General features: G+C 73.1%; 43 protein-coding genes and 1 tRNA gene. 26 read left to right on the forward strand and 18 right to left on the reverse strand.

Going from position 1 to position 42,784, the window contains the following annotated elements; genetic code table 11:
• The coding region (locus D9V37_RS13860; protein WP_147455950.1) for an MCP four helix bundle domain-containing protein at window positions 1-946 on the reverse strand (946 nt) is incomplete at its 3' end.
• Window positions 947-1,074: 128 nt separating this feature from the next.
• Window positions 1,075-1,824: a hemerythrin domain-containing protein gene (locus tag D9V37_RS13865; RefSeq protein ID WP_121806914.1), complete on the reverse strand. Its 750-nt coding sequence runs from the start codon at window positions 1,822-1,824 to the stop codon at window positions 1,075-1,077.
• 87 nt (window positions 1,825-1,911) lie between these two features.
• Between D9V37_RS13865 and D9V37_RS13870 the strand changes: the two genes are divergently transcribed.
• Both D9V37_RS13870 and D9V37_RS13875 read left to right on the forward strand, forming a co-directional pair.
• On the forward strand, window positions 1,912-2,955 hold the full coding sequence (locus tag D9V37_RS13870) for a response regulator transcription factor (RefSeq protein ID WP_198412550.1): 1,044 nt from the start codon (window positions 1,912-1,914) through the stop codon (window positions 2,953-2,955).
• A gap of 262 nt (window positions 2,956-3,217) precedes the next feature.
• The gene (locus D9V37_RS13875; RefSeq protein WP_121806788.1) at window positions 3,218-3,919 is read left to right on the forward strand and encodes a VOC family protein; all 702 of its coding nucleotides are present in this window, start codon (window positions 3,218-3,220) and stop codon (window positions 3,917-3,919) included.
• An 8-nt stretch (window positions 3,920-3,927) separates the two neighbouring features.
• On the opposite strand, the gene D9V37_RS13880 is transcribed toward D9V37_RS13875, so the two are convergent.
• Complete coding sequence (locus tag D9V37_RS13880; RefSeq protein WP_121806789.1) at window positions 3,928-4,122, reverse strand: Flp family type IVb pilin; 195 nt, start codon at window positions 4,120-4,122, stop codon at window positions 3,928-3,930.
• Window positions 4,123-4,356: 234 nt separating this feature from the next.
• Here D9V37_RS13880 and D9V37_RS13885 point away from each other — a divergent pair, with 234 nt between their 5' ends.
• The gene (locus tag D9V37_RS13885; RefSeq protein ID WP_121806790.1) at window positions 4,357-4,695 is read left to right on the forward strand and encodes an HIT domain-containing protein; all 339 of its coding nucleotides are present in this window, start codon (window positions 4,357-4,359) and stop codon (window positions 4,693-4,695) included.
• Between the two features lie 273 nt (window positions 4,696-4,968).
• Here D9V37_RS13885 and D9V37_RS13890 read toward each other — a convergent pair whose 3' ends face one another.
• From D9V37_RS13890 to D9V37_RS13905, 4 genes are all read right to left on the reverse strand, one after another.
• Window positions 4,969-5,652, reverse strand: a complete 684-nt coding sequence (locus tag D9V37_RS13890) for a hypothetical protein (protein WP_121806791.1) — start codon at window positions 5,650-5,652, stop codon at window positions 4,969-4,971.
• An 88-nt stretch (window positions 5,653-5,740) separates the two neighbouring features.
• On the reverse strand, window positions 5,741-7,345 hold the full coding sequence (locus D9V37_RS13895; RefSeq protein ID WP_121806792.1) for a phytoene desaturase family protein: 1,605 nt from the start codon (window positions 7,343-7,345) through the stop codon (window positions 5,741-5,743).
• Window positions 7,342-7,776: an SRPBCC family protein gene (locus D9V37_RS13900; RefSeq protein WP_121806793.1), complete on the reverse strand. Its 435-nt coding sequence runs from the start codon at window positions 7,774-7,776 to the stop codon at window positions 7,342-7,344. The genes D9V37_RS13895 and D9V37_RS13900 overlap by 4 nt, the downstream gene beginning before the upstream one ends.
• 35 nt (window positions 7,777-7,811) lie before the next feature.
• Complete coding sequence (locus tag D9V37_RS13905) at window positions 7,812-8,420, reverse strand: alpha/beta hydrolase (RefSeq protein WP_121806794.1); 609 nt, start codon at window positions 8,418-8,420, stop codon at window positions 7,812-7,814.
• 149 nt (window positions 8,421-8,569) lie between these two features.
• Between D9V37_RS13905 and D9V37_RS13910 the strand changes: the two genes are divergently transcribed.
• The 5 genes from D9V37_RS13910 (at window position 8,570) to D9V37_RS13930 (ending at window position 12,844) form a co-directional block, all read left to right on the forward strand.
• The gene (locus D9V37_RS13910) at window positions 8,570-9,262 is read left to right on the forward strand and encodes a PIG-L deacetylase family protein (protein ID WP_158604476.1); all 693 of its coding nucleotides are present in this window, start codon (window positions 8,570-8,572) and stop codon (window positions 9,260-9,262) included.
• Window positions 9,255-9,821, forward strand: coding sequence for a class I SAM-dependent methyltransferase (locus D9V37_RS13915; protein ID WP_121806796.1), 567 nt, complete (start codon window positions 9,255-9,257; stop codon window positions 9,819-9,821). The genes D9V37_RS13910 and D9V37_RS13915 overlap by 8 nt, the downstream gene beginning before the upstream one ends.
• On the forward strand, window positions 9,818-10,777 hold the full coding sequence (locus tag D9V37_RS13920) for a hypothetical protein (RefSeq protein ID WP_147455951.1): 960 nt from the start codon (window positions 9,818-9,820) through the stop codon (window positions 10,775-10,777). The genes D9V37_RS13915 and D9V37_RS13920 overlap by 4 nt, the downstream gene beginning before the upstream one ends.
• Before the next feature lie 11 nt (window positions 10,778-10,788).
• A complete protein-coding gene (locus D9V37_RS13925) occupies window positions 10,789-11,517 on the forward strand; it encodes a glycosyltransferase (RefSeq protein ID WP_158604477.1) in 729 nt (242 codons plus the stop codon).
• Window positions 11,518-11,692: 175 nt separating this feature from the next.
• Window positions 11,693-12,844 (forward strand): FAD-dependent monooxygenase, encoded by a 1,152-nt coding sequence (locus D9V37_RS13930; protein ID WP_121806799.1) that lies wholly within the window; start codon window positions 11,693-11,695, stop codon window positions 12,842-12,844.
• Here D9V37_RS13930 and D9V37_RS13935 read toward each other — a convergent pair.
• The 3 genes from D9V37_RS13935 to D9V37_RS13945 are packed head-to-tail and all read right to left on the reverse strand — an operon-like array spanning window position 12,841 to window position 17,166.
• Window positions 12,841-14,262, reverse strand: a complete 1,422-nt coding sequence (locus D9V37_RS13935; RefSeq protein WP_232524926.1) for an aminobutyraldehyde dehydrogenase — start codon at window positions 14,260-14,262, stop codon at window positions 12,841-12,843. The genes D9V37_RS13930 and D9V37_RS13935 overlap by 4 nt on opposite strands.
• A 10-nt stretch (window positions 14,263-14,272) precedes the next feature.
• Window positions 14,273-15,655, reverse strand: coding sequence for an NAD(P)/FAD-dependent oxidoreductase (locus D9V37_RS13940; RefSeq protein WP_121806801.1), 1,383 nt, complete (start codon window positions 15,653-15,655; stop codon window positions 14,273-14,275).
• Entirely contained in the window at window positions 15,652-17,166 is a 1,515-nt protein-coding gene (locus tag D9V37_RS13945; protein ID WP_232524927.1) for a PucR family transcriptional regulator, read from the reverse strand. Before D9V37_RS13945 ends, D9V37_RS13940 begins: the two co-directional genes overlap by 4 nt.
• A 119-nt stretch (window positions 17,167-17,285) precedes the next feature.
• Between D9V37_RS13945 and D9V37_RS13950 the strand changes: the two genes are divergently transcribed.
• The 3 genes from D9V37_RS13950 to D9V37_RS13960 are packed head-to-tail and all read left to right on the forward strand — an operon-like array spanning window position 17,286 to window position 21,562.
• Window positions 17,286-18,803, forward strand: a complete 1,518-nt coding sequence (locus D9V37_RS13950; protein WP_121806802.1) for a CoA-acylating methylmalonate-semialdehyde dehydrogenase — start codon at window positions 17,286-17,288, stop codon at window positions 18,801-18,803.
• Window positions 18,796-20,133, forward strand: coding sequence for an aspartate aminotransferase family protein (locus tag D9V37_RS13955; RefSeq protein ID WP_121806803.1), 1,338 nt, complete (start codon window positions 18,796-18,798; stop codon window positions 20,131-20,133). The genes D9V37_RS13950 and D9V37_RS13955 overlap by 8 nt, the downstream gene beginning before the upstream one ends.
• Before the next feature lies 1 nt (window position 20,134).
• Window positions 20,135-21,562, forward strand: a complete 1,428-nt coding sequence (locus D9V37_RS13960) for an APC family permease (RefSeq protein ID WP_158604478.1) — start codon at window positions 20,135-20,137, stop codon at window positions 21,560-21,562.
• Here D9V37_RS13960 and D9V37_RS13965 read toward each other — a convergent pair.
• Both D9V37_RS13965 and nicT read right to left on the reverse strand, forming a co-directional pair.
• Window positions 21,546-22,718: an MFS transporter gene (locus tag D9V37_RS13965; RefSeq protein WP_121806805.1), complete on the reverse strand. Its 1,173-nt coding sequence runs from the start codon at window positions 22,716-22,718 to the stop codon at window positions 21,546-21,548. The two genes, D9V37_RS13960 and D9V37_RS13965, sit on opposite strands and share 17 nt — an antisense overlap.
• Before the next feature lie 18 nt (window positions 22,719-22,736).
• Window positions 22,737-23,879, reverse strand: coding sequence for a Nickel transporter NicT (nicT, locus tag D9V37_RS13970; protein WP_121806806.1), 1,143 nt, complete (start codon window positions 23,877-23,879; stop codon window positions 22,737-22,739).
• Between the two features lie 145 nt (window positions 23,880-24,024).
• On the opposite strand from nicT, the gene mftF reads away from it, so the two are divergent.
• From mftF to D9V37_RS13985, 3 genes are read left to right on the forward strand one after another with little or no spacing between them, the layout of a single operon-like run.
• Window positions 24,025-25,443 (forward strand): mycofactocin biosynthesis glycosyltransferase MftF, encoded by a 1,419-nt coding sequence (gene mftF, locus D9V37_RS13975; protein WP_198412551.1) that lies wholly within the window; start codon window positions 24,025-24,027, stop codon window positions 25,441-25,443.
• A 42-nt stretch (window positions 25,444-25,485) separates the two neighbouring features.
• Window positions 25,486-25,677 (forward strand): hypothetical protein, encoded by a 192-nt coding sequence (locus D9V37_RS13980; protein ID WP_147455952.1) that lies wholly within the window; start codon window positions 25,486-25,488, stop codon window positions 25,675-25,677.
• Window positions 25,678-25,703: 26 nt separating this feature from the next.
• Window positions 25,704-25,898, forward strand: a complete 195-nt coding sequence (locus tag D9V37_RS13985; protein WP_121806809.1) for a hypothetical protein — start codon at window positions 25,704-25,706, stop codon at window positions 25,896-25,898.
• An 8-nt stretch (window positions 25,899-25,906) separates the two neighbouring features.
• On the opposite strand, the gene D9V37_RS13990 is transcribed toward D9V37_RS13985, so the two are convergent.
• The gene (locus tag D9V37_RS13990) at window positions 25,907-27,553 is read right to left on the reverse strand and encodes a dolichyl-phosphate-mannose--protein mannosyltransferase (protein ID WP_232524928.1); all 1,647 of its coding nucleotides are present in this window, start codon (window positions 27,551-27,553) and stop codon (window positions 25,907-25,909) included.
• A 34-nt stretch (window positions 27,554-27,587) separates the two neighbouring features.
• Here D9V37_RS13990 and rsmI point away from each other — a divergent pair, with 34 nt between their 5' ends.
• The 6 genes from rsmI (at window position 27,588) to D9V37_RS14020 (ending at window position 34,204) form a co-directional block, all read left to right on the forward strand.
• Window positions 27,588-28,409 (forward strand): 16S rRNA (cytidine(1402)-2'-O)-methyltransferase, encoded by an 822-nt coding sequence (gene rsmI / locus D9V37_RS13995; RefSeq protein ID WP_121806811.1) that lies wholly within the window; start codon window positions 27,588-27,590, stop codon window positions 28,407-28,409.
• The gene (locus tag D9V37_RS14000) at window positions 28,406-29,245 is read left to right on the forward strand and encodes a TatD family hydrolase (protein WP_121806812.1); all 840 of its coding nucleotides are present in this window, start codon (window positions 28,406-28,408) and stop codon (window positions 29,243-29,245) included. Before rsmI ends, D9V37_RS14000 begins: the two co-directional genes overlap by 4 nt.
• A gap of 355 nt (window positions 29,246-29,600) precedes the next feature.
• Entirely contained in the window at window positions 29,601-30,656 is a 1,056-nt protein-coding gene (locus D9V37_RS14005; RefSeq protein ID WP_147455953.1) for a resuscitation-promoting factor, read from the forward strand.
• Between the two features lie 22 nt (window positions 30,657-30,678).
• A complete protein-coding gene (gene rsmA / locus D9V37_RS14010; protein ID WP_408636205.1) occupies window positions 30,679-31,515 on the forward strand; it encodes a 16S rRNA (adenine(1518)-N(6)/adenine(1519)-N(6))-dimethyltransferase RsmA in 837 nt (278 codons plus the stop codon).
• Complete coding sequence (locus D9V37_RS14015; RefSeq protein ID WP_121806815.1) at window positions 31,512-32,411, forward strand: 4-(cytidine 5'-diphospho)-2-C-methyl-D-erythritol kinase; 900 nt, start codon at window positions 31,512-31,514, stop codon at window positions 32,409-32,411. The genes rsmA and D9V37_RS14015 overlap by 4 nt, the downstream gene beginning before the upstream one ends.
• Window positions 32,411-34,204 carry an ABC-F family ATP-binding cassette domain-containing protein gene (locus D9V37_RS14020; protein WP_121806816.1) on the forward strand — a complete coding sequence of 598 codons (1,794 nt, stop codon included), beginning with the start codon at window positions 32,411-32,413 and terminating at the stop codon, window positions 34,202-34,204. Before D9V37_RS14015 ends, D9V37_RS14020 begins: the two co-directional genes overlap by 1 nt.
• A 33-nt stretch (window positions 34,205-34,237) precedes the next feature.
• On the opposite strand, the gene D9V37_RS14025 is transcribed toward D9V37_RS14020, so the two are convergent.
• A complete protein-coding gene (locus D9V37_RS14025; protein WP_121806817.1) occupies window positions 34,238-34,726 on the reverse strand; it encodes a MarR family winged helix-turn-helix transcriptional regulator in 489 nt (162 codons plus the stop codon).
• Window positions 34,727-34,790: 64 nt separating this feature from the next.
• On the opposite strand from D9V37_RS14025, the gene D9V37_RS14030 reads away from it, so the two are divergent.
• From D9V37_RS14030 to D9V37_RS14045, 4 genes are all read left to right on the forward strand, one after another.
• Window positions 34,791-35,099 carry a 4a-hydroxytetrahydrobiopterin dehydratase gene (locus tag D9V37_RS14030; RefSeq protein ID WP_121806818.1) on the forward strand — a complete coding sequence of 103 codons (309 nt, stop codon included), beginning with the start codon at window positions 34,791-34,793 and terminating at the stop codon, window positions 35,097-35,099.
• On the forward strand, window positions 35,096-35,884 hold the full coding sequence (locus D9V37_RS14035) for a methyltransferase domain-containing protein (RefSeq protein WP_121806819.1): 789 nt from the start codon (window positions 35,096-35,098) through the stop codon (window positions 35,882-35,884). The genes D9V37_RS14030 and D9V37_RS14035 overlap by 4 nt, the downstream gene beginning before the upstream one ends.
• A complete protein-coding gene (locus D9V37_RS14040) occupies window positions 35,881-36,264 on the forward strand; it encodes a VOC family protein (RefSeq protein WP_121806820.1) in 384 nt (127 codons plus the stop codon). Before D9V37_RS14035 ends, D9V37_RS14040 begins: the two co-directional genes overlap by 4 nt.
• Window positions 36,265-36,333: 69 nt before the next feature.
• Window positions 36,334-36,412, forward strand: a tRNA-Gln gene (locus D9V37_RS14045).
• A gap of 217 nt (window positions 36,413-36,629) precedes the next feature.
• Here D9V37_RS14045 and D9V37_RS14050 read toward each other — a convergent pair.
• Window positions 36,630-37,538, reverse strand: a complete 909-nt coding sequence (locus D9V37_RS14050) for a helix-turn-helix domain-containing protein (RefSeq protein ID WP_121806821.1) — start codon at window positions 37,536-37,538, stop codon at window positions 36,630-36,632.
• Window positions 37,539-37,729: 191 nt separating this feature from the next.
• On the opposite strand from D9V37_RS14050, the gene D9V37_RS14055 reads away from it, so the two are divergent.
• Together D9V37_RS14055 and D9V37_RS14060 are read left to right on the forward strand one after the other, a co-directional pair.
• On the forward strand, window positions 37,730-38,758 hold the full coding sequence (locus D9V37_RS14055) for a carbon-nitrogen hydrolase family protein (protein ID WP_121806822.1): 1,029 nt from the start codon (window positions 37,730-37,732) through the stop codon (window positions 38,756-38,758).
• A gap of 12 nt (window positions 38,759-38,770) precedes the next feature.
• Window positions 38,771-39,826, forward strand: a complete 1,056-nt coding sequence (locus D9V37_RS14060; protein ID WP_121806823.1) for a phenylacetaldoxime dehydratase family protein — start codon at window positions 38,771-38,773, stop codon at window positions 39,824-39,826.
• 195 nt (window positions 39,827-40,021) lie between these two features.
• On the opposite strand, the gene D9V37_RS14065 is transcribed toward D9V37_RS14060, so the two are convergent.
• From D9V37_RS14065 to D9V37_RS20500, 3 genes are all read right to left on the reverse strand, one after another.
• A complete protein-coding gene (locus D9V37_RS14065; RefSeq protein ID WP_121806824.1) occupies window positions 40,022-41,068 on the reverse strand; it encodes a D-alanine--D-alanine ligase family protein in 1,047 nt (348 codons plus the stop codon).
• 12 nt (window positions 41,069-41,080) lie between these two features.
• Window positions 41,081-42,403, reverse strand: a complete 1,323-nt coding sequence (locus tag D9V37_RS14070; RefSeq protein WP_198412553.1) for an ATP-grasp domain-containing protein — start codon at window positions 42,401-42,403, stop codon at window positions 41,081-41,083.
• Window positions 42,400-42,784: TauD/TfdA dioxygenase family protein (locus D9V37_RS20500; protein WP_198412554.1), on the reverse strand; the 385-nt coding region annotated here is incomplete at its 5' end. The genes D9V37_RS14070 and D9V37_RS20500, both read right to left, overlap by 4 nt.

Raw genomic sequence — 42,784 nt, forward strand, 5'->3', positions numbered from 1 at the left:
CCTGTACCGAGGTCTCCTCCGCACCGGCCGCGATCTGCTGGCTCGAGGCCGAGAGCTCCTCGGCAGCCGCGGCCAGGGCCTCGGAGGTCTCGACGCTGCTCGTCATGAGCTCGCGCAGCTGCGTCAGCGCGTCGTCCAGGCTGGTGCTCATCTGCCCGATCTCGTCACGTGAGCGGATCCCGCTGGTCGCGGTCAGGTCACCGGCCGCGAGCGCCTCCGCGACCTTCTGCACCTTGCCCACCCGCTTGGCGAGGTCGCGGGCCACGACGACGGCGGCCACCGCGCCCAGGGCGATGCCGACCAGCAGCACGAGCAGCATGGTCACGCGCAGGTGCTCGTAGCTGGTGTGATTCTCGGCCGCGGTGCGGCGAGCGTCGGAGGCGACGAGTCCGCTGAGCGTCTCGAGGTTCGCGGTGGCGTCCTTGAACGACTGGTTCTTGGCGTTGGCGGCCACCCAGCCGGCGGTGTCGTGCTTGAGCGCCAGCGGTGCCGTGTTGGCCGTGTTGAAGGCCAGTCCGGCCGCGACGTCGCTCCGCACCCGCTCGAGCAGCTTGGCCGTACTCGCGGCGGGCGAGGTCGCCTTGAAGGCGCGGACGTCGCTGTTGAACGTGGTGGTGAGCGGGCCCAGCGAGTCGAGGGCGGTCTGCGCGTCGGCCGGAGTCGGTGCGAGCGCGGCGTCGCGGATGGCGATGCGCATGTCCTTCACATCGCCCACCAGCCGAGTCGTGGCCACCGACTCCTTGACGTTCTGCGAGTACATCGAGGCGGTCGCGCCGTCGGTCTGGGCGAGCCCGTGAAGCCCGAAGACCCCGACGACCAGCGCCGCGAGAGCCAGCACGGCGACCGACGCCAGCACCTTGGTCGCGATGTGCCGGTCGGCGCACCAGCTCGCGGCGCCCCGGCGCGGCGGGGCGATGTCGGCGGAGCGTGAACCGTCAGTGGACATGGAGTTCCTTCGCAGGAGTCGATGCACGCAGCGCGTGCGTTCTCCTCCTTGATCGACTCCTCGGTCGTCGACCTGAAACTGGACTAGTCATATCCGGTGCGGTCGGCCCGGCTCATGGGTTCACGGGTTCACGGGGTTGCGGTCCCGTAGACCTGCCGCGCGCGTCGGGCGTAGACGGTCGGGGCGATGCGGGGCACCACGTACCGCGGGACGGCCGGCGCCGAGGCGAGCATCGCGCTGAGCACGGCCGGGTCGCCCTCGTAGGCGAACATCCCGAACACCAGCGGCAGGACGGCCTTGGGCACGCTAGCGGCCCCGGCCTCGCCGACCGCATCCCACTCAGCCTGCGTCAGCTGCAGCGCGGCCAACGGCAGCAGCTGCTCCTCCTCCGTTCGCAGGTGCTCGGCCAGCAGGGCGTGCAGGTGCTCCAGTGCCTCCACCAGCTCTCGACGCGGCGCTGCTGCCGCTTCGTCGACCCATTGCTCGCGGCCCGTGCGCACACGACCGAGGACCGCGTCGAGCGCGGCGTGCTGGGCCTCTGCGACGTCGAGGAGTCTCGCTTGGCGAGCGGTCAGCCGCGGCCGCAGCACCGGCCACAACAGCTCGTCCTCCCCGGCGTGGTGGTGGTGGAGCAGGTCGCAGAGCAGACCCAGGTGCCGGTCGACCACCTCGGCGCGGCGTGCGTCACCATCGCCGACCTGAGCGACGGCGTCCCGCACGAGGCGGAACTCGCGCAGCAGCATGGTGTGGACGACGATCATGTCGCGGACGTCGATGGGGGTCTGCTGCTGCGGCGAGCAGTTCCACCTGGCTTCGCGATGGTCGTACCAGCAGCGACGGGTGTGGTGGTGGGCCTGTGGATCGAGTGGTGTCGTCATGACCGAGAGCGTGCGGTGCCAGGACAGGCGGGGGTATCCCAGAAATGTGGGGTTCCCCGCAGCCGGCCCCGAGCGCACGATGTGCTCGTGAGCTCCGCGACCCGCAGCCTGCGTGACCGGCTCCACGATCGGCTCCTGGCGGCCGTAGACCGCGAGCGGCTGGCCACCGTCCTCTTCGATGGCCTGGCCCACCACGTGCCCTACGACTTCGCGTGCTTCGCCGTCACCGATCCGACCAGTGGGCTGATCACCTGGGCCGCCAAGAGCCGCCCGCTCGGGGTGGGCGACGAGGACTTCGCGGCCAGCGAGTACGGGCCGCCCGACCTCAACCAGTTCGCGGAGCTGGCTCGTCGCCGACCGCCGGTCGGGGTGCTCTCCATCGACACCGACGGCCACCCCGAGGCCGCGCGCCGCATGGCGCAGTACATGGGTCCGCAGTTCGGCTTCACCGACGAGCTCCGGGCAGCGCTCACCAGCCGATCGGCGACCTGGGGGGCGCTGGCTCTCTACCGCGGGCCGGGAGATCCGCCCTTCAGCGCGGGCGAGGCCGACCAGGTGGCTGCCGTCTGCGAGCCGGCGGCGGCCGCGGTGCAGCGCTGCCTGTTCGCCGGCAGTGGCGCATCGAGGTCCGCGGGGGAGCCGGCGGGGCCGGCCGTCATGGTGGTCGACGCCTCGGGACGGGCGGTGCAGACCACGACGGCGGTGCCGGCCGTCGTGGAGGAGCTGGGCGGCTACGACCACGGATCACTGCCCGAGAACGTGCTGGCCGTGGTGGCGCGCAGTCGTCATGGCGACCAGCACGTGCACAGTCGGGTCCGCGGTCGCTCCGGAACGTGGCTGAGCATCGGCGCGTCCCCGCTGTCCGGCGCCGGACGTGGTCCAGCCGACGTGGTGGTGACGATCGAACCCACCCCGCAGGCTCAGCTGAGCCGTCTCGCCCTCGCCGCGCACGGGCTGACCGCGCGCGAGGAGGACGTGGTCTCGCTGGTGCTGCAGGGCGTCAGCACCCAGGGGATCGCTCGGTCCCTGCATCTCTCGCCGCACACGGTGCAGGACCACCTCAAGACGGTCTTCGCGAAGGTGGGCGTCTCCAGCCGGCGCGAGCTGACGGCACGGCTCCTGGTGGGCTGATCCTCCTCGACGTGCCCGGTGTCTCCCCGGTGCGTCCCGCTTCATGGGGTGGTGATGAGCCGCCACGGCTCTGGCATCGTCGGACTCGACGGTTCGACGCTCCTGTGAGCTGACAACTTTCTGCAGGCGACAGCTCTCGAGCTTGAGCCTTCGGGCCCCCAGGATCTGGCTGAGTTCACGGTCCTGGGGGCCCTTCGCGCGCCGCTGCTTCCCGCGGCTCTCCCGCCCTGGCGGTGTCCGACCCTCCTGGCAGGCTCGGCCCATGACATCGGAGCAGCACGAGACGCTCGGCGACGCGGCGGCAGCGGCATCCATCCACGACGACGGGTGGCGGCTGCTGCTCGGCGGTGCGTACAGCTGCGTCGCGGTGGGTTCGATGGCTGCGGCGGCACAGGTCGCGGAGGTCGCGGTGCGCGCGTGCGGGCCGGACGCCGCGCACCTGCGGCTGGACCTGGGCGACGACCGTGTCGGCCTCGTGCTGCGTACCCCGCGGGCCGAGGGGCTGACCCGGCTCGACACGGCGCTGGCCGCGCAGATCTCGTCGGCAGTCAAGGAGCTCGGCCTGGCCACGACGCCGGGCGAGGGTGGTGGCGCACGCGCCGTGCAGGCGCTGGAGATCGCTGTGGACGCGCTCGACATCCCCGCCGTGGTGCCGTTCTGGGCAGCCGTGCTCGGCTACGACGTCGTGTCGCGGCCGATCGCCGAGGGCCAGGAGCTGGTGGTCGTCGACCCCGCCGGGCAGGGGCCCACCCTGTGGTTCCAGCAGCAGGACGTCGCGCGCCCCCAGCGCAACCGCATCCACCTCGACGTGAGCGTGGCCGAGGACGAGGCCGACGCGCGGGTGGCCGCGACGCTGGCCGCAGGAGGCCGGGTGGTCAGTGACAGCCGTGCGCGCGCCTTCTGGGTTCTGGCCGACCCGGAGGGCAACGAGGCCTGCGTGTGCACCTGGCAGGACCGCGACTGAGCGGTCCCTCAGCTGCAGGAGCCCACGCTGGAGCTGGCTCGCACGGTGGAGCAGGTCTTGCTGAACACGCCCTTGATGACGCCGCCGAACGCGAAGACGACGAGCACGACCAGTGCGGCGATGCCCGCGACGAGCAGGCCGTACTCGACCGCCGAGGCGCCTGTCTCATCGCGCCGCGTCCAGGTCCTGATGAGCTCGATCATGGGGTGGTTCCCATCTGTGGGGGGGTCGGGCAGACGGTGGGTGCGGATCCGAGCGCGTGTCCAGGATGGCTCCGATAGGTAGCCAATGGGTCGTTTCGGACTTTATGGTCCGAATCGGTTACGGGGGTCCGCAATCCCGTTCGGTGCTGCTGCGAACGCAGCGGTGGCGACGCGCGTTCGTGCTCGAGACGAGATCGGCGACGGCGCGAGACGTTCGCCTCCTAGCCTGGTGGCGTGGCCGACTACACGGGAGACGACTTCTACTGCGACGTCGCACTCCGTGGTGTACAGGCGCTCGACGTCCTCCACGACGATCCCCGCGTGCTGGCGTTTCGACACACCCGCCCCTTCTGGCCCGTCCACGTCGTGGTCGTGACCCGGGAGCACGTCGACTCCCTGCTCACGGTGGGCGACGACCTGGCAGTCCACCTGCTCCACGTGGTGCAGCAGGTCGCTGCCGATGTCGTGGCCGCACACGGTGCCGCGGGCGTCACCACCAATCTCGGCGACTACCAGGACTCGCGCCACCTGCACGTCCATGTGCATGCCGGTCGGCCGCTGCGCCGGGCCTGAGCCGGCCGGGCGCCCCGCGGGTGTAGCCACGTCAGGTCGCGGGGGCGTACAACTCCAGCATGCCCACGGATCCCGACAAGTCCCCGGACGACCCCGCCGCCGACGACGCCAACCCGGCCGATGCCGGGGGCAACCCCGATCGGACGGAGGCGGAGCCGGACGAGGGGTGAGCGACCGGGAACGCCTTCACGCACCACACCCGCAACCGGTCGCGGAGGCGACCGATCGCGGGTGCGGTGGTGGGTCGGGTCCGCGAGGCGGACCCGCGCGGGACTACTGACCCGGGGTGGTGTTGACGGTGATCTTGGCGATGCCGACCAGGAGACCGCCGGCGACGGCGTTGGTCTTGAAGGTCTTGTTCAGCAGGTCGGCGGCGACCGGGGAGACCTCGACCTTGGTGCCCTCGAGGGTGGCGGTGCCGGACCCGGCCGACAGCGGCTTGAGGGTGCGGCCGTCGAGCTTGAGCACGTAGGCGCTGGTCGCTGCGGTCTTGCCGTTCACGCTGACGTCGCCGTAGACGCGGCTGACGCCGGGGTCGACGTTGAGGTTGGTGATCTCGACCTTGGTGCCGCCCGCGGACAGCGAGAAGCCGGAGCCCTCGTGCTGGATCTGGCCGATCACGTAGGGGGAGACCTGACCGGGCTTGAACACGGTCACGTTGCCGCCGGTGATCGGGAAGACGAGGGCGCCGTTGGTCAGCTTGGCGGTGCCCACCACGCCGGGGGTGAGCTTGAGGGTCTGCAGGGCCTTGACGAAGCCGCTGTCGAGGGTGACCTGCGTGGTGTTGCCCTGCAGCGAGTCGATCGAGGCGACCGGCTTGGGGGCCTTGGTGCTGGTCGAGGAGGAGCTCGAAGCCGACGACGAGTCGTCGCTGCTGCTCCCGCAGGCGGCCAGGGCGGGGACGGACAGCATCGCCACGGCGACGCCGGCGACGATGCGCTTGTTGAGGGTGATCATGCCGGTGGTTCGTGCCCGGGTTCGCCGCGGACGGGAGGAGTTTTGGCCGGATTGGTCTGTGATCGAACTGTGACCCGAATCGCGTGGCTCAGGACCGGCGGAGCGCCCGCCGGAGCCGGTCGTGGGCGAGGGCCGCGCGCGCGGCGTTGTGCCCGGCCGCACCGTGCACACCGCCGCCGGGGTGGGCCGACGCCGAGGCCAGGTAGAGGCCGGGTACGCCGGTCTCGGCCCGTCCCAGCCCGGCGACCGGACGCAGCGCCAGCTCCTGGTGCAGCTGGGAGGTGCCTCCGTTGAGAGCGCCGCCCACCAGGTTGGCGTCGCGCGACTCCAACTCGGTCGGGCCGAGCACCCGGCGGGCGAGCACGCGCGTGCCGAACCCGGGGGCGTACGCCTCCAGACGCGCCTGCACCCGGTCGGCGAACCGCTCGCACTCGTCGTGGTCCCAGCGCCCGCCGAGGCCCTCGCCGCCCGCGTCGCCACCGACGTGCTGGGGCACGTGGGTGTAGGCCCACATCGACTCGGTGCCCGCCGGCGAGCGGGTGGGATCGGAGGTGGTCATCTGACCGGCCAGCAGGAAGGGGCGCGCCGGCACCAGGCCGGCGCTCACCTGACCCAGGGCCTGGGCCAGGTCGGCGACGTCGTCGGCGACGTGCACGGTGCCCGGGGAGTGCGGTGGCGGCTGCGCCCACGGCACCGGGCCGCTGAGCGCCCAGTCGACCTTGACGGTCGCCGGATCCCAGGTGAACTGTCGCATCCCCGCGCGGACCCGGCGGGGTACGTCGGCGGCCGGCACCAGCGATCCGGCCCGGCCGGGGCCACCGAACAGCTGCACCGCGGTGACCGCCGCGACCACCGCACGACGCGCGTGCACCGAGCCACCCGCGGCGTGGACGTGGCGGGCCCGGCCGTGCTCGACGCCCACCCCGTGGACCGCCTCGCCCACACGTACCTCGCCACCCCTGGCCTCGAGGCGACGACGCAGCGCCGCGCTCAGCTGGCCGGCACCGCCTCGCGGCACAGGGAAGCCCACGCTCTGCGCCAGCATCGACATGAGCAGTCCCATGAGGCCCGAGCCGGGGGAGTCGACCGGGATGTCGGTGTGCCCGGCGTTGCCGCACAGCAGCAGCTGCGGCCCGGCGCCGCCGAAACGCTGCCGGGCGAGCTCGGTGGCCGGCGTCAGCAGCGTCTTGAGGAACCGGGCACCGCCCAGCTTGCGCAGCTGCCACAGCCCTCGCGGCACAGCGCGCAGCGGCGGGAAGGGCTGCAGCAGCCCCGCCAGCAGCGGCTCGCCGATGACGTCCCACTCGCGGCACAGCGTCAGCCAGGCCTCCCCGTCACCGGCGTGCTGCTCCTCGGCCAGGGCAGCGGTGACCTCGCGGTCGCGGTGGATCAGGGCCCACGAGCCGTCGGGCCGGGGATGGCCCAGCGCCGCCGGGGCGTGCTCCCAGTGCAGCCCGTGCTCCTCCAGGCGCAGCGCGCGGATGGCGGGGGAGACCGCGGCCAGGGGGTAGAACGCGCTGAAGGTGTCGTGCACGAACCCGGGGTGCACCTCGGTGTCGCTGCGCACGGCGCCGCCGACCTCGGGCTGCTCCTCGAGCACCAGCACCGACCAGCCGGCGTCGGCGAGGTGATTGGCCGCGACCAGGCCGTTGGGTCCGGCACCGACGACGACCGCGTCGTAGGCGCTGCTCATCGGCGGCGTTCGGCGAGGTAGGCCAACCGCCGCAGCGCCTCGACGTTGCGCCAGTGCAGGCCCGGCGCGCGCAGCGGTGCCGGCACCAGCCGTGCGGGACCGGAGGCGGCGTCCTCCTCCAGCGCGACGTGGGTCTGCTCGGCCACGGCCTCCAGCCGGATGCGGACGTGGGCCTCCCCGCTGGGCCACGCCCGGGCCCGCAGCTCGAGCAGGGTGGGGGGTCGGGACTCGAGCACCTCGGTCTCGTCGTCGAGCAGCAGCGGCCAGGCGCCCACCGAGTGGTGCAGCTTGGCCCCGGCGGCCGGCCACTGGTCGTCGACGTCGCGCATCCGCGACGCCCCCACCACCCACAGCGGGTAGAGCCACCCGTCGGCCAGGACGTCCCAGACCTGCTCGGGGGTCGCGGCGATGGTCCTGCGCACGGTCGTCATCATCGTCCGGTACCCAACCGGCGCGGTCCCACGGCTCAGCCGAGCAGATGGTCGACGGTGAAGCGGGTGGCCGCACGCTCGAAGGCCGCGCCGTGCCGCAGCATGGCGTGCTTGCCCCCGGGCACGCTCACCTCCTCGACGCTCGTCTCGCGCCGCAGCCGGGCCGCCACGGTGGCGGCGTTGGCGGGCGAGGCGATCCGGTCCTGCGAGCCGTGCACGATCAGCACCGCGCGCCCGGTCAGGTCCTGGTGGTCGGAGGGATAGAGCCACGGGTTGAGGGCGACGACGCTGCGGACGTCGGGCTGGTCGCCGGCCAGGATCGCGGCCCGACCGCCCAGGGAGTGGCCGACCAGGCCGAGGGGGAGCCGGCCCAGCCGGTCGCGCACCTGGTCCATCGCCCAGGTCGCATCGGCCACGGGGGTCGTCGTGGTGTCCCAGCCGCGGTGGCTGTTCAGCACACGGAAGACCGCGAGCGTCCGGGGCCGGGCGAGCGCCAGCCGCCACCCGATGGGCACCATCCGCAGCACGGAGAGCTGGGTGGGGCTCACCGGGAGCGTGCCCCCACCGCGGGCGGCGCCGCCGTGCAGCAGCAGGACGGCCGCTGCGGGGCGGGACGGGACGTGGACGTCGATCAGCCGGTGCACGCCAGGGGTGTGCCCGCCAGGCGGACGTCCATGCGCGGGCGCTCGTCACACCGCCCGACCCGTAGGGGTGCGGTCGGGGCGAGCGCCCGCGTGGGACCGTCGATCATGCCGAGCCGCCCTGCTGTCGCGCTCGGTGGATGCGTCCTCGCGTGCTGACGGGCGGGACCGATCCGGGCACGGCCGTGTTGTGGGACGAGCCGGTGCTCACGACGTCGTGGCCCCTCGCCCGCGACGCGCGCGTGCTGGTGGTGGGGGCGCATCCGGACGACGAGACGATCGGTGCGGGCCGGCTGCTGGCCGCCCACCACGGCCGGTGCGACGCGGTGGTGCTCTCCGCAGGCGAGGCCTGCCTGCCCGACGGCGACCGGCGCGACCTGGGGCACCAGCGGCTGGCGGAGTGGCGTGCCGCGCTGTCGCACCTGGGGGTCCGGCCGCTGGAGGCCCCGCGATGGCCCGACGGTGAGCTGGCGGCGTACGTCGCCGAGATCGAGGAGGCGCTGCGCGAGACCGCGGCGGACTACGACGTCGTGCTCGCCCCGTGGCGCCACGACCCGCACCCCGACCACGAGGCGGTCGGGCGCGCCGCGCTGGCCGCTGCCCCGGGCCGGGTCGTGGCCTACCCGGTGTGGACGCCGTTCTGGACGACGCCGACGCAGCTCGGTGAGCGCGGCGCACGCCTGGTCGGATTGCGGACGCCGGCCTCGGCGCACCGTGCCTGGACGGCGGCCGTGGCCGAGTACGCCAGTCAGACCCGGCCGTTGCGTCCGGGATGGGCGCCGATCGTGCCCGCCGAGCTGCTGCGGCGCCAGCAGGAGCAGCTGCTCGTGGTCGACGATGCGTGAGACCGACTTCGACGCCCGCTACCGGGCCGATCCCGACCCGTTCGAGGTGGCGAGCAGCTGGTACGAGCGCCGCAAGGAGAGCGTCGTCCTGGCCTGCCTGGCCCGGCAGCGCTACACGGCGGCCTGGGACTGTGCTGCCGGCACCGGCCACCTCGTCCACGCCCTGGCGCCTCGCTGCGAGCGGGTCCTGGCCACCGACGGCGCGGTCACCGCCGTCTCGATCATCGGCGCGCGCAACGCCGAGCGGCCCGGGGTGACGGCCGAGCTGAACACGCTGCCGACGGTGCCGCCCGCCGCGACGGGGTGCGACCTGGTGATCCTCGCGGAGATCCTCTACTACCTGCCCGCGCAGGCGCGAGGAGAGCTGCTGGAGGCGCTGCCCGCCTCGGCCGGCGAGGTGCTGCTGGTGCACTGGCGCCACCACGCCGACGACGCGTGGCTGAGCGGGCCGGCCGTGCACCTCGAGGCGGGACGGGCCCTGGAGGCCGCGGGCTGGACGGGGCGGGTGCACCACGTCGACGCCGACTTCGTCCTCGACAGCTGGGTGCGGTGCCCGTGACCGCGGTACCGGTCGCCCTGGACGTGCCCGCGACCGTCCGTGCGGGCGGCGCGGACACCCAGGCGCTGCGTGAGGCCGTCGTCGCGACCGCGCCGGAGTCGACCACGTTCCTGGACTGGCCGCGACTGGTCGAGCACCTGCTCGCCGTCGGTCGCACGGACGCCGCGTGGGCCAAGCTGGCCGAGGCCCACGTCGACGCCCTCCGCATCCACGCCGAGGCCGGCACGCAGCCGGTGCCCGGTGCCTGCTACGCCGTCTGGGCCTCCCGCTCGCACGAGACCGGGCTACGGGCCGTGCGCGACGGTGACGCGTGGCGGCTCAGCGGCACGCTGGCCTTCGCCTCCGGCGCCGGGGTGGTGGACCGGGCGCTGATCCCGGTCTGGAGCGCCCCGGAGCGTCACGACCTGCTCGACGTCGACGTCCGGGACTGGCCATTCGACCGTAACCGGTGGCGCACCCACGTGATGCGGGACAGCCACACCGCCTGGGTCACCCTGGCCGAGGAGACGATCAGCGCGCGGCCGGTGGGAGGTGCGTCCTTCTACCTCGGCCGCCCCGGCTTCTTCCCCGGCGGTGTCGGGGTGGCGGCCGCCTGGGCCGGTGGCGCGGCCCGCGTGTGCGACCTGCTGGAGGAGGTCGTGCCGCTCGAGCGTCGCTCGGCCGGCCAGCTGGTACGGCTCGGTGCGATCCGCGCCGACGTGGCGAGCGCCGTCGCGGTGTGCCGCGACTACGCCCGGACGGCCCCGCAGACCCATCCCGACCCCCGGCTGCCCGCCACCCTCGCCCGGCACGCGGTGGCGGCCGCCGTGCGGCGGGTGCTCGTCGACGCGCGCGCCGCGGCGGGCGCCGCCGGGCAGGTGGGACAGCCCCAGCTGATGCGCGCGATCGAGGACCTGACCCTCTACGTCGCCCAGCAGGACCCGGACCAGGACGGCTCGTGGCTGGGGAGCCGGTGAGGCGACCCGGCGTGGTCGTCGCCGTCCCGGCCCAGGACGAGGCCGCCACCATCGAGACCTGCCTGCAGCACGTGATGCGCGCCGCCGCGCGGGCGGTCGAGCACGCCCACGCCGACGTGGTGGTCGCCGTGGCCGCGCACAGGTGCCGCGACGCCACCGAGCAGCTGAGCCGGGACCTGCTGGGTCGGGCCGCCTACCCCGGCGTGCGCGGTCTGGTGTTCGCCGACCACGACGCGACGACCGTCGGCGAGGTCCGCGCCCGACTGATCGAGCGCGTGGCCGCCGAGGTGCCGATGCGTGTCGACACCTGGATCTTCAACACCGACGCCGACTCCGCGGTCTCCTCCGACTGGATCACCCGCACCCTCGAGCAGGCCGAGCACACGGACGCCCGGCTCGTCCTCGGTCTGGTGGACCTGGATCGCTGGACGGCGCCGCCATCGGCGCTGGAGGCGTACGCGCGGCTGGTGAGCGAGGGCATGCGACCGGGCGGCCACGACCACGTCTACGGCGCGAACCTGGCGGTGCGCTGGGACGTCTACCGCCAGGTGGGCGGGTTCACCGCCGAGCTCCCGGAGGACCGCGGTCTGGTGAACCGGGTCCGAGCGGCGCAGCACCGCGTCCTGTCCACCCTCGAGCCCGTGGTGCTCACGTCCTCGCGCGAGCAGGGCCGCAGTGGGGCCGGCCTGGCCGACCTGCTGGCGCTGCTCAGCGGCACCCAGGTCGTGACCGAGCGCTGAGGGCGCTAGTCCTCGATGCTGTCCCAGTCGGGTTCGGGCAGCGGGAGCCAGGGCTCACCGGCTTCGGGCTCGGGGAGCGTCGGGATGGCCATGCCTTCCTATGTATCCGCTTTGTCGACATCTCATGCGCGATCGTGAAACCACGGTGAAAGCGAGCGTGCCTAGCGTCGCCGCCATGAGGTCGTCCAGGGTCCTGATCTGCGGAGCGAGCATCGCCGGGCCGGCGCTCGCCCTCTGGCTGGCGCGCTACGGCTTCGAGGTCACCGTGGTGGAGAAGGCCGCATCGGTGCGCGCCGGCGGCCAACCGGTCGACTTCAAGGGCGCCACCCACCGCACCGTCCTGTCGCGGATGGGGATCCTCGAGCAGGTGCGGGCCGCCGCGGTGGGGGCGCACGACGGCGCCATCGTCGATGCCCGCGGCCGCCGGATCGGCACGGTGCCGGGTGAGTTCAGCGGCGGCGAGATCAACGTGCCGCGCGGTGACCTCGCCTCCATCTTGCTGGAGCGCACGGCGCCGACCTGCGAGTACCTGTTCGACGACGTCGTCGTCAGCCTCGACCAGGACGCCGACGGCGTCGACGTACAGCTCGCGCACGGCGGGCGACGGCGCTTCGACCTGGTCGTGGGCGCCGACGGGATCCACTCCGGCACCCGCGCCCTCGCCTTCGGGCCCGAGAACGGCTTCGTGAGCCACCTCGGCTACTACTACGCGATGTTCTCCGCGGTCAGTGCGGACGACGAGATGTACAACGAGCCCGGCCGCATGGTCGCCACCAGCGGTGGCGACGACCCCGCCTTCGCGGTGTTCGCCTCGCCCCTGCTGGCCTACGACCGCGACGACGTCGATCAGCAGCAGCGCCTGGTCGTCCACGCCTTCCGCGGTGCCGGGTGGCGGGTGCCGGAGCTCATGGCCGGGCTCGCCGACGCCGACTACTTCTACTTCGACTCCATCAGCCGGGTGAGCGCCGACCGCTACGCCAGCGGCCGCGTCGTGCTGCTCGGCGACTCCGCCTACGGCAACGCGCTGGGCGGCTTCGGCACCGGCCTGGCCATCGTCGGGGCCTACGTGCTCGCCGGCGAGCTGCATCGCGCCGGCGGCGACCACGCCGTCGCCTTCGCCGGCTACGAACGCAGGTTCCGCGACTACGCGAAGGTCTCGCGCAAGGTCAACGCCGGACGACTGCTGGCTCCCAGCACCCGGGGCGGCATCTACCTGCGCAACCGGCTGTTCTCGGTCGCACCGCTGTTCGCGCCGCTGATGCGCCTGAGCGACCGGTTCGCCACCGACATCGAGCTGGTCGACTACGAGCAGGCCGGCGCGGACTAGTAGTGCGCGCTCATCACGTGCTTGATCCGGGTGTAGTCCTCGAAGCCGTAGACCGAGAGGTCCTTGCCGTAGCCGGAGCTCTTGAAGCCGCCGTGGGGCATCTCGGAGACGAACGGGATGTGGGCGTTGAGCCAGACGCAGCCGAAGTCCAGCGCGCGGCTGAGCAGCTCGGCGGTGCCGTGGTCGCGGGTCCACACGCTGGCGGCGAGGCCGTAGTCGACACCGTTGGCCAGCTCGATCGCCTCGTCGCGGTCGGTGAACGGCTGCACGGTGAGGACGGGACCGAACACCTCCTGCTGCACGATCGCGTCGTCCTGCCGGACGCCGGTGACGACCGTGGGCGCGAGATAGAAGCCCCGCTCTCCCACGCGGGTGCCGCCGGTGACGACCTCGGCGTGGCCGGGCAGTGAGTTCAGATGGCCCATGACCTTGGCGAAGTGGCCGGCGTTGTTCAGCGGCCCGTACTCGGCGGCGAGATCGTCGGGGAGCCCGGGGCGGACGTCGGCGGCGCGCTCGACCAGGGCCGCCACGAGGTCGTCGTGCACGGAGGCGTGCACCAGCACGCGGGTGGCGGCGGTGCAGTCCTGGCCGGCGTTGAAGGTGGCGCCGACCAGGATGCCCTCGGCCGCCGCGGCCAGGTCGGCGTCGGCGAAGACCACGGCGGGCGCCTTGCCGCCCAGCTCGAGGTGGCTGCGCTTGAGCCGCTTGGCCGCCGACTCCGCCACCTGGGTGCCCGCCCGCACCGACCCGGTGATGGCGACCAGGCCCGGGGTCGGGTGCTCGACCAGTGCGCGACCGGTGGTGGCGTCGCCGACGACGACGTTGAGGACCCCCGGCGGCAGCACCTCGGCGGCGAGCTCGCCGAGCAGCACCGTGGAGCGCGGCGTGGTGTCGCTGGGCTTGAGGACGATGGTGTTGCCGGCGGCGAGCGCGGGCGCGATCTTCCAGACCGCCATGGCGAACGGGTAGTTCCACGGCGTCACCTGACCGACGACGCCGATCGGCTCGCGTCGGACGCTGGAGGTGAAGCCCGCCAGGTACTCGCCCTGCGACATGCCCGACGCCAGCCGCGCGGCGCCGGCGAAGAAGCGCAGCTGGTCGATGCCCTGGTCGACCTCCTCGGACTCCACGTAGCGCAGCAGCTGCCCGGTGTCGCGCGACTGTGCGGCCACCAGGTCGGCCCGGCGGGCGTCGATCGCGTCGGCGAGCTCGAGCATCAGCTGCTGCCGGCTGCCCGGCGTGCTGCGGCCCCACGCGGGGAACGCCCGCGAGGCGGCCGCGTACGCGGCGTCGACCTCGGCCGACGTGCCGATCGGCGAGCGGCCGTCGGCCTCCCCGGTGGTGGGGTCGACCAGCTCGAGGGAGTCGGTGGCGGTCGACTCGACGGCCTCGCCGTCGATGACGTGGTGGATGGTCACTGCTGTCTCCTCATGAGTCGAAGCCGAGCCCGAGCGCGTCGAGCGCATGGATGACCGGACCACGCCGTCCTTCGCGGTGGTCGGCGCGGTCGAGGCCCCGCCGCATGACGGTGACGCCGAGGCTGGTCAGCGGCTCGGGCGGGAAGGGCAGCGGATGCCGGCGGACCATCGTGAGCCGGGTGCGCTCGGTGTCGCGGCCGGCCAGCCGGTCGAGCATCACCTGGGCGGCGAACCGGGTGGCCCCGACGCCCAGCCCGGTGAACCCGGCGGCGTAGGCGACGCGGCCGTCGCGAGCCAGGCCGTGGAACGCCACGAACTGCGTGCAGGTGTCGATGGCGCCCGCCCAGCGGTGGCTGAACCGCACGTCCTCCAGCTGCGGGAAGGTGGCCAGGAAGTGGGAGGCGAGTCGGCGGTAGGTCTCCGGCCGGTCCTCGTAGCCCGACCGCACGCGGCGCCCGGGGTGGTAGACGGCGTCGTAGCCGCCGTAGAGGATCCTGCCGTCGGCGGTGGGCCGGGAGTAGTGGAACTGGTTGGCCAGGTCGCCGAACCCCTGCCCGTGGCGCCACCCGATCGCGGCGCGCTGCTCGGTGGTGAGGGGCTCGGTCATCAGCACGTAGTCGTAGACCGGGATCGTCAGCAGCCGGGTGCGCCGCAGCAGCGAGGGAAAGGCGTTGGTGGCCAGCGCGACCCGCTCGGCGCGCACGACGCCGCGATCGGTGCGCACCGTCGTGCCCTCCAGCGCCAGCGCGCGCGTCTGCTCGTGGATGCGCACGCCCGCCTCGGTCGCGGCCCGGGCCAGCTCGCGGGCCAGCTTCGCGGGGTGCACCAGCGCGCAGTCCTCGCGGTCCCACACACCGCCCAGGAACAGCGGGCTGTCGATCTCGGCGCGGACGGCTGCGGTGTCGAGGCGCTCGCCGTCGAGCTCGTCGAGCCACGCCAGCTGGTGCTCCTCGGTGGCGACGTCCAGCTCGCCCACCCGCGCGAAGTCCACGTCGAGCCCGGCGACGTCGCGCTCCAGGCCGTCCAGGTTCTCCCGGCCCAGCCGCACCAGGTCGTCGTACTCGCCCGGCCAGCGCGAGCGGCCGTTGCCCTCGCCGTGGGTCAGACTGGCCTCGCAGAACCCGCCGTTGCGCCCGGAGGCCGCCCAGCCGACGCTGCCCGCCTCCACCACGACGACGTCGAGCGAGGGCTCCTCGCGCTTGGCCAGCAGCGCCGTCCACAGCCCGCAGTAGCCCGCCCCGACCACGACGAGGTCGGCCGTGATGTCTCCGGCCAGCGGCTCGTAGGACGCACCGGGGGCGTCCTCGATCCAGAACACCCGCGGGACGCTGGTGGCCAGCGACCGCTCAACCAACGCCGCGGCCGGGGCGTGGCGTTCGTAGGCGGTCCTCATGCCTGCACCTCGCGGGCCAGCAGGGCGAACCGCAGCGCGGTGAGGGTGTCGGGGTCGTCGAGCCGACGGCCCAGCACCTGCTCGGCGCGCGACAGCCGGGCGTAGTAGGCCGGACGGGAGAGGAAGAGCGCGGCCGCCGCGGCGGTCTTGTTGCCCGGGTGGGCGACATGGGCGGCCACCACCTCGAGCAGTCCCTCGGTCTCCAGGTCGCGCAGCTGGCGTTCGGCGAACAGCGAGATCCGCTCGTCGTCGCCGAGCAGGGTGAGCAGGCCGCGCAGCCCGACGTCGTCGAGGCGGTGCACGCCCTCGGTGTCGCCGGGCACCGCCCGCAGCACCTGGCCGCTCTCGCGCAGGGCCGATCCGACGTCGCCCGCCGTCGTGACCGTCCGACCCACGCCGAACGCCGCCGGCACGCGGCGAGACGTCGCCAGTGCCCAGCGATCCACGGCCTCGACCGGGTCGAGGGTCGCGGGCAACGAGAGCAGGATCCGCGGCGAGCGCTGCACGACGTCGGCCACCGCGGCGAGCTCGTGCGAGGCGGCGGTGGACACGGCCGCGGTCACCAGGTCCTCCGCCGTTCGCGAGCCGGTCGGGCGGGCCGAGACGGCCACCAGGTGACGTCCCGCCTGCGGCCACGCGAGCCGGTCGGCTGCCCGCCGGGTCTCGGGGTGGTCGGGGTCGGCGACGAGCCGGTCGATCAGCTCGCCGTGGCGGCGGCGCACCAGCGTCTCGCGGTCGCGGGTGTGGAGCAGGTGCAGCGCCACGGCGCCCGCCCCGCGCTCGATGACCGCGACGACCCGCGGCTCCGGCGGCCGCGGGCAGTCGAGCACCAGCCGGCCCCAGCGGCGCGCCGGGGCGCCGAGGTGGGTGACCAGCCAGCCTGCCGAGGCGTCCCACGACGTCCGGCCGCGGACCTCGACGCGCCGCGAGCGCACGCTCCAGTCGTCGAGGAAGCCGTCGTCGCCCTGCGGCCCGAGCACGTAGTCGACCACGCGGTGGTCGCCGTCCTCGACCACCGCGGTGGCCGCGGCCAGGTCGCGCACGGCCCGCAGGATCTCGGCCGGTCCGGCCTCGGTGATGGCCAGGTCCGTGAAGGTGTCGTGCACCTGCTCGCTCTCGCGCAGCGCGGTGACCTGGGCGTCGACCACCCGCTCGCCGACCTCCTGGGCCACCGCGGCGAAGCTGACCTCGCGACGCAGTTCGACCAACGGCAGCCCGGCGCGGCCGCAGGCCGAGACCAGCTCGCCGGGCAGCCCCTCGCGCCAGCGCCGCCCCAGCTCGACGACCAGCCCGGCCGCCTGGACCTCGCCCAGGCTGCGGGCGAACCCGGCCAGCGACGCGGGCTCGTCGGGCAACGCGATGCCGGTGGTGAGCACCAGGTCGCCGGCGCGCAGCAGCCGGGCGATGTCGGCCAGCTCGGTGACGTGCACCCATCGCACCTCGCGGTCCAGCTGCAGCTGGCCGGTCAGCACGCGCGGCTCGCCGGCGGCGAGGACGGGAGTGGCCAGCACGTCGGCCACGCTAGGCAACGCCACCACCGGCTCCGTCCGACGATCTGTCAACCGAGACGACCAAGAGCATACGGTTCGTCGGGACGCGACCGACGTGCGGACCCACCAAGGTGGACCGCATGACCATCTCGCACTGGATCGACGGCCAGGAGGACGCCGGCACGTCCGGCCGTCTCCTCGACGTGACCAACCCCGCCACGGGCGTAGTGAGCGGCCAGGTGGCCCTCGCCGACGCCGCCGACGCCGAGCGTGCGATCGCCGGCGCGGCCGCCGCGGCCACCGCCTGGGGCGAGACGTCGTTGGCGCGGCGGACCCAGGTCGTGTTCGCCTTCCGCGAGCTGCTCAACGCCCGCAAGGGCGAGCTGGCCGAGATCATCACCAGCGAGCACGGCAAGGTCTTCTCCGACGCGATGGGCGAGATCGCCCGCGGCCAGGAGGTCGTGGAGTTCGCCTGCGGCATCAACCACCTGCTCAAGGGCGGCCACTCCCCGTCGGCCTCGACCGGCGTGGACGTGCACTCGCTGCGGGCGCCGCTGGGCGTCGTCGGCATCATCAGCCCGTTCAACTTCCCGGCCATGGTGCCGATGTGGTTCTTCCCGGTGGCCATCGCCGCCGGCAACGCGGTGGTGCTGAAGCCCAGCGAGAAGGACCCGAGCGCGTCGCTGTGGCTGGCCCGGCTCTGGCGCGAGGCCGGTCTCCCCGACGGCGTCTTCACCGTGCTGCAGGGCGACAAGGTGGCCGTCGACGCGCTGCTCACCGACGAGCGCGTCAAGGCCGTCTCCTTCGTCGGCTCCACCCCGATCGCGCAGTACGTCTACGAGACCGCCAGCGCGCACGGCAAGCGCGTCCAGGCGCTGGGCGGGGCCAAGAACCACATGGTGGTGCTGCCCGACGCCGACCTCGACCTGGCCGCCGACTCCGCGGTCAACGCCGGCTTCGGCAGCGCCGGGGAGCGGTGCATGGCCATCAGCGTGCTGGTCGCCGTGGGCGGCATCGCCGACGAGCTGGTCGCACGCATCGCCGACCGCGCGGGCGACGTCGTCGTGGGCGACGGTCGCCGCCGGCAGGGTGGCGGTGGTGAGAAGGAGCCCGACATGGGCCCGCTGGTCACCCAGGCCCACCGCGACAAGGTCAGCTCCTTCATCGACGCCGGCGAGGAGGCGGGCGCCAAGGTCGTCGTCGACGGCCGCACGGTGCAGGCCGACGGCGCGGCGGACGGCTTCTGGCTCGGCCCGACCCTCTTCGACCACGTCACGCCGCAGATGAGCATCTACACCGAGGAGATCTTCGGTCCGGTGCTCAGCGTCGTCCGGGTGGAGACCTACGAGGACGCCATCGAGCTCGTCAACGCCAACCCCTACGGCAACGGCACGGCCATCTTCACCAACGACGGCGGCGCCGCCCGGCGCTTCGAGAACGACGTCGAGGTCGGCATGATCGGCGTCAACGTGCCAATCCCGGTGCCGGTGGCCTACTACTCCTTCGGCGGCTGGAAGAACTCGCTGTTCGGTGACACCCACGCCCACGGCACCGAGGGCGTGCACTTCTTCACCCGCGGCAAGGTCGTCACCAGCCGCTGGCCCGAGCCGACCACCGAGGCGCGTGCCCTGGCGCTCGGGATGCCGACCAATGCCTGAGCTGTCGCCCGAGGAGGTCTACGACCTCGACCGCGCCCACGTCTTCCACTCCTGGTCGGCGCAGCAGAAGATCTCGCCGATGGTGATCGCCGACGCCGAGGGCAGCTGGGTCACCACCGGTGAGGGGAGGCGGCTGCTGGACTTCACCAGCCAGCTCGTCTTCACCAACCTCGGGCACAAGCACCCGCGGATCGTCGAGGCGATCCAGCGGCAGGCCGTCGAGCTGTGCACGGCCGCGCCGGCCACGGCGGTGGAGTCGCGCGCGGTCGCCGCCGCGCTCATCGCCGGCAAGGCGCCCGACGGCATGCAGCACGTGTTCTTCACCAACGGCGGCGCCGACGCCAACGAGCACGCGATCCGGATGGCACGGCTGCACACCGGCCGGCACAAGGTGCTCTCGCGCTACCGGTCCTACCACGGCGGCACGCACCTGGCCGTCAACGTCACGGGCGACCCGCGCCGCTTCGCCAGCGACGACGCCACCGCCGGCACCGTGCACTTCCTCGGCCCGTTCCTCTACCGCAGCGCCTTCCACGCCACCAGCGAGGCCGAGGAGTGCGAGCGCGCGCTGGCCCACCTGCAGCAGGTGATCGAGCTCGAGGGGGCGGCCACCATCGCCGCGATCGTGCTCGAGTCGATCCCCGGCACCGCCGGCATCATGGTCCCGCCGCCGGGCTACCTGCGCGGGGTCCGCGAGCTCTGCGACCGCTACGGCATCGTCTTGGTCCTCGACGAGGTGATGGCGGGCTTCGGCCGCGCCGGTCGCTGGTTTGCCTACGAGCTCGACGCCGCCGACGGCGGGTGGAGGCCCGACCTCATCACCTTCGCCAAGGGCGTCAACTCCGGCTACGTGCCGCTGGGCGGCGTGGTCATCAGCCGGGCGATCTACGACACCTTCGCCGAGCGTCCCTACCCCGGCGGGCTGACCTACTCCGGCCACCCGCTGGCCTGCGCCGCCGCCGTCGCCACCATCCGCGCGATGGACGAGGAGGGCAGCGTGGCGAACGCCGAGCGGCTGGGTCGCGAGGTGTTCGGGCCCGGGCTGGCCCAGATCGCCGAGCGGCACGACGTCGTCGGCGAGGTCCGCGGCGTCGGGGCGTTCTGGGCGCTGGAGCTGGTGAGCGACCCGGCCACGCGCGAGCCGCTGGCCCCCACCGGCGGCACCAGCCCGCAGATGGCGGCCGTGGTCGAGGCCTGCAAGGCCGAGGGTCTGCTGCCGTTCGCCAACTCCGGGCGGATCCACGTCGTCCCGCCGATCAACATCAGCGACGACGACGCGCGGCTGGGCCTCGACATGCTCGACCGCGCGCTGGAGAAGTCCGCTGGCTGAGGTGCGCACGGCTGCCGTGGTCTCGCGGCAGCTGCGATTGCTTCCCCTGGTCGGCGTGCTGTTCTTCAGCGTCTCCGGCGGCCCCTACGGGCTGGAGGAGACCATCTCCAGCTCGGGGCCGGGCATGACGATGGTGCTGCTGCTGGTGGTGCCGCTGGTCTTCGGGCTGCCGTGCGCGCTGATGGTGGCCGAGCTCGGGTCGGCGCTGCCCCTGGAGGGCGGTTACTACTACTGGTGCAAGGTCGCGCTGGGGCAGGGCGCGGGCGTGGTGCAGGGCATCTGGAACTGGCTGCTGACCTTCCTCGACACCGCGCTCTACCCGATCGTCTTCGCCGACTACATGGCCCAGTGGATCCCCGGCACCCGCCGGGGCGAGCACGTCTGGTTCTCCTTCTTCGGCGGCGCTTTCTCCGCCGACACCCACTGGCTGGTGGCCGTGGCGTTCATGGTGCCGCTGGCCTGGCTCAACGTCCGCGGCACCCGGCTGGTGGGGGAGACCTCGGTCGCGCTGATGGTGGTGGTCCTCGCGCCGTTCGCCGTGCTGACGCTCTACGGTCTGGTGCAGCTGCTGCGCTACCCGGTCGAGCTGTTCCCGACCTTCACGCTGCCCGGGCAGCACGTCGGGGCCGCCTTCGGGGCGGGGCTGGGCGTCGTCATCTGGAACTACATCGGCTGGGAGTCGCCGAGCACCCTGCTGGGCGAGATCGACCGGCCCCAGCGCACCTACCTGCGCGCGCTGATGCTCAGCCTGCCGCTCATCACGCTCAGCTACGTGCTGCCGATGCTCGCGACGCTCGGCTCGGGCCTCCACCGCGGTCACGAGACCGCCTGGGAGGACGGCGACTTCGCCTCCGTCGGCCGGCTGCTCGCCGGGCACTGGCTGTTCGTGCTCATCGTCATCGGCGCCGTCGTCTCCCAGGTGGGGCTGTTCTCCTCGCTGCTGATGTCGGGCGCCCGCGTGCCCCGGGTGATGGCGGCCGACGGCTACCTGCCGGACTGGCTGGCCCACGACCACCCGCGCTACGGCACCCCGGCGCGGGCGATCGTCGTCTCCTGCGTCATCTTCGCGATCTTCTGCATGATGGACTTCAGCGCGCTGGTCGACGCCGACGTCATCCTCAACCTGGCCTGCCTGCTCATGCAGTTCGTGGCGCTCATCGTGATGCGCCGGCGCTTCCCGGCGCTGCGTCGCCCCTACCGGGTGCCAGGCGGCGCGGCCGGTCCGTGGCTGCTCCTGGCCGGTCCGGCGGTGTTCACGGTGTGGCTGAGCTGGAGCACCTTCGATGAGGAGCCGGCGGCCTTCTGGATCGGCCTCGTGATGCTCCTGCTGGGCTGGGCGTCCTACCCGGCCACCCGGCGCTGGGTGAAGCGCGAGCGCCCGGACGCCGACGTCGACCTGAGCGCGCTGGAGGTCACGCCGCGGGGCTGAGCTCGTCGCCGTGCGTGCCCGCATGCCGCGGGAGCATCAGCGCGAAGACCAGCCCGGGCACCGCCCACGCGGCCATGACGACCAGGGCGGCCGTCGGGTGGTGCACCACCACCTGCACCGTGAGCACGACGAACACCGCGCCCAGGTTGCCGGCCAGCAGCAGGAACCCGGTGGCGGTGCCGGCCCGCGCCGCACCCACGTGCAGCTCGGACCAGTCGAGCACCACCGGCAACGTGCCGAGCAGCAGGAAGCCCAGCAGCACCAGCGCTGCGGTGGCCACGCCGACGCCGTTGGCCACGGTGAGCAGCAGCATCACGGCCGCCAGCACGAGCGTGGTGAGCACGCAGTGGGTGCGCCGGACGTCGCGCTTGGCCACGACGCCAGGCAGCACGGCCGCACCGACCACGCCGGCCACCGTCGTGGCGGCGATCATGGCGCCGGCCACGTCGCGGTGGCCGAAGCCGACCATGATCGTGTCGAGCCACGTGGCGATTGCGTTGTAGCTGCCGAAGCCGACGAACAGCAGGGCGCCGAGCCGCCAGACGAACGGGTCGTGGCGCAGCCAGCCCAGCGAGGGGTCCCCGTCCTCGACCACGTGGCGGGCCGGAGTGCGCAGCGAGACGAGCGTCGCCAGCCCGGCCAGCACGGCGAAGCCGGCGTGGACGCCGAGCAGCAGCTGCAGGCCGCCGGCGTCGTAGAGCGACCCGCTGGTGAGCACGGCGAGGAGGATCCCGACGAACTGGGCCGCCGAGGCGATGGCGATCGCCGTGGTCTGCTGGGCGGGCGGGAAGTAGCGCGAGGCGATCTTGGTGCTGGCGTTGAGCACCAGCGGCTGGCCGACCGACATGACGACCTGCCCGACCAGCACCACCGCGTAGGAGCTGGGGTCCACCACGCGGATCAGCGCGCCGCCGGCGGTGAACAGCGCACCGGCGGCCAGGGCGTGCGTGTAGCGCCGGTCCATCCAGCGTCCGGCCCAGATGGCCAGCACGACGAAGGTGGCGGGGTTGATGACCGCCAGATCGCCGATGGCGCCCTCGGAGACGCCCATGTCGCGGGCGCTCTGGGTGGTGATGGCGGCGAAGGAGAGCCACAGGAGCTGACTGGCGACGACCAGCAGCGCGAACCCGGTCAGGGCGAACGCGCGGCTCCTCACGGCCGACGTTCTATCAGGTCAGCTGCCGAGGTCGGCCGACCACCGCTCCTCGATGCGCCCGAAGCGCCAGACGGCGATCGCGATGAGCCACGCGACGACGAACAGCGCGACGATGCCGTAGCCGGCGTAGTCCAGCGGGATGTCGGCGATCGCGCGCAGCGGGCCGGAGCTGATCCGGGCCTGGTCGGCGACCACCCCGATGAGCTCGACGGTGCCGATGACCAGCGCCACCGCCACCGAGATCGAGGTGATGGTGAGGTTGTAGAAGACCTTGCGCACGGGCTGGGCGTTGGCCCAGCCGTAGGCGGCGTTCATGAAGACGCCGTCGATGGTGTCCATCAGGCTCATGGCCGCCGCGAACAGCACCGGCAGCACCAAGATCGCGTAGAACGGCAGGTTGATCGCCGCGGCGCCACCGGCGATCACCAGCAGCCCCACCTCGGTGGCGGTGTCGAAGCCGAGCCCGAACAGCACGCCGATGGGGTAGATGTGCCAAGGCTTGCGCACCGACTTGGTCAGCCCACCGAGGAAGCGGTTCATGAAGCCCCGCTTGTTGAGCTGGTCCTCCAGGGCCGCCTCGTCGTAGCGGCCGCGGCGCAGCTCACGGAAGATCTTCACCACGCCGAGCAGCACGACCAGGTTGAGGATGCCGAGCACCCACAAGAACACCCCCGACACCGAGGCGCCGATGACGCCGGTGACCGAGTGCAGCGTCGAGTTGCCGTCCTCGACCGGCCCGGTCAGCGCCTTGACGCCGATCGAGAGCAGGAACGCCAGGCCGAACACGATCGTGGAGTGCCCCAGGGAGAACCAGAAGCCCACCGAGAGCGGCTTGCGGCCCTCGCCGGTCCCGGCCGCGTTGTCGGCCATCAGCTTGCGCGTGGCGTTGTCCACCGCGGCGATGTGGTCGGCGTCGAAGGCGTGCCGCAGGCCGAAGGTGTAGGCCAGGATGCCGACGCCGACGGTGAAGACGGGGTTGTCGCCGCCGAGCCGGTAGTGCGCGGGCACCACGAGCCCGAGCAGCACGGCGAACCCGACGACGTGCAGCAGCACGACGAAGCCGGCCATCCCGGCCAGGCGGCGCCGGTCGCCGCGGCTCAGGCTGCGCCGGAACCGGGCCAGACCCGAACCCTCCAGGCTCGGCTCGACCGTCTGCGTCATGGGCCCTCCCTCGCGGTGCGACCGACTACTTGTTGCGAACGTATCGCAACAAGCGGCGAGGTGGTGCTGCGGGAGGGTGAACACGGGGCAAGCGATCACCGCTGCACCCCAGCCGGCTCCCGGCACCACGCCTACGCTCGCGGCTGTGCCCTCCCTGCCGGCCGGCTTCGGCGTCGCGCTCTCGCCGCGGACCAAGGTCTGCGACGACGGCCGCACCCTGGTCGGCGCGTCGGGCCGGGTGATGTACCTGTCTCCCCGTGCGGCCGGGCTGGTCGCCGGGCTGCCCGCCGAGGTGGGCGCGGGCCGTGACGAGCAGCTGCTCGCCCGCCGGCTCCTCGACTCCGGCGCGGCCGACCCCTGGTGGGCCGCGCCGGCCGGTCGCGACGCCGACGTCGCAGACGTCACGGTCGTGGTGCCGGTGCACGAGCGCGCCGACGGGCTGCGCCGGCTGCTGGCCGCCCTGCCCGACCCGGTGCCCGTGGTGGTGGTCGACGACGGCTCGGCCGACGCTGCCCCGATCGCGGCCGTGGCCGCCGAGCACGGCGCCCGGCTGGTCGTGCATCCCGAGAACCGCGGGCCCGCGGCGGCCCGCAACACCGGGCTGCACGCGGCCGGCACGCCCTTCGTGGCCTTCGTCGACTCCGACGTGGAGCCGCGGCCGGGCTGGCTGGCGGTGCTGCGCCGCCACCTCGACGACCCGACCGTCGCGATCGCCGCGCCGCGGGTGCTCGGCCCCGTGCCGCGTGCCGACGACTCCTGGGTGGAGCGCTACGAGCAGGCCCGTTCCTCCCTCGACCTCGGCGAGCACGCCGCGGCCGTGCGGGTGCACGGGCAGGTGGCCTACGTGCCCTCGGCCTGCCTGTTGGTCCGGGTGGACGCTCTCGGCGATGAGGGGGGCGGCGGCTTCGACGAGGCGCTGCGCTCCGGGGAGGACGTCGACCTGGTGTGGCGGCTCCTCGCCGACGGCTGGGGCGTGCGCTACGAGCCCGCCGCGCAGGTGCGTCACCGGCACCGATCACAGCCGGCGCAGTGGCTGCGCCGCAAGGCGTTCTACGGTGCCTCGGCCGCGCCCCTGGCCGCCCGGCACCCCGGCGCGGTGAGCCCGATGGTGCTGGCGCCCTGGTCGGCGGCGATGACGGCCGCCCTGCTGGCGCAGCGCCGCTGGTCGATGCCCGTCGCCCTGGCCGCGTACGCCGTCGCGACGGCCCGCACCGCGCAGCGGCTGCAGCGCAGCGACCGACCGGTCGCCGCTGCCGCCACCGTCGTGCTGGAGGGCTCGGTGGCCGCCCTGTGGCAGACCTCGGCCGCTCTGACCCGCCACTACTGGCCCGTGGCCGCGGCGGGCTGCCTGGTCTCGCGCCGCGCCCGCCGCGCGGTGCTCGCGTCCGCCGTGCTCGACGGGCTGGCCGACCACCGGCGCACCCGACCGCGCCTGGACCCGCTGCGCTACGTCGTGGCCCGCCGCCTCGACGACCTGGCCTACGGCACCGGCGTCTGGCGTGGCGCCCTGGCCGCCCGTTCCCTCGAGGCGTTGAGGCCCTCCTGGGTCCGCTCGACCCGTTGAGGGATGCTCGCCACGGCCGGCACATCGGACGTACCGTCGGTCATGGTCTTCTCGGGCATCGCCGTCGTCGTCGTGGTCGTCGTCGTGGGTCTCGCGCTGCGGGTCGACCGTCGCCGACCGCGCGCGAGCATCGACGAGGCCGCGGTCCGCGAGGGCAGGCGCACCGCCTTGAACCGGGCCGAGAGCGTCATGCCACGCCACAACCAGGCCCCGCCCGGCATGGGCGGACTGTGACCACCGCGCGGCGGTAACGTCTCGTCATGGTGTTCTGGACGATCGTCGTCGTGGTGCTGCTGGTTGCCTTCGCGCTCGCGTTCCGGTCCGACCGGAGGCGGCGCGGCTCGCGGATCGACCAGTCGCGGATCTCCTCGGCCAAGGACAAGGCGATGCGCGAGGGCACCACGATCCAGCCCGGCACGCGCGGCATGCCGCCCGGGCCCGGCGGCGGGTTCTAGCCCGGCGGCTAGATCCAGCGGTGGAACCACACCCGCTGCAGCCAGTGCGGGGTGGTGATGAGCTGGTCGGTCCAGATCGGCCAGAACCAGGCGAAGGCCAGCGCCACCAGCACGACGTACGCGCCGGCGACCAGGACGCCGTAGCGGCGCCGGCGCGGTGAGTCCGAGAGCGACCCCCAGATCCGGCCCAGCACCAGCACCAGGCCGAGCACGAGGAACGGCTCGGTGACGATGGCGTAATAGGAGAAGATCGGCCGGTCGTCGTAGCGGAACCAGGGCAGCCAGCTGGTCAGCACGCCCACGACCACGACGCCGTAGCGCCAGTCGCGGCGGGCCACCCAGGCGAGGCAGGCGTAGATCGCGGCGCAGGTGCCGGCCCACCAGACCGCCGGGTTGCCCAGCAGGAGCACCTGGCGCAGGCAGGTGCTGTCGGCCGGGGCGGTACAGCCCTGCTCGCCGGGCTTGATGTCCAGCTGGGCGTCGACGCCCACGGGCCGGTTGAGCACGAGCCAGCCGCCCGGGTTGGACTGGTAGACGTGGTGGGCCGTGGTCAGGCCGCCGGTGTGGAAGTCGTAGACGGACACGTGGTAGTGCCACAGCGACCGCAGCCCGCGCGCGAGGTTGGCGAAGAACCCGTCGGGCAGCTTCTGGGTGACGTACGTCCCCCAGTACGGGCCGTACTGCGTGCGCGAGAGGTTCGCCTCGTAGACGTGGTAGTTCATCAGCCAGCCGGTCCAGGTGGCCACGTAGACCAGCACCGGCAGCACCACCAGCCAACCGAAGGCGGCCAGCGCGTCGACGACTGCCGCCTTCCACACCGACAGGTCGACGCCGAGCCGGCGCCGCGCACCGGCGTCCCAGGCCCACACCAGCAGCCCGAAGCCGAGCATCACGTAGAGCGTGCCCCACTTGCAGCCCAGCCCCAGCCCCCACATCAGGCCGGCCGCCACCCGCCAGGGACGCCAGAGCAGCCGCGGACCCCACGAGGACGGTGAGGCGCCGGCCGGGGCCAGCCGGGCGAGCCTCGCGCGCCCCCAGTCGCGGTCGGCCACCAGGCACGAGACCGCGCAGAGCACGAAGAAGGCCTGGAAGATGTCCAGCAGCGCAAGTCGGGAGAGCACCAGCTGCAGGCCGTCGAGGCACATGATCAGCCCCCCGGCGACGCCGAGCACCGTCGAGCCGGTCATCCGGCGCGCCAGCCGCACCATCACCATGACCATCAGCGAGCCGACGATCGCCGAGGCGAAGCGCCAGCCGAACGGGTTCATCCCGAAGACGGCCTCGCCGCTGGCGATCAGCCACTTGCCCACCTCGGGGTGGACGATCATCTCCGGCCCCGACGACCACAGCCCGTGCAGGTTGCCGTCGAGGATCTGGTCGTTGGCGTTCGCGACGTAGTTGCGCGCGTAGCCGAAGTGGAGCAGCGACCAGGCGTCCTTGGCGTAGTAGGTCTCGTCGAAGGAGAACGCCGCCGGCGTGCCCAGGTGCCACAGCCGCAGGAACAGGGCCAGCAACGTGACCGCAGCCGTGGCGACCCAGCCGGTGACGGGGTCGGCGTCCTCGAGCCGCGAGGCGCTGCGGCGGCGCAGGCTGGGCACCACGCGCCCGACGGCGTTGCGGGAGAGTCCCTGGGTCCTCGCCGCGGTGCCTGCCACGGCGGCAACAGTACGTACTGAGACCATCGATGCTGTGCTGGTGCTCGCTGCGACCCCCATCGGGCAGGTCGGCGACGCCCCGCCACGACTGGCCCAGGAGCTGGCGGCGGCCGACGTGGTGGCCGCCGAGGACACCCGTCGGCTGCGGCGGCTGCTGGCCGACCTGGGCGTCGCGACGTCCGCGCGCGTCGTCTCCTACTTCGAGGGCAACGAGTCCGGGCGGACGCCGCAGCTGGTGGAGTCGCTGCTGGCCGGGGAGCGGGTGGTGCTGGTCACCGACGCCGGGATGCCGTCCGTCTCCGACCCCGGCTACCGGCTGGTGGCCGCCGCCGTCGAGGCCGGCGTCCGGGTGACGGCCGTGCCGGGGCCCAGCGCCGTGCTCACCGCGCTGGCCGTCTCCGGGTTGCCCGTGGACCGGTTCTGCTTCGAGGGCTTCTTGCCCCGCAAGGGCGGCGAGCGCTCACGCCGGCTGACCGCGCTGGCCGCCGAGGAGCGCACGATGGTCTTCTTCGAGTCCCCGCACCGTACGCACGCCTCGCTGCTGGCGCTCGCGGAGGCGTTCGAGCCCGAGCGGCCCGCGGCCGTGTGCCGCGAGTTGACCAAGACCCACGAGGAGGTCGTCCGCGGCCCGCTCGCGGAGCTGGCGCAGTGGGCCGAGCCCGGCGTCCGCGGCGAGGTGACGCTGGTCGTGGCCGGGGCCGTCCGCGCGCCCGCGTCGAGCGAACCGGCCGATCTGGCGGCCGCGGTGGCCGTCCTGGAGGCCGACGGAATGAGCCGCCGCGACGCCATCCGCGACGTGGCCCTGACGTCGGGCATCTCCAAGCGCGTGGTCTACGAGGCGGTGCACCGCCCGTGAGCCTTCCGCTTCCCGAGCCGCTGCCGCATCCGGTGGTCGACAACCACTGCCACCTCGACATCTCCCGCGACGACGAGCCGCCGCTCGAGGTCGGCGAGGCGATCCGGCTGGCGGCCGAGGTCGGCGTCAGGCGGATCGTGCAGGTCGGCTGCGACCTCCCCGGCGCCCGGTGGGCGGTCGAGGCGGCACAAGCGCACCCGTCGCTGGTGGCGGGCGTGGCGCTGCACCCCAACGAGGCGCCGCGGCTGGCCGCGACCGGTGAGCTGGCCGGGGCGCTGGCCGAGATCGCGGAGCTCGCCGCCGACTCCCACGTACGCGCGGTGGGGGAGACCGGCCTGGACTACTTCCGCACCGCGCCCGAGGGGCGCGCGGCGCAGGTGGACTCCTTTCGCCGCCACATCGAGCTGGCCGGCGATCTCGACCGCACCCTGGTCATCCACGACCGCGACGCCCACGACGACGTGCTCCGCGTCCTCGACGAGACCGGCATCCCGCCGCGGTGGGTGATGCACTGCTTCTCCGGGGACGCCGGCTTCGCGCAGGCCTGCCTGGAGCGCGGGGCGTACCTCTCCTTCGCCGGCACGGTGACGTTCAAGAACGCCGAGCCGCTGCGTGAGGCGCTGCGGGTGACCCCGCTGGACCGCATCCTGGTCGAGACCGATGCGCCCTACCTGACGCCGGTGCCGCACCGCGGCCGGACCAACGCCTCCTACCTGGTGCCGCTGACGCTGCGCTCGATGGCCCAGACGCTCGAGGTCGACCTGGCCGACCTGTGCCGCGCGGTCGACGCCGCCACCGACCAGGCGTTCGGTGGCGCTTGGCCGGTGGCGGCGTGAGGACGCCGGAGACGGTCGTGGCGGACCCGTCGAGCTCCCCGTGCTCGGCCGGTCCGTCGACGCCCGGTCCGGCCGAGTTCCCCCTCGCCCGAGCGTCCCGATTGCGCTGAGGCGGAGCATACGACAGATTCGGACAAAACGGACACCCTCATGCGGCGTGCTCTGGACCAGTGGTTTGACAACGCCCCGGGCCGGCCGTCAGCGTCGTGGGCTTGTCAGCCGGGTCCCGCCTCCGCTCGGGAGGCCGCGGGTGCCTGGGAAGGTCCGACTCAGGAGTCCCGTGCCGTTCCACGCGACCACCGTGCGCGCACGTCTTGCCCGCCTGATCCACCGCTCCGCCCGCAGCCGACCGCTCATGATCTCGCTGGTCCTCGTGGCGGTCCTGGCCGTCGCCGGCACGTTCGCTGGCTACCGCCAGCTCTCTCGCGAGGTGACCGTCTCCGTCGACGGCTCGACCCGCACGGTGCACACCACCAGCGACACCGTCGCCGGGGTGCTCCGCGAGCAGCACATCCGGCTGCACCGCCACGACCTGGTGGTGCCCGCGGTCGGCTCGAAGGTCTCTGACGGCAGCGAGGTCACCGTGCTCTACGGCCGCCCGATCCGGCTGGACCTCGACGGCTCGCGCCGCACCCTGTGGACCCACGCCCGTACCGTCCAGGCGGCGGTGCAGGACCTCGGCCTGCGCTACGCCGGTGCCGACTACTCCATCGACCGCGGCAGCATCGACCGCGAGGGCATGGCGCTGCAGATCGCCACGCCCAAGCGCATGGTGCTCAAGGTCGGCAGCCGACGCGCCACGGGCCAGACCCTGGCCGTCGTCACGGTGCGGCAGCTGCTGGCCCGCGTCGGCGTCACGTTGCGCGACGACGACTCGGTGAGCCCCGACCTCGACAGCCTCGTGCACCAGGGCGAGCGGGTGGTCGTCACCCGGCTCCGCACGGCGCAGGTGCGCAAGCCGCAGGAGAGCGTGCCCTTCCGCACCGTCACCCGTGAGGACCCCTCGCTGCCCAAGGGCGAGAAGAGCATCAAGCGTGCCGGCCGACCGGGCGTGCGCGACGCCGTCTACGAGGTCGTGGTGCGCAACGGTCGCGCCGTCTCCAAGCGGCTGGTGCAGCAGCGCGTCGTCCGCGCGCCGCAGCCGCAGGTCGAGCTGATCGGCACCAAGGCGGTGCCCGACGGCTCCGCCTGGGACCGGATCGCCGCGTGCGAGTCCGGCGGCAACTGGCACGCCAACACCGGCAACGGGTACTACGGCGGGCTGCAGTTCAACCTCGGCACCTGGCACGCCTACGGCGGCAGCGGACGACCCGACCAGCACAGCCGCGAGGAGCAGATCGCCGTGGCCGAGCGGGTCCGCGACGCCGAGGGCGGCTACGGCGCCTGGCCGGTCTGCGGGAAGCAGGCCTGAGGCCCTGACTAGTCTCGTGCCGGTGGACGTCGCGCTGCTCGGAGCCGCCGACGTCCGCCGGCTCGCCGCCGCGCTCGACCTGCGGCCGACCAAGCAGCGGGGTCAGAACTTCGTCATCGACGCCAACACCGTGCGGCGCATCGTGCGCGAGTCGGGGGTCGGGGCCGAGGACGTCGTCGTCGAGGTCGGACCCGGGCTGGGCTCGCTGACCCTGGCGCTGGCCGAGGTGGTCAAGCGCGTCGTGGCGGTGGAGGTCGACGACGTGCTGGCCGCGGCGCTGCCGGCCACCCTGGCCGAGCGCGCTCCCGGCGCCGACGCCGAGGTGGTGCACGCCGACGCGCTGCGCATCGCCGGCCTGCCCGGCCCGCCGCCGACCGCGCTGGTGGCCAACCTGCCCTACAACGTCTCGGTGCCGGTGCTGCTGCACCTGCTGGCGCTGCTGCCCTCGCTGGAGCGGGGGCTGGTGATGGTCCAGGCCGAGGTGGCCGACCGGCTCACCGCCCCGCCGGGCTCGCGTACCTACGGCGTGCCGTCGGTCAAGGCCGCCTGGTTCGCCGACGTCCGCCGCGCGGGCGCGGTCGGGCGCACCGTGTTCTGGCCCGCGCCCAACGTCGAGTCCGGCCTGGTGGCCTGGACCCGGCGCGATCCGCCGGCCACCACCGCCACGCGCGAGCAGGTCTTCGCGCTGGTCGACGCCGCCTTCGCCCAGCGTCGCAAGGCGCTGCGCGGTGCGCTGCGCGGCGTGCTGCCCGACGCCGAGGCGGCCCTGCGCGCGGCCGGGATCGACCCGCTGGCCCGGGGCGAGTCGCTCTCGGTGGATCAGTTCGCCAGACTGGCCGAGATGAGGCCGCCCCGGTGACGACGATCAGCGTGCGCGCGCCGGCCAAGATCAACCTCCACCTCGGGGTCGGGCCGGTGCGCGAGGACGGCTTCCACCCGCTGGCCACCGTCTACCAGGCCATCGGCATGTACGACGACGTCAGCGTCTCCGAGGCTGCCGACTGGTCGCTGGCCGTGCGCGCCCACGAGCGGATCGACGTCGCCGAGGTGCCCACCGACGCCAGCAACGTCGCGCTGCGCGCCGGCCGGCTGCTCGCCGCCCACCACGACCTGGACCGTGCCGCCTCGATCGTCATCGAGAAGGCCATCCCCGTGGCCGGCGGCCTCGCCGGCGGCAGCGCCGACGCCGCCGCCACGCTGCTGGCGCTGGACCGGCTGTGGGACCTGCAGACCTCCGACGACGACCTGCTCGCGCTCGCCGCCGAGCTGGGCAGCGACGTGCCGTTCGCGCTGGTCGGCGGCACCGCCGTCGGCACCGGCCGCGGCGAGGTGGTCAGCCGCGTGGCCGACCGCGGCCGCTGGTGGTGGGTGGTGGTCGAGTCCGACATCGGGCTCTCCACCCCGGCCGTCTATCGCGAGTACGACCGGATGGCGGTCGCCGCCGACCCGGCGGTGCCCGAGGCGCTGCTGGCCGCGCTCGCCGACGGCGACCGCCGTGCCCTGGCGGCGTCGGTCTCCAACGACCTGGCCGCCCCCGCGCTCGCGCTGCGTCCCGACCTGGCGCAGGTGCTCGCGGCCGGCGCCGCAGCCGGCGCGTTGACCGGGCTGATCTCGGGTTCGGGCCCCACCTGCCTGTTCCTGTGCGAGGACCAGGCCCACGCCGCCGCGGTCCGGATGACGCTGGCCGAGGAGCACGAGCGGGTCTTCGCCGCAGCCGCCCCCGTGGCCGGCGCCCACGTCGTGGAGTACGCCTAGTGGCCAACCTGATCTCGCTGGAGAAGGTCACCAAGTCCTACGGCGTGCGGATCCTGCTCGACGAGGTGAGCCTCGGCGTGGGCTCGGGCGACCGCATCGGCATCGTGGGCCGCAACGGCGACGGCAAGACGACGCTGCTCGACCTCATGGCCGGCCGCGAGGAGGCCGACTCCGGCCGCATCGCCCGCTCGGGCTCGCTGCAGCTGGGCTACCTCGCCCAGCGCGACGAGCTCGACGACTCCCACACCGTGCGGCAGGCCGTGCTCGAGGGCCGCTCGGACCACGAGTGGGCGGCCGAGCCGGTCACCCGCGAGGTGGTCGAGGTGCTGCTGGCCGGTGTCGACCTGGACCGGGCGGTGCACGGCCTGTCCGGCGGGGAGCGCCGTCGTTGCTCGCTGGCCCGGTTGCTGCTCGAGCCGCACGACCTGATGCTGCTCGACGAGCCGACCAACCACCTCGACGTCGAGGCCGTGGCCTGGCTGGCCGACCACCTCAACCAGCGCCGGGCCGCGCTGGTCGTCGTCACCCACGACCGGTGGTTCCTCGACGCGGTGTGCACCACCACCTGGGAGGTCCATCCGGCCGTCGGCGGTCCGTCGAACGGCGCCGGGGTGGTCGACGTCTACGACGGCGGCTACGCGGCCTACGTGCTGGCGCGGGTGGAGCGGCAGCGGCAGGCGGCCGCCAGCGAGCAGCGCCGCCAGAACCTGGCCCGTAAGGAGCTGGCGTGGCTGCGGCGCGGCGCACCGGCGCGGACCTCGAAGCCGAAGTTCCGCATCGAGGCGGCCACCGCGCTCATCGAGGACGTGCCCCCGCCGCGCGACCGGCTCGAGCTGCAGCGCTTCGCCACCCAGCGGCTGGGCAAGGACGTGCTCGACCTCGAGGACGTCGACCTGGTCCGCGGCGAGCGCACTCTGCTCGACCACGCCACCTGGCGGCTCGGACCGGGCGACCGGATCGGGCTGATCGGCGTCAACGGCGCCGGCAAGTCCTCGGTGCTGGGGCTGCTGGCCGGCCGCATCGCACCCGATCACGGCCGCGTGCGCCAGGGGCGCACCGTCGCGCTGGCCGAGCTCGACCAGCAGGTCAGCGACGTCGACCCCCAGGCGCGCGTGCTGTCCACTGTCGAGGGCGTGCGCCGGCTGACCCGGCTGAGCGACGGCTCCGACGTCTCGGCCACCGCGATGCTGGAGCGCTTCGGGTTCACCGGCGACCGGCTCACCGCCCGGCTGGGCGACCTCTCCGGCGGCGAGCGGCGCCGGTTCCAGCTGCTGCTCCTGCTGCTGTCGGAGCCCAACGTGCTGCTGCTCGACGAGCCCACCAACGACCTCGACATCGACACCCTCACCGTGCTCGAGGACTTCCTCGACGGCTGGCCCGGCACGCTCGTGGTGGTCTCCCACGACCGCTACTTCCTCGAGCGCGTCACCGACTCGGTCTGGGCGCTCCTCGGCGACGGCCGGGTCTCGATGCTGCCGCGCGGGGTGGAGGAGTACCTCGAGCACCGCGCGCAGCTCCCGGTCGCGGAGGTCGCAGAGCAGCCGTCCCGGGACCAGCCGCTAGTGGCCCCGGTGGGCGCCGCCGAGCTCCGCACCGCCCGCAAGACCATCGCCCGCGTCGACAAGCAGCTCGAGCGGCTCGCCGAGCGCGAGTCGGTCCTGCACGCCGACCTCGCCGCCCACGCCGCCGACCCCGAGGCGCTCACCCGGCTCGGCGGCGAGCTGGCGGTGCTGGGGGAGGAGAAGGAGGCGCTGGAGGCCGAGTGGCTCGAGGCGGCCGAGGTGCTCGGCTAGGGGCGGGTAGGGGCGGGTAGCGGCGGGTACGAGCTAGGCCTCGAGCGGGGCCATGACCGACTTCAGCAGCTGCGCGAGCCTCGACCGGTCGTCCTCGGGCAGCTGGGCCAGCAGCTCACGCTCGCGGTCGATCAGCTCGGCGAAGGCGGAGTCGACCGCCAGGCGTCCCTCGTCGGTCAACCCCACCAGCACGCCGCGTCGATCGGCGGGGTCGGGTGCGCGCTGCACGTAGCCGCGCTCGGTCAGCCGGTCGACCCGGTTGGTCATGGTGCCGCTGGTCACCAGGGTCTCGACCATGAGGCGCCCGGGCGAGAGCTCGTACGGCTCGCCGGCGCGGCGCAGGGCGGCCAGCACGTCGAACTCCCACGGCTCGATGCCGCGCTCGTGGAAGGCCTGTCGGCGCGCGCGATCGAGCAGCCGCGAGAGCCGGGAGACCCGGCTGAACACCTCGACCGGTCCCAGGTCGAGGTCGGGCCGCTCCCGGTGCCAGGCCTGGACCAGGAGGTCGACGTCGTCGTGCACGGGTCGAATCCTACGCCGCTCAAGAATCTTGACGTCAAGATAATGCGTCGCGTAGCGTCGAGCCATGGTGAGCAAGGCGGACTTCGACGACAAGCGGCTCTACACCTGGCACGTCGAGAACGACAAGGCCAGCGTGGAGTACGAGTGCACCAGCTTCACCGCCGCCGGCGAGCTGGTGCAGCGGATCGCGGCGATCGCCGACGACCAGGACCACCACCCCGACCTCGCGGTGCGCTACCCCGGGGTCGTCACCGTCACCACGACGTCGCACGACCAGGGGGAGCTGACCCAGCGCGACCTGGACCTGGCGCTGGCGGTCGACGAGGCCGGGAGGGGCTTGGTCAAGCTCGACCTGGGTGACGACGACAAGTGACAGCAGCGGTCTGGGACCCCGAGCGCTACCTGACGTACGCCGACGAGCGGGGCCGCCCCTTCGTCGAGCTGGTCTCGCGCATCGGTGCCGCCGCGCCGGGCCGGGTGGTCGACCTGGGCTGCGGCCCGGGGAACCTGACCGCCCTGCTGGCCGAGCGCTGGCCCACCGCCGAGATCTCCGGTGTCGACTCCTCGCCCGAGATGGTCGCCACCGCCCGGGCGCGCGGCGACGGCGTGGGCTACGAGGTGGGCGACATCGCCACCTGGCAGCCCGCCGCGCCGGTCGACGTCCTGGTCTCCAACGCGGCCCTGCAGTGGCTGCCGGGCCACCTCGACCTGCTGCCGGGGCTGCTCGAGCACGTCGCGCCCGGCGGCTGGTTTGCCTTCCAGGTGCCCGGCAACTTCGACGAGGCCAGCCACACCGTGCGTCGCGCGCTGGAGCAGGAGGAGCCGTACGCCTCGGCGCTGCCGCCGCTGGACCGGCCCGGGTCGCACGACCCGGCGGTCTACCTGCGTGCACTCGAGCCGCACGTGGCCTCGGTCGATGCGTGGGAGACCACCTACCTCCACGTGCTCCAGGGCGCCGATCCGGTCTTCACCTGGATCAGCGCCACCAGTGCGCGACCCGTACTGGGGGCGCTGCCGGACGACCTGCGCCCGCGCTTCGTCGAGGAGCTCAAGGCCCGGTTGCGCGAGGCCTACCCCGACGACGGCTACGGCGTGGTGATGCCCTTCCGCCGGGTGTTCGTGGTGGCCCAGAGCGACGCAGAGGTGACGCAGAGGTGACGCGGCTGCACCACGTCCAGGTCTCCGCACCCGCCGGCTGCGAGGAGGCCGCCCGCGCCTTCTGGTCCGGCGTGCTCGGGCTGAGCGAGGTCGAGAAGCCCGCCGAGCTGCAGGCTCGCGGCGGGTGCTGGTTCCGCGCCCTGGACGGCGACACCGTCGCCGCCGAGGTGCACGTCGGCGTCGAGGCCGACTTCAGGCCCGCCCGCAAGGCCCACCCGGCCCTGGTCGTCGACGACCTCGACGCCGTCGCCGAGGCACTGCGCGCGGCCGACCTGCCCGTCGACCTCTCCCAGCGCGACGGCCTGGCCGGCTACGAGCGCCTCCACACCACCGACCCGTTCGGCAACCGGGTGGAGCTCCTCGCGCCTCGAGCTGGATGAGGATCGATCCCGCCGGGTCTACCGGGCCGCCCAGGTCCCGGCCCATCGCCTAGCCTGTCGTGGCAGCGATCCCCGGTTGGTCTGCCGGCAGGGCCCGCCTGACTTTGAATCAGGACTAGCGACGCAGGTTCGACTCCTGCCCGGGGAGCAAGAAGTGCAGGTGAGTGGCTCCTCATGGGGGTGCTCGCGAAGGCGGACCGGCGGCTTCTCGATCGGTGTGACCACCGACGTCGAGATCGTCGGACCCGTCTTGGTCGAGCGCTCGGTCGACAAGATGCGGCGCATCGTCGACGAACGACCATCGCGATGGCGTCGGCGCCAGCTGCGACCTCAGTCAGTGTCACCTTGCAGGACCGGGTCACCGATCAGGCACCCACGGAACGGTTCAACGATGACGGGGAGACGCCGAACTGACGTTGGAAGGCACGACGAAAGGTGTCGGCGTCGTTGAAGCCACTCAACGCCGCCGCGCGCCCGACGTGTTCGCCTGCAACAAGCAGTCGGCGCGCCGCCTCCAGGCGCCGGCGGCGGATGAAGGCGGCCGGGGAGTCGCCGCTCTGGGCGAAGATCTTCTGGAGGAGGCGCAACGAGACATGGTGGGCGCGTGCGACGGACTCGGGATGCAGGAGGGGGTCGCCGAGGTGCTGGTCGATGAAGCCGCGAACCGTGAGCGCCAGCACGTGCGAGTCGAGGGCGGGAGCCACCTGGGTGGACCCGGCGACCACAGCGGTCAGCAGGCTCACCAGCGCGTCGGCGACAGCCGGCTCCTGGAGTTCATGGTCTCCGCTGTGCCCGGGCATCGTGCATTCCGCGAGCGTCATGAGTGCGCGCAGCGCTCCGCCGCCGGGGAGGGGGCGTCCAGTGAGATTGGTCAGCGCGCGGGTGCCCACCGGGATAGACCGGCGTGGGACCTGCAGGACGATCTCGCTCATCTCGCCTGGGAATACCAGGGTGTAGGGCGACGCAGCGTCGTACAAAGCGGCCGAACCGGCCTTCAACGTGGCCTCTCGATCGTGCTGCAGAACGGCGCCCGTGCCTGAGCGATGCAGCGAGACCAACAGGTCGTCACGCGGGTGCTGAGCGATCAGGCGGTCACTGCGAAAGACCTCGGACGCCCCACTCTGCACCCGGGTGAGCGACACCTCGGGACTGAGGACGCGCTGTTGCAGGCTCGCGCTGAAGCGCGGCGAAGCCGAGCGGACCCGGAGCGGGACGAAGGCGGAGCTGCACGCCTCGGCCCACCCGGACACAGATGTGACCTCGACCTGGGACACCCCTCGGATGCTAGGTCGTCACCCGGGCAGTGAGAAGGAGTTCCGCTGTCCCCGCCGGTCAAGCGGGTCATCCGTGCGCGAATCGTCGGACGGATTGCGCGAAACGCCGGGTCTGTGCGAGTCAGCCCTTCCTAGGGTCCTGCACCACAGGAATTGCTGACGAGGCCGACGACACCGAGAACAGGAACGACATGGCTGATTACACGAAGAGGTTCCGCGCTGCGGCCGTCCAGGCCGAGTCGGTGTGGAACGACGTCGCCGGAGGCGTCGACAAGCTGATCGACTATGCGACTCAGGCCAAGGAGAACGGCGCGGAGATCGTGGCGTTCCCGGAGACCTGGATCCCCGGGTACCCGTGGTTCCTCTGGCTGGACTCGGTCGCCTGGCAGAGCCAGTTCCTGGTGCCGTACGCCGCAAACTCGCTGGAGGTGGGAGACGAGAACTGGCAGCGGATCGAGAAGGCTGCTGCGCAGATCGGCATCACGATCAGCTTCGGCTTCAGTGAGCGCGAGGGTGGTTCGCTCTACATGGCGCAGGCCGTGGTCGACAGCTCCGGGGACACGGTTCTCACGCGGCGCAAGCTGAAGCCGACCCATGTCGAGCGGACCCAGTTCGGCGAGGGAGACGGCTCCGACATCACCGTCGTCGACACCCCTGTCGGTCGCGTCGGTGCACTCAACTGCTGGGAACACCTGCAACCGCTCACGAAGTACGCGCTCTTCGCCCAGGACGAGCAGCTGCACGTCGCGGCGTGGCCCTCCTTCTCGATCTTCGAGGGCGCCGCTTTCGCGCTCGGCCCGGAGGTCAACACCGGCGCCTCGCGGCAGTACGCCGTCGAGGGCCAGACGTTCGTCCTCGCCCCCTGCGGAGTCATCGGCGCGGCGGCCCACGGCGCTTTCGCCGACACCGAGCTGAAGCGGCAGCTTCTCGGTCTCGGCGGCGGCTTCGCCCGCATCTACGGGCCCGACGGTCGCGACCTCGCCGAGCCGCTGGCGCCCACCGACGAAGGCATCCTGTACGCCGACATCGACTACGCGGTGATCCTGGCCGCCAAGAACGCCGCTGACCCGGTGGGTCACTACTCGCGCCCGGACGTCTTCACCTTGCACCTCCAGGCCGACGGGCGCCTCCCGAAGGTGTCGCCGACACGACCGAAGGCCACCGCTGAGGTGCAGTCGCCACCCGAGCCGGAGCCGGGCCCCGAGCCGGTCGCGCTCTGAAGGGAGCGGGCCATGACCACCTCGTCGCCGTCGCTGGAGCCCTCGATCGCGCCGCACCTGTTGCGAGCCAGCCGGACGCCCAAGCACGAACCGGGCTCCTACCTTCCGGCGTACCCGGCGTTCTCTGCACGCTTCGGAGAAGACGTCACATCCCTGGTGATGGCCTACTTCGGAGTGCAGGCGCGCGATACCGACAGCCCGGTCCTCGCCGAGTCGTCGGCACACGTCCGGGCCCAGTTCGCCGAGACGGACGGACCCGCGTCGTGGGACCGCGCCGCCTACGTCGACGCCGAGGGCTTCACGACCGTCATCAGCATCGCCTACTGGTCCGACCCGGATGCCTTCGACCGCTGGTACGACGTCAAGGGCGTCTCGTGGACGGACGCCGCGCGCGTGACTGATGGTGTCGGGCACTTCCTCGAACTGGTGCGGCCGTCGGTGGAGCGGTTCGAGACCGTCTTCTCGGCTGCCGACCGGGACGAGGGACTCGCCGGCGCGAAGTCCGGGCTGAGCGGCATGATCGAGGAGCACGCCTACTGGGGATCGATGCGCGACCGGCTGCCGTTGAGCCAGACCGACCCGCTGTATCCCTCCGGCTCGCCTCGCCTCGTCACGGACGGACCGGTCCGAACGGTGGTCCTCCACGAGAACGCCTGCCTCATCCGGTCCGGCCAGGACATCACCGACACCGGCGACGTCGAGAGACGGGCCTACCTCGGCGACGTCGAACCGTCGCTGCGGGCCGGCATGGAGTTCCTGCGTGACGAAGGCGGCGAGATCGGCTGCTACGACAACCGCTACATGCGGATCCTGGACGAAGAGGACCAGCCGACCGATCGCACCTTCGGTCTGAGCTGGTGGCGTGACATCAGCGCCCTGGAGGACTGGGCTGCTTCACACCCGACCCACGTCGAGATCTTCGGCGTGGCGATGAGACATCTCTCCAGCTTCGGACCGGAGACTCGACTCCGGCTCTACCACGAGGTCACCGTGCCCGCCGCCACCGAGCAGCGCTTCGTCTACGCCGGCTGCCACGACGCCACCGGTCTGCTACGCGCAGTCCTGTAGCCGATGCGTCCGACGTCGCGGGGGAGCACGCCGCTGCATCCGGTCGGCAGGTAGCACCTGGGCGTGACGCGGTACACGACAAGCTCGTTCATGCGTCTCAAGGGGAAGCCGGGCGCTGGCATCTCGAACGGTGACCGGAGCTGCACCGTCGTCCGGGGAGGGCCGTACCTCCGCTCGGTCCAACCGGTCCGGTGCTCAAGACCTGCGAGAACGCCTGGAGTCGCGTCGCAGCGCCTGCTCGACGCACCCCGCGAAGAGGTCGTCGAGGCCGATGCCGGCCGCGGCGGCCATCACCGCGACGACGCTGGTGCGAGCGAAGGAGCAGTAGAGGCCGGCTTCGAGGAACCACGGGCGGCCCTCGGGGTCGATGCGGAAGTCGAACAGGCTGTAGTCGCGGCAGCCCAGCGCCCGGTGCGCGGTCCTGGCGGCGCGCCACACGGCCGCGGTGACGGCGTCGGACGGGTCGGGCGGCACGATCCAGGCGTGCTCGGCGTCCTTGGCCACCAGGGTCAGCCGGCCGTCGCGGCGCGCCAGCTTGTCGGCCCGGTCGCGCACCGGCTTGGTCGCGGGGTCGACGGCGTACTCCTCCAGCGGGAGGCACAGCAGCTCGCCGTCGCGCTCGAGCACGCCGCAGCGGACCTCGCGGCCGAGCTCGATGTAGCGCTCGACCAGCACCTGGTCGCTGTGCTCGGCGGCGCCGGCCAGCGCGGCGTCGAGCTCCTCGCGGCGACGCACCAGCATCACGCCGTCGGAGTTGTCGGCGTCGACCGGTTTCACGACCACCGGTGGGGTCAGGGTCGGTGGCCGGCCCGGGGTGAGCAGCTCGCCGGCGGGCACCCGGACGCCGGCGGCCGCGACCAGCGCACGCGCCCACGCCTTGTCGGCCCCGGCGGCCATGGTCTGCGGCGTGTTGCCGACGTAGGGGAGCCCGAGCAGCTCCAGCATCGCCCGGTAGAGGGTCATGCCGGGGCGACAGAACATCTGCGGCACGGCGACGTCGACCTCGAGGCCGGCGATCCTGGCCATCGCCTCCGCGGGCGACAGCGGGTCGGCGGCGGCGATGCCGGCCGGGTCGAGGGCGGCCGGGAAGCGCCAGCTGCCGTCGGGGCTGACGTAGCCGACGTGGTGCTCGTAGGCGGTGGCGTCCAGGGCGGCCAGGCAGTCGGCGGCGTAGAGGACCGACAGCTCGGCCAGCTGCTCGGTCTCGGCCGAGCCGACGAGGTGGAGGAGGCGCAGGGGCACGGTCGAGCGCCCTCAGTCGCCGGCCGGCTCGACGAGCTTGCCGATGTTGAAGTCGATCTTCACCCAGTCCCGGCCCGCGACCAGGTTCTGCAGCAGCAGCGCGGGGATCTGCAGGTGGTGGAGCATCAAGAAGGGCAGCGGGTCGCGCGGGTCGAAGACCGCGTCGACCCCCTCGCGGACGGTGCGCCAGCGCTCGCGCCAGCTGCCCGGAGCCCGCAGCAGGCGCCAGGCCTCGTGGTAGGCCCAGTACGTCGGTCGGCTCGCCACCGTGGGCACCACCGGCTCCTCGCGCCGCCCGAGGTAGGCCTCGGCGAGGTCGGGGTGGTCGTAGAACATCGTGATCGCCGAGTGGGTGCGGGGGTTGCACTCGATGGGCAGCACCCGCCCGTCCGGGGTCTGCATCACGTCGAAGCTGATCTGCCCGGTCAGGCCCAGCGGCTCGACGAGGCCGCGCACCCAGGCCAGGATCTCCGGCTTGTCGACCATCGCGTAGTTGACCTGGAAGGCCGAGGAGGGGCAGCAGGCCCACACCTGGATGCGTCCCTCCACCACCGTGCTGTGCGTGCAGTACTCCACGCCCTCGACCAGGTGCTGCATCACCCACGGCGTCTCGGCGGTGATCGGCTTGGACCGTGCGAAGGCCGCCGTGGCCTCCGGGGTGGGCCGGGGCAGGGGGGTGAGGTCGAGCCGGTTGACGGGGTCGTAGGCGATGCTCTTGAGGACGTAGGGCGGGTCGGCCGAGGCGAAGTCGAACGCCGCGACCTGCTCCGGAGAGGTCATCCGGTGGGCGTCGGGCACCGACAGCCCCAGCCCTGCTGCCAGTGCGGCCAGGGCCTCCTTGTCGTCCAGCGTCTTGATCGTCTCGGCGTCGGCGTGGATCACCCGGCAGTGCGCCTCGAGCAGCGGGGCCGCGGCCGCGTCGTGGTAGCTGGCGACCGGGCTGCACACCGGCACGTAGACGTCGACCGACTCCTGGCGCACGACGTCGAGCAGCGCCTCGGCGTAACCGGGATCCTGCGGCCGGGGCACCGTGCGGAACACATCGACGCAGCGGGAGAAGCGGTGCCCGGTCCAGCGGTACTTCTCCTGCTCGACGAGGACCACGCGGTGACCGGCCCGGTGGAAGGCCCGGGCCAGGGTCAGCGCCTTGGTCATCTTGCCGCCGCTGATCAGGATCGTGAGGCGCTCCCCTTCGGGGCTGGGCTGGGGGTCGCGGCCACCGAGAAGCAGGGCGAGGGACGTCAGCGCGAGGTTGGCGGGCATCGCGAGCTGCAGCAGGGCCAGGGCGCCGATGGTCCGTGCCGCGCGCGGGACGGCTGCCGAGGTCCGGCTCACCGGGGCCCGTAGCCGTCGACCATGCCGCGGTGCATCACGCGGTCGCCCACCACCCCGGAGTGGTCGGCCTTGTGCAGCACGCAGCCGTTGTCCCACACGACGACGTCGCCGACCTCCCACTGGTGTCGCAGGGTGGTGGCGTCGTGGGTGGTGGAGTGCTCGTAGAGCCGCTCGACGAGCTCGCGCGAGTCGGGCTCGGAGAGGCCGGAGACCTCGACGCACCGCTGCGGCGTGGAGAGGTACAGCGCAACCCGGCCGGTGACCGGGTGGGGCCGCAGCACCGGGTGCCAGGCCTCGGTCTGTTGGGTCGCGCCCGGCTCCACGCCGGTGACCACGTGCCGGATCTCGCGGCCGGCCACCTGCTCGCGCAGCTCGTCGGGG

The sequence above is a fragment of the Nocardioides mangrovicus genome (assembly GCF_003674065.1).
GTDB lineage: Bacteria > Actinomycetota > Actinomycetes > Propionibacteriales > Nocardioidaceae > Marmoricola > Marmoricola mangrovicus.

Excerpts from the sequence above, each read along its gene's own strand:
- D9V37_RS13865 (WP_121806914.1), bottom strand. The coding sequence starts at position 1,824 with ATGACGACACCACTCGATCCACAGGCCCACCACCACACCCGTCGCTGC.
- D9V37_RS13875 (WP_121806788.1), top strand. The coding sequence starts at position 3,218 with ATGACATCGGAGCAGCACGAGACGCTCGGCGACGCGGCGGCAGCGGCA.
- D9V37_RS13880 (WP_121806789.1), bottom strand. The coding sequence starts at position 4,122 with ATGATCGAGCTCATCAGGACCTGGACGCGGCGCGATGAGACAGGCGCC.
- D9V37_RS13890 (WP_121806791.1), bottom strand. The coding sequence starts at position 5,652 with ATGATCACCCTCAACAAGCGCATCGTCGCCGGCGTCGCCGTGGCGATG.
- D9V37_RS13895 (WP_121806792.1), bottom strand. The coding sequence starts at position 7,345 with ATGAGCAGCGCCTACGACGCGGTCGTCGTCGGTGCCGGACCCAACGGC.
- D9V37_RS13900 (WP_121806793.1), bottom strand. The coding sequence starts at position 7,776 with ATGACGACCGTGCGCAGGACCATCGCCGCGACCCCCGAGCAGGTCTGG.
- D9V37_RS13915 (WP_121806796.1), top strand. The coding sequence starts at position 9,255 with ATGCGTGAGACCGACTTCGACGCCCGCTACCGGGCCGATCCCGACCCG.
- D9V37_RS13930 (WP_121806799.1), top strand. The coding sequence starts at position 11,693 with ATGAGGTCGTCCAGGGTCCTGATCTGCGGAGCGAGCATCGCCGGGCCG.
- D9V37_RS13940 (WP_121806801.1), bottom strand. The coding sequence starts at position 15,655 with ATGAGGACCGCCTACGAACGCCACGCCCCGGCCGCGGCGTTGGTTGAG.
- D9V37_RS13950 (WP_121806802.1), top strand. The coding sequence starts at position 17,286 with ATGACCATCTCGCACTGGATCGACGGCCAGGAGGACGCCGGCACGTCC.
- D9V37_RS13955 (WP_121806803.1), top strand. The coding sequence starts at position 18,796 with ATGCCTGAGCTGTCGCCCGAGGAGGTCTACGACCTCGACCGCGCCCAC.
- nicT (WP_121806806.1), bottom strand. The coding sequence starts at position 23,879 with ATGACGCAGACGGTCGAGCCGAGCCTGGAGGGTTCGGGTCTGGCCCGG.
- D9V37_RS13980 (WP_147455952.1), top strand. The coding sequence starts at position 25,486 with ATGGTCTTCTCGGGCATCGCCGTCGTCGTCGTGGTCGTCGTCGTGGGT.
- D9V37_RS13985 (WP_121806809.1), top strand. The coding sequence starts at position 25,704 with ATGGTGTTCTGGACGATCGTCGTCGTGGTGCTGCTGGTTGCCTTCGCG.
- D9V37_RS14005 (WP_147455953.1), top strand. The coding sequence starts at position 29,601 with ATGATCTCGCTGGTCCTCGTGGCGGTCCTGGCCGTCGCCGGCACGTTC.
- D9V37_RS14030 (WP_121806818.1), top strand. The coding sequence starts at position 34,791 with ATGGTGAGCAAGGCGGACTTCGACGACAAGCGGCTCTACACCTGGCAC.
- D9V37_RS14055 (WP_121806822.1), top strand. The coding sequence starts at position 37,730 with ATGGCTGATTACACGAAGAGGTTCCGCGCTGCGGCCGTCCAGGCCGAG.
- D9V37_RS14060 (WP_121806823.1), top strand. The coding sequence starts at position 38,771 with ATGACCACCTCGTCGCCGTCGCTGGAGCCCTCGATCGCGCCGCACCTG.